Annotated in this window: 39 protein-coding genes and 3 pseudogenes; 41 read left to right on the top strand and 1 reads right to left on the bottom strand. The window is 42.0% G+C overall.

From position 1 onward, the window contains the following. Window positions 1–163: 163 nt before the first annotated feature. From AB7D94_RS03105 to AB7D94_RS03075, 7 genes are all read left to right on the top strand, one after another. Window positions 164–889, top strand: coding sequence for a pyridoxine 5'-phosphate synthase (locus AB7D94_RS03105; RefSeq protein ID WP_420264263.1), 726 nt, complete (start codon window positions 164–166; stop codon window positions 887–889). Continuing rightward, a complete protein-coding gene (gene acpS, locus AB7D94_RS03100) occupies window positions 886–1,254 on the top strand; it encodes a holo-ACP synthase (protein ID WP_420264262.1) in 369 nt (122 codons plus the stop codon). Before AB7D94_RS03105 ends, acpS begins: the two co-directional genes overlap by 4 nt. 16 nt (window positions 1,255–1,270) lie before the next feature. Then, window positions 1,271–2,836: an NAD(P)H-hydrate dehydratase gene (locus AB7D94_RS03095; protein ID WP_420264261.1), complete on the top strand. Its 1,566-nt coding sequence runs from the start codon at window positions 1,271–1,273 to the stop codon at window positions 2,834–2,836. A 42-nt stretch (window positions 2,837–2,878) separates the two neighbouring features. Further along, window positions 2,879–3,514, top strand: a complete 636-nt coding sequence (locus AB7D94_RS03090) for a hypothetical protein (RefSeq protein ID WP_420264260.1) — start codon at window positions 2,879–2,881, stop codon at window positions 3,512–3,514. Continuing rightward, the gene (locus AB7D94_RS03085; protein ID WP_420264259.1) at window positions 3,501–4,169 is read left to right on the top strand and encodes a radical SAM protein; all 669 of its coding nucleotides are present in this window, start codon (window positions 3,501–3,503) and stop codon (window positions 4,167–4,169) included. Before AB7D94_RS03090 ends, AB7D94_RS03085 begins: the two co-directional genes overlap by 14 nt. 424 nt (window positions 4,170–4,593) lie before the next feature. Further along, window positions 4,594–5,343 carry an N-acyl homoserine lactonase family protein gene (locus AB7D94_RS03080; protein WP_420264258.1) on the top strand — a complete coding sequence of 250 codons (750 nt, stop codon included), beginning with the start codon at window positions 4,594–4,596 and terminating at the stop codon, window positions 5,341–5,343. 28 nt (window positions 5,344–5,371) lie between these two features. Then, complete coding sequence (locus AB7D94_RS03075) at window positions 5,372–6,517, top strand: P-loop NTPase (RefSeq protein ID WP_420264257.1); 1,146 nt, start codon at window positions 5,372–5,374, stop codon at window positions 6,515–6,517. Between the two features lie 312 nt (window positions 6,518–6,829). Here AB7D94_RS03075 and AB7D94_RS03070 read toward each other — a convergent pair whose 3' ends face one another. Continuing rightward, complete coding sequence (locus AB7D94_RS03070; RefSeq protein WP_420264256.1) at window positions 6,830–9,952, bottom strand: InlB B-repeat-containing protein; 3,123 nt, start codon at window positions 9,950–9,952, stop codon at window positions 6,830–6,832. 264 nt (window positions 9,953–10,216) lie between these two features. Here AB7D94_RS03070 and AB7D94_RS03065 point away from each other — a divergent pair, with 264 nt between their 5' ends. The 34 genes and pseudogenes from AB7D94_RS03065 (at window position 10,217) to AB7D94_RS02900 (ending at window position 46,881) form a co-directional block, all read left to right on the top strand. Then, window positions 10,217–10,657: an RrF2 family transcriptional regulator gene (locus tag AB7D94_RS03065; RefSeq protein ID WP_420264255.1), complete on the top strand. Its 441-nt coding sequence runs from the start codon at window positions 10,217–10,219 to the stop codon at window positions 10,655–10,657. A gap of 23 nt (window positions 10,658–10,680) precedes the next feature. Next, entirely contained in the window at window positions 10,681–11,484 is an 804-nt protein-coding gene (locus tag AB7D94_RS03060; RefSeq protein ID WP_420264254.1) for a cytochrome c oxidase subunit 3, read from the top strand. Further along, entirely contained in the window at window positions 11,481–12,320 is an 840-nt protein-coding gene (locus AB7D94_RS03055; protein ID WP_420264253.1) for an SCO family protein, read from the top strand. Before AB7D94_RS03060 ends, AB7D94_RS03055 begins: the two co-directional genes overlap by 4 nt. Before the next feature lie 18 nt (window positions 12,321–12,338). Beyond that, on the top strand, window positions 12,339–13,322 hold the full coding sequence (gene coxB, locus AB7D94_RS03050; RefSeq protein WP_420264252.1) for a cytochrome c oxidase subunit II: 984 nt from the start codon (window positions 12,339–12,341) through the stop codon (window positions 13,320–13,322). Window positions 13,323–13,336: 14 nt separating this feature from the next. Next, complete coding sequence (locus AB7D94_RS03045) at window positions 13,337–14,932, top strand: cytochrome c oxidase subunit I (protein WP_420264251.1); 1,596 nt, start codon at window positions 13,337–13,339, stop codon at window positions 14,930–14,932. Window positions 14,933–15,533: 601 nt separating this feature from the next. Next, on the top strand, window positions 15,534–15,854 hold the full coding sequence (locus tag AB7D94_RS03040; protein WP_420264250.1) for a hypothetical protein: 321 nt from the start codon (window positions 15,534–15,536) through the stop codon (window positions 15,852–15,854). 66 nt (window positions 15,855–15,920) lie between these two features. Continuing rightward, the gene (locus AB7D94_RS03035) at window positions 15,921–17,219 is read left to right on the top strand and encodes a GumC domain-containing protein (protein WP_420264249.1); all 1,299 of its coding nucleotides are present in this window, start codon (window positions 15,921–15,923) and stop codon (window positions 17,217–17,219) included. Window positions 17,220–17,446: 227 nt separating this feature from the next. Next, window positions 17,447–17,605 carry a hypothetical protein gene (locus AB7D94_RS03030; RefSeq protein WP_420264248.1) on the top strand — a complete coding sequence of 53 codons (159 nt, stop codon included), beginning with the start codon at window positions 17,447–17,449 and terminating at the stop codon, window positions 17,603–17,605. Window positions 17,606–17,848: 243 nt separating this feature from the next. Continuing rightward, window positions 17,849–18,517, top strand: coding sequence for a TylF/MycF/NovP-related O-methyltransferase (locus AB7D94_RS03025; RefSeq protein ID WP_420264247.1), 669 nt, complete (start codon window positions 17,849–17,851; stop codon window positions 18,515–18,517). Window positions 18,518–18,960: 443 nt separating this feature from the next. Beyond that, window positions 18,961–19,962 (top strand): radical SAM/SPASM domain-containing protein, encoded by a 1,002-nt coding sequence (locus AB7D94_RS03020; RefSeq protein WP_420264245.1) that lies wholly within the window; start codon window positions 18,961–18,963, stop codon window positions 19,960–19,962. Window positions 19,963–20,075: 113 nt separating this feature from the next. Continuing rightward, the gene (locus AB7D94_RS03015; RefSeq protein WP_420264244.1) at window positions 20,076–21,080 is read left to right on the top strand and encodes a radical SAM/SPASM domain-containing protein; all 1,005 of its coding nucleotides are present in this window, start codon (window positions 20,076–20,078) and stop codon (window positions 21,078–21,080) included. A 198-nt stretch (window positions 21,081–21,278) separates the two neighbouring features. Further along, window positions 21,279–22,475, top strand: coding sequence for a DegT/DnrJ/EryC1/StrS family aminotransferase (locus tag AB7D94_RS03010; RefSeq protein WP_420264243.1), 1,197 nt, complete (start codon window positions 21,279–21,281; stop codon window positions 22,473–22,475). A 19-nt stretch (window positions 22,476–22,494) separates the two neighbouring features. Further along, complete coding sequence (locus tag AB7D94_RS03005; RefSeq protein WP_420264242.1) at window positions 22,495–23,247, top strand: cytidylyltransferase domain-containing protein; 753 nt, start codon at window positions 22,495–22,497, stop codon at window positions 23,245–23,247. Window positions 23,248–23,358: 111 nt separating this feature from the next. Beyond that, complete coding sequence (locus AB7D94_RS03000) at window positions 23,359–24,987, top strand: cytidylyltransferase domain-containing protein (RefSeq protein ID WP_420264241.1); 1,629 nt, start codon at window positions 23,359–23,361, stop codon at window positions 24,985–24,987. Between the two features lie 24 nt (window positions 24,988–25,011). Continuing rightward, on the top strand, window positions 25,012–26,073 hold the full coding sequence (locus AB7D94_RS02995; protein ID WP_420264240.1) for an N-acetylneuraminate synthase family protein: 1,062 nt from the start codon (window positions 25,012–25,014) through the stop codon (window positions 26,071–26,073). Next, window positions 26,052–26,306: pseudogene (locus tag AB7D94_RS02990) on the top strand (adenylyl-sulfate kinase); the annotation flags it as partial. The gene AB7D94_RS02995 and the pseudogene AB7D94_RS02990, both read left to right, overlap by 22 nt. A gap of 250 nt (window positions 26,307–26,556) precedes the next feature. Then, window positions 26,557–26,700 carry a hypothetical protein gene (locus AB7D94_RS02985; RefSeq protein ID WP_420264239.1) on the top strand — a complete coding sequence of 48 codons (144 nt, stop codon included), beginning with the start codon at window positions 26,557–26,559 and terminating at the stop codon, window positions 26,698–26,700. Beyond that, window positions 26,669–27,814 carry a putative sugar O-methyltransferase gene (locus tag AB7D94_RS02980; protein ID WP_420264238.1) on the top strand — a complete coding sequence of 382 codons (1,146 nt, stop codon included), beginning with the start codon at window positions 26,669–26,671 and terminating at the stop codon, window positions 27,812–27,814. The genes AB7D94_RS02985 and AB7D94_RS02980 overlap by 32 nt, the downstream gene beginning before the upstream one ends. Window positions 27,815–27,833: 19 nt before the next feature. Continuing rightward, window positions 27,834–28,058 (top strand): annotated as a pseudogene (locus tag AB7D94_RS02975) (integrase core domain-containing protein); the annotation flags it as partial. A gap of 199 nt (window positions 28,059–28,257) precedes the next feature. Further along, the gene (locus tag AB7D94_RS02970) at window positions 28,258–29,505 is read left to right on the top strand and encodes a hypothetical protein (RefSeq protein ID WP_420264237.1); all 1,248 of its coding nucleotides are present in this window, start codon (window positions 28,258–28,260) and stop codon (window positions 29,503–29,505) included. 292 nt (window positions 29,506–29,797) lie between these two features. Continuing rightward, window positions 29,798–31,171 (top strand): B12-binding domain-containing radical SAM protein, encoded by a 1,374-nt coding sequence (locus tag AB7D94_RS02965; protein WP_420264236.1) that lies wholly within the window; start codon window positions 29,798–29,800, stop codon window positions 31,169–31,171. Window positions 31,172–31,229: 58 nt separating this feature from the next. Next, a complete protein-coding gene (locus AB7D94_RS02960) occupies window positions 31,230–31,976 on the top strand; it encodes a class I SAM-dependent methyltransferase (protein ID WP_420264235.1) in 747 nt (248 codons plus the stop codon). A gap of 282 nt (window positions 31,977–32,258) precedes the next feature. Continuing rightward, a complete protein-coding gene (locus AB7D94_RS02955; RefSeq protein WP_420264234.1) occupies window positions 32,259–33,506 on the top strand; it encodes an SGNH/GDSL hydrolase family protein in 1,248 nt (415 codons plus the stop codon). A gap of 396 nt (window positions 33,507–33,902) precedes the next feature. Next, window positions 33,903–35,330 carry a lipopolysaccharide biosynthesis protein gene (locus AB7D94_RS02950; RefSeq protein WP_420264233.1) on the top strand — a complete coding sequence of 476 codons (1,428 nt, stop codon included), beginning with the start codon at window positions 33,903–33,905 and terminating at the stop codon, window positions 35,328–35,330. Between the two features lie 26 nt (window positions 35,331–35,356). Beyond that, entirely contained in the window at window positions 35,357–36,658 is a 1,302-nt protein-coding gene (locus AB7D94_RS02945) for an O-antigen ligase family protein (protein WP_420264232.1), read from the top strand. Between the two features lie 177 nt (window positions 36,659–36,835). Beyond that, window positions 36,836–37,035 (top strand): annotated as a pseudogene (locus AB7D94_RS02940) (IS481 family transposase); the annotation flags it as partial. A gap of 119 nt (window positions 37,036–37,154) precedes the next feature. After that, window positions 37,155–38,597 (top strand): DUF362 domain-containing protein, encoded by a 1,443-nt coding sequence (locus tag AB7D94_RS02935; RefSeq protein ID WP_420264231.1) that lies wholly within the window; start codon window positions 37,155–37,157, stop codon window positions 38,595–38,597. After that, window positions 38,594–39,451: an ATP-grasp fold amidoligase family protein gene (locus tag AB7D94_RS02930; RefSeq protein ID WP_420264230.1), complete on the top strand. Its 858-nt coding sequence runs from the start codon at window positions 38,594–38,596 to the stop codon at window positions 39,449–39,451. The genes AB7D94_RS02935 and AB7D94_RS02930 overlap by 4 nt, the downstream gene beginning before the upstream one ends. 359 nt (window positions 39,452–39,810) lie before the next feature. Beyond that, the gene (locus AB7D94_RS02925) at window positions 39,811–40,497 is read left to right on the top strand and encodes a glycosyltransferase family 2 protein (protein WP_420264229.1); all 687 of its coding nucleotides are present in this window, start codon (window positions 39,811–39,813) and stop codon (window positions 40,495–40,497) included. A 65-nt stretch (window positions 40,498–40,562) separates the two neighbouring features. Continuing rightward, window positions 40,563–41,975 (top strand): B12-binding domain-containing radical SAM protein, encoded by a 1,413-nt coding sequence (locus AB7D94_RS02920; protein ID WP_420264228.1) that lies wholly within the window; start codon window positions 40,563–40,565, stop codon window positions 41,973–41,975. 18 nt (window positions 41,976–41,993) lie between these two features. Beyond that, on the top strand, window positions 41,994–42,557 hold the full coding sequence (locus AB7D94_RS02915) for a class I SAM-dependent methyltransferase (RefSeq protein WP_420264227.1): 564 nt from the start codon (window positions 41,994–41,996) through the stop codon (window positions 42,555–42,557). Between the two features lie 93 nt (window positions 42,558–42,650). Beyond that, window positions 42,651–44,630, top strand: a complete 1,980-nt coding sequence (locus AB7D94_RS02910; protein ID WP_420264226.1) for a hypothetical protein — start codon at window positions 42,651–42,653, stop codon at window positions 44,628–44,630. Window positions 44,631–44,696: 66 nt separating this feature from the next. Continuing rightward, window positions 44,697–45,683 (top strand): methyltransferase domain-containing protein, encoded by a 987-nt coding sequence (locus tag AB7D94_RS02905; protein WP_420264225.1) that lies wholly within the window; start codon window positions 44,697–44,699, stop codon window positions 45,681–45,683. Between the two features lie 346 nt (window positions 45,684–46,029). After that, window positions 46,030–46,881 (top strand): glycosyltransferase, encoded by an 852-nt coding sequence (locus AB7D94_RS02900; RefSeq protein ID WP_420264224.1) that lies wholly within the window; start codon window positions 46,030–46,032, stop codon window positions 46,879–46,881. Window positions 46,882–46,963 lie beyond the last annotated feature (82 nt).

The raw sequence follows: 46,963 nt of genomic DNA, 5'->3' as shown, positions 1-46,963 counted from the left end.
GGACAGATTCCAGACAAGCCGGAATGACAAAAATAAGGGAGGCAATTTCTAATGCAATTGCCCTGAGCGGTGTTGTTTATGTGTTTCATTTCTCATAAGCAATATTTTAATATATACATTGGTGCGTTGTCGGCACCCGGTAGGTTTATCAATTGGAGGCGGGATGATTTTAAGCGTTAATATTGACCATGTGGCAACACTCAGGCAGGTGAGGCTTGGCAGCGAACCTGACCCGGCCGCGGCCGCGGTTGTTGCCGTCCTCGGCGGGGCAGATGGGATAACAGTCCACCTGAGGGAAGACAGAAGGCACATAAATGACAGGGATGTTGATGTGGTGCGCCGCATACTGGCTGTCCCGCTGAACCTTGAGATGGCGGCAACGGACGAGATGATTGAAAAGGCAATTGAAGTAAAACCCGCGATGGTGACGCTTGTCCCGGAAAAAAGACAGGAACTTACTACCGAGGGCGGACTTGACATATTGACTCAAAGGGAGCGTCTTAAGTATGCCGTAGAGCGGCTTCACGGGGCTGGTATTGAGGTAAGCCTGTTTGTCAATCCGTCACCGCGGGACATAGAAGATTCTCTGTCCACCGGGGCCGACAGGGTGGAAATCCACACCGGGACATATGCAAACGCCCAAACCCCTTTGATAATAAAACAAGAACTTGAAAAAATATTGGCGGCAGTCCAACAAGCGGTGCGGTCAGGGTTTACAGTAAACGCGGGCCACGGGCTTAACTACCACAATGTGCTGGCAATCGCTGGTATTAAGGCCATAAGCGGCCTCTACATAGGACATGGCATAGTGTCCCGTGCTGTACTTGTCGGCATGGAGCAGGCCGTAAGACAAATGAAAAAACTAATAATACAAGCAAGACACACATGATATTTGGCATAGGGGTAGACATAGTCGAAAATGAGAGGATAAAGGCGGCACACCAGCGCTGGGGGCGAAATTTCCTCGGGCGGGTCTATACGGATGGCGAACTTGAGTATTGCTTTACAAAGAGCGACCCCGTTGATTCCCTATCGGGAAGATTTGCCGCAAAGGAGGCATTTATCAAGGCGGCAGGCAGCTCCGGGGCCGCCCTTAAGGACATAGAGGTAACAGTTGACGCCCGCGGTAAGCCGTCGTTAAAGCTCCACAACTCCGCAATGGAGTTCACGGCTGATAATGCGATAAATGGCAGCCACCTGAGCATCAGCCACCAAAAACGATACAGCGTAGCTGTGGTAGTGTTGGAAAAATGAGGAGGGCAGGCAGTTCATGAAAGTAGTAACTGGCGTACAGATGAGACAAATAGACGCAAAGACTATCGAAGACATTGGAATCCCTGCGATGGTACTAATGGAGCGTGCCGGGGTTGTTACGGCTGCGCATATTGTGGAAAAGTTCCCCCCCCGTGATGTATGTGTGTTGTGCGGCCCGGGCAATAACGGTGGAGACGGTATAGTGGCAGCCCGCGAGTTATTTAATAACGGCTTCAATGTACGAGTTTTCATTGCCTCCCACATGGAAGGGCTGAACGACAACTGCCGTTTTCAGTATAATATAGCTGAGAAGTTGGGTATCGAAGTTGTCTTTAAAAGCAATATTAAAGAGGCCGACCTCAGGGATTCGCTTATTGTAGACGCCCTGTTCGGAACTGGCCTGAATAAACCGGTAAAAGACTCAATCGCAAAGACGATAGAGACAGTAAACTCAAGGGACAGGGCCGTGGTTTCCGTAGATATACCCAGCGGTATATCGTCCGACACTGGTGAGGTTCTCGGCAAGGCGGTAAGGGCTAATGCCACTGTGACTTTCGGGCTGCCAAAGAGGGGACACCTGCTTTACCCGGGGAAAGACCACACAGGCGAATTGTTTGTGGAGAACATAGGGTTTCCATATCAGTTCCTGAACTCGGATACGATACGCTGTGACCTCATGGAAAAGGCATTCATGTCAATGCTGATACCGGCAAGGCCGCCCTATGCCTACAAGGGGAATTTCGGACATGTACTGGTTGTCGGGGGCAGCAGCGGCAGGACCGGGGCAGCATTATTGGCGGCAAGGGCATCAATGAGGTCAGGTTCGGGGCTAGTTACTGTAGGAGTTCCGGCGTCTTTGATGGATTCCTGCCAGGCCAGAGTAACCGAAGAGATGACCCTTGCCCTGCAGGACAAGGGAAAGGGGAACTTCTCCAAAAAGTCAATCAACGATATACTTGATTTTGCGGAGAAACGCTGCGATGTCATAGCCCTTGGCCCGGGCATGGGTGTGGATAGCGATACCGTAGAGATAGTAAAGGAGGTAATAGCCAACTCCCCCGTGCCGGTAGTCCTTGACGCCGACGGGATTAATTCCCTCGCGCTAATGAAATATCAGGAGAGAATAAGCGCCCTGAACACCTCGGCGTCTCCGGTGATAATAACGCCGCATACGGTAGAAATGGCACGGATTTTAAGCGATGTAAAGTCAAATATGACAACCAAATGCGTGGCGATAGAAAGGGACAGAATAGAGACAGCCTCATCGTTTGCCGCTGAATCCACGGCATATGTCGTACTCAAGGGGGTGCCCACAGTAACGGCAGACCCGGAGGGAAATACATTTATCAATCCAACGGGAAGCCCTTCAATGGCTACCGCGGGGGCGGGCGATGTACTGACCGGCATGATAGCCTCCATGATAGGGCAGGGCCTCCCGCCCCTCTACGCAACCGTACTGGGCGTTTACATGCACGGCCTGACGGGTGAAATCGCGGCAACGAAAACCGGCCTCCATTCCACAGTGGCCTCAGACCTCATCAACAACATCGGCCCGGCGATTAGTTTCCTTATAAACGATTAATACCCATATATCAGGCAGAGGGTGCAGTTAAAGGCTATTGTTTTGAGCTATGAGGAAATACACAAGCTGATACGTGAAAAAGAACCGCTGGCCTCTGCGGCAGCACAGCCGAAAGAGACGGACTTCGTTAAAGCCAGCGATGGGACGTATGACTTTGGACATATTACACCTGAAATTGGACAGGCTATTGGCAGGCAGTCCGCGCCGGTCAGATTACAAGAAGGGAATGTTGATTACGGCAAGCAACACATTGATACAGCCAATGACGGCAAGCGCCTTGAAGCTATCAAGAAGGCAGGTTATGCGGGGACTGCCGATTTTATCCACGATGTTGCAAGCAATTACACAGAAATAAGAAAGGGATATGGCAGCAGATTAGTTTTAGTAAAGAAAAACGGTGGTAATAAAATATCTATTGTTCAGCTACTGCCTGGCGAAGATGGTGATTTCTATGGAGTAACCACGGGAGGTATCTTTAGCAGAAAATACATAGAAAAATTCGCGCTGCTTGAAGGTAGTGCCGCAACTATCCCACCTATCAGACCTGAGCGATCCAACCCCCTTCCCAACGCTAATGCCGATGAAGCTCAGGACACCAGCGCTTTGCGAGAGAGGCCAAGCAACGCTACTACCTCTACTATACCAAAACCGCGGGGTGATGTCAATGGAAAAGGATAATACGTTAAAGGTATGCGAGATATTTACGAGCATTCAGGGGGAGTCTTCATACGCGGGGTGGCCATGTACATTTGTCAGGCTAACGGGGTGCAACCTGCGATGCGGCTACTGCGACACCAAATACGCCTACTACGAAGGAGATGTCTTAACGGTGAGTGAAATCGCCGCGAAAGTCGCCGCAACCGGCATACGTCTTGCTGAAATCACCGGCGGCGAACCCCTCCTGCAAAAAGAAACCCCCGCCCTCACCGAGACTCTCAGCGGCATGGGCATCGCCGTCCTTATTGAGACAAACGGCTCAATAGACATAAGCTGTCTTAAGTCCATCCCCCTCGTTACCGTCATAATGGATATAAAGACGCCCTCAAGCGGTATGTCAGACAATAACGATTTCACAAATATAGCAAGGTTAACCCGGCAGGATGAGGTGAAATTCGTCATAGGCTCACGGGATGACTACACATGGGCGGTGCGGATAATGCGCCAATATGAGATAGACAAGATATGCACTGTCCTTATGTCGCCCGTGACGCTGCCCCCGTCATCCATTGATCCAAAACTCCTCACAAGGTGGATTCTTGATGATAAACTCTCAGTAAGGCTGAACATTCAACTGCATAGATATATCTTTGGCCAGGATGTAAGGGGTGTGTAGTGTCGGTGCCAGAGTGATGAGTTTGGCCTTTTCCTGATGCCTGCCAGGGCAAACGCATTAGAAATTGCCTCCCTTATTTTTGTCATTCCGGCTTGTCTGGAATCTGTCCTTATGCCTCAGAATATGCACAATCATCCTGAAAGTCCCAACTCCCACTAAAGGGAAGATTCCGGACAAGCCGGAATGACGGCATAGGTATCGTCTGCTTTATTTTTCAAATGCGTTTGCCCTGCGATGCCTGCCAGCCACTTTTTTTTTCGTATAATTTGTGTTAATATTTAAAGAGGTGGTTCTCTGCCACCCGCGTGAGGCGGCAAATGAAACTCCCCGCCACAAGCAGCGGGGTATCTACTATATGGAACCATCGGTTACGCCTCAAGCGGCGGGGAATAAAACCCCAAGAGATTTAGAAGGAGGTTTGTCTGTGAGTCTATATAAAATCCATCCCATAGTAGTGGGCACAAAGTTTTTCGATAAGTCCTTTATGACGTATCAATTCGGTTATGGGCAGAAATATACTATACCCATATACAGTTGGTACATAGAGGGTGCCGGACACAAGATATTAGTTGATACGGGAGAACTCAGCCCGGCACGTTCAGAGGCTCGGGAAGAGGCCATCGGCGGCAGGATTTACCCGTCGTTAGAGGATGGACTGGCACGCTGGAATACCTCACCGCAGGAGATTGATATCGTCATTAACACACATCTGCATAACGACCACTGCGAAAACGACGACAAATGCGTTAACGCCCGCATATATGTCCACGAAAAAGAAATTCAGACAATTTTCGACCCGCACCCCCTTGATTACCGTTACATGGAGGATTTCATTTCAGGTGTGCAGGAAAATGGACAAATAGTAACGACAGACAAGGATATCGAAGTTGTGCCGGGGATTACGATGTTTCACACGCCCGTGCATACGGAAGGCGGTATGAGCGTTATGATAGACACCAAAGACGGTAAGGCGATTATCACGGGGTTTTGCTGTATTATGGAAAACTTCAACCCTCCACCTCCCGCACGAGGCATGGGGCTTGAGGTCATACCCTCTGGTACCGTCGTAAATCCTTATACGGCCTATGACATTATGCTTAAGGTCAGGGATATGGCAGATATTTTGATTCCTATGCACGAGCCAAAATTTGCCTCTGTAGATACTATCGGTTAGATATGCCCACTTGCCTTGAAATGCGACAATGGTAATTCAAAGAAAAGCAGGGCATCTCCTTGCCGTTGCCGGAGGTAAGGGCGGCGTTGGAAAGAGTGTTTTTTCCATCACCCTCGCAACGACATTAGTTGGGATGGGTTACAGGGTCGTTTTGGTAGATTTGGATTTAGGCGGGGCTAATCTCCATACATATATGGGGATACTCGGAAGTACACCGACGCTTTCCGATTTTTTTCAAAAAAAGGCCAGGACACTTGACGAGGTGCTCATTGCCACGAGGGTGCCGGATTTGAAATTAATCAGCGGCGCCCATTATTTACCCTCGATGTCAAGTCCCGGGTCATCTCTGAAAATGAAACTGCTTAGGCATATAAAGGCCCTAGACGCCGACTTCATCGTAATTGACCTTGGGGCGGGTATGGAACTAAATACGCTGGACTTTTTTATATCAGCAGATATCGGCTTTATCGTTACTGTGGCAGAGCCGGCCGCTATAATGAACGCATACAGGTTTATCAAGGGTGCTCTGTTTCGGAAACTCCACGGGGTATTCAAAAATCACCCACAGCTTGCCACAGCACTGCAATCAATGGCCAAAGACGCCGCATACAGCGACGCCCTTATGCTCAACGCCTTTATCGAGCAGGTCATGCAAATAGACCCTTCGGCCTACCCACTGGTAAACGAGATCAGCGCGGAGTTCAGGCCATGCCTCGTCCTCAACAGAATCGGTGCCGAGGAGTCCAACAATCTCGTAGGCACACTCATCAGCCACTGCAGCACAAAGTATAATATTCAGCTTAAGTATCTCGGCAATCTCCCCAATGTCAGGGAAATCAGCTCGTATCTCCTTAACATACCCGCCTTTTTGCGGGCCACCTCGTCCTCAGCTTTCCTCAAATCACTTAAGGGCATCGTGAGAAAGTTTCTCCTCAATATTCACGACTCAGGCGTGATCATGGAAAGACTCAAACTCGTAAAAACATACGACGACGACACGATTAAAAGAATCAGCGCAATCATAGAAGACCAGCCCGACGAGACATTTACCCCCACGGAGAGGAAACTCTGGCAGTTGAGGCTGTTTTTTAAACCCACCGAGGTGGTCGCGTTTTTGCTGTGCAAGGGGATCAGGGACGATATTTTTTTCGAGCAGATACTACCCACAGATTAAAAGGCCGCAGCCTATTTCCACACGATAAATTTGTTCTGACGGATAAAACAAGTTCTCATTGGAAGTTGCAACGATTTATGGACTGTCCTTTTCTTAGTCCGTCATTCCGGCCTCATTTTGTCATTCCGGCTTGTCCGGAATCTGTCCTTATACCTCAGAATAGGCAAAATCATAATCATCATGAAACAACCATTTAAGGGACGATTCCGGACAAGCCGGAATGACGGAAAGGGACAATACGGAAAGGGACAATGATGACAACAATCTAAGCAACTACCGCTTACTTATGATGGAGAACAAATTTACCGCAGCCTATTTCCATGTCGTCCCAAAAGAGTGCCAGATTCCGGTGCTGTCAATATAGTACATATTCCCATCAGTCCACGCTATTATTGCCGTACCATTCATAAACCACTGCATATAGTATGTCCCGATTGGCATTGCTCCGCCGGTTATGATGCCGTATTTCATGCCAAAATATCCGCTGGACAAGGTATAAAGGGAATTTATCTTCGAGCTTGCCTTATCATAGGGGGTGGTTGTCTGCCACGTAACCCCTGAGCTGTACCAATTTGTTCCATCAAAGGCGTAAACATATCCATCCGCCCCCGCCAGGAGGGCAGTTCCATTTGCAAACCATTGGATGTAGTATGTGCCGTTCCATGATGACACGGTGACTAGGCCTCCGGATACAGCGCCAAAATAAGAGGCATATGGGCTATATACTTTACTAATCCCCGCGCTTGCCTTATCAGCGGTGCTGATGGTTTTCCATGGCATATTAAAAGGGTACGAGTTGCCGCCATAATAGAAATACATGTATCCATCAGTCCACGCTATTATTGCCGAACCATTGGCATACCATTGGATATAGTACGTCCCGCCTACTGACGCACCAGCCGTCACTCCACCTGAGGCCGTGCCAAAAAATGACGTGTATTGATTATAAAACGAGCTAATCCACATGGCCGCCAGGGCAGAGTCACTCGTTGTTTTCCATGTAATTCCCATAGACATTGACGAACCACTGCCGGGGTAGTAATATATATACCCATCAGACCACGCTATTATGGCCGTACCATTGGTAAACCATTGGATATAGTACGTCCCGCCCGCCGATGTCCCTACCGTTACACTACCTGATTTAGCGCCAAACAAAGTAGCGTATTGACTGTATACAGAGCTGAGGCCTGACGCGGCAGTGCCAAACTCGGCTGATTGCGAAAATGCCGCCGCCACGGTTTTATTTGATGATATTGCAACAGTGCATAGTGAACTGCTTGTGCTATCACACCCCGTCCAGCCTGATAAACTAAACCCCGCGTCAGGCACTGCCGAGAGAATTACGGATGTGCCGACGGCAAAAGAGCTATAACAAACAGAACCGCAGCTTATCCCCGACGGGGAACTCGCAACTGTCCCTGTACCCACTCCGGTCTTTGCCACAGACAAGGTATAAGACAACTGCCCCGCCAAAAATGCCGCCGATACAGATCTGTTGGACGACACCACAACCGTACACTGAGAGCCGTTTGTAGAATCACACCCTGTCCAGCTTAAAAAACTACTGCCGGAGTCAGGCGTTGCCGTAAGCGTTACAGACGTGCCGGAGGTATAGGTGAAAGAGCAGTTGGCACCGCAGCTTATCCCCGATGGAGAACTTGTAATTGTCCCTGTGCCAGTTCCAGTTTCGCTGACACTAAGGGAATAAGAAAAGGCAGCAGCCGCAAACGCCACCGATACGGATTTGTTTGATAACATTGTAACAAAACATTGGTAACCGGTTGCGTTATCACACCCTGTCCAACTCGCATAATAACCCGTGTCCGGTGTTGCCGTAAGTGTTACCGTATAATTATCGGGGAAATTGGAATTGCAGGAACTTCCCGCCCCGCTGCAGTTGATTCCAGTGGGGCTGCTCGTTACCGTGCCGTTGTCAGTCGTTACGGCCACAGTCATTACATGGTCTGTCCTGGCATTGCCAAATACGGCGGCAATATTCTTAACCGACGTCATCATCAGGGTGCATTTCGCACCGCTTGTTGTGTTATCACACCCTACCCAGCCATCAAACTCGTCGTTGCCGACAGTGTTTGGGATAGCCGTCAGAGTTATGTAGTTGGGGCAATTATAGATAGCAGTGCCGACATTGGTGCTGGTTGAAGACGGCGGACCCCAGACTATAGGGCCGGATGAGGAGTACACTGTCCCTCTGCCGGTGCCGGTACCATTGTCAATGACAACAGGATAAGATGGATGGTTTTGTGTGCGGGTATAGATATATCCCCCAAAAGTAGTGGCGGCAAGCCTGATCTCATCATTTTGTGTCCCTGCCACAATTGAAGACCACTGTTGTTTGCTGACGTTTTTGGTTGTGTTGTCCTTGTCAAACAAGTTGGTTTCCTTTGACCATATGCCGAAACCATTGGTCGTGTTGTATGTAGGCGTCGTATAAATATACCCGCCAGAGCCGCCAAAACCAAAATCGGTAACGGTGAAATATAATTGAGCACCGGCATTCTCATCAAGATAATCAGACCATGAGATAGATGTCAGGTTTGTGCTGCCCATGTTAGCTATGTGTGTTTCATCGTCCTCAGGTACAACATTCCCCCCAACGCCATCCACACCGAATACCGCAACGGCATTGTTCAAAATCAAAGGCCTCGCCAGGCCCCACCAGTATCGCTTCGCCTCATCGGTAGTTTCAACATCTCTTACCCATGTCGTACCGCCGTCAGACGATTCATAAAGAAATTCGTTTGTAGTGCCGATAACTACGATGCTTCCATTGCGTGACACCGCTATTGAGTAAAATTGGCAGCGGGGTATCGTCGAGGTACAAATGAATGTGGTATTGTCGGTTTCAGTCCAGGTCCAGTTGCCACCGTCTGCCGATACGCCGTTAAAAACATTGCCATCGTAATCCAGGGCATGCAGGGCTGCCCCACTGGCTGACGAGGCTATAGCCACCCAGTTAAAACTGTGGGGCACTATGCTGGCCTGAGTGATATTATCCTTGGTCCATGAAACGCCATAATCATTCGAAGTCCAAACATGTCCTGAATAAGAACCATCACTGTCAACGGCGGCAAGGCGGCTTCCATCAGCAGACGACGTAATTGAGTACCAGGGCCTCTGTCCGGCGGTTGTCTGTTTTGTCCAATTGTCACCACCGTCGCCTGACGTATAAATATATCCCCCATATTCTATCGCGGCGAGGCTAGTCCCATTATCTGACGCAGCTACCCTCCACCAATATCCCTGTCCATAGTTATTCGATCCCAGTCCGATATTCTTGTGCTGTGTCCATGTATAGCCGCAAAGGTCTGTGTAGCCAAACGCATCCGCCGCTATGAATATCACAACCGACACCATTACACCACACAACAGCAACACGCGCAGGGCCGAACAACACACATTATATTTTGACATCTGAAGTGTTCTCATATTATGCCGCGGCGTTACCATCTCTGCCCCTCCATATGTACACATACGTACAAACACAGCCTCGTTTTAACGCACACCCTCACGTATGTAATATATAAATGTTTTTTAGCAAAAGTCAAGTCTATGGTAACCACAAAAAAATACTTGACAACACAAGTCCTCTTAATATATCTTAATCCATCGTGGCAATTGGGTACATTTGAAGCTATGAGGGGGTAACATTAACAGCTATGATTTCGGGGGTGGACTTTGGTAATTAACAGAGATACGGACTATGCGGTGAGGTGTATATTGTTTATGTCGGGAAATCCGGAAAAAACCTTTGTCATTAGTGAGATAGCTAAAGAGAAGCTCATACCGGCGAGTTTTCTGGCAAAGATACTGCAAAAACTGACAAAGGGCGGTATTGTAGAGTCAATCAGAGGGGCAAAAGGCGGGTTTGTCCTGACAAAAGCCCCATGCGACATAACCGTACTTGATGTGGTTGAGGCCATAAGCGGGAAAATAGTGATAAACAAGTGTACAACGGAAGAGGGCAGGTGTGAGTTGATGCAGGATTGTCCAACATTTCCCATCTGGCTTGAGATAAAACAGATGGTGCAACAGCGGTTAAAACAAATTGACTTCGCAACACTGGCAAAAAAATATGAAAACAGTGTCACAGGCAAAACTCCATCAGGAGTGCAATAATAACAATCAGGAGGGGCTAAGAAATGGAAAATGTCATGCACGGTGGAACAAAAGCGGTACACCACCAGGTAGAGCTAAGCGTATGGCCGTTGATAACGGCGGTAGGGGCGTTTCTGATACCTATATCGTTTATGACGGCGTTCTCGTGGGGTTTGTCCTCAGTGGGGCTTGTGCTTGCCGGGGTGGCGGTAGTGGTATTGATTGTTGGGCTTTTCGGGTGGCTTAACGAGGTACACGCCAAAAAGGAGGATGCGGGGTTAAGCAAACTAGCGATAATAGTGTTCATAGTATCGGAGGTTGCGCTGTTTGGCGGGCTGTTTGGCGGGTACTTGTATGCCATGCTGTTTACAGACCTATGGCCTCCGGCCAACACCCCCGAAGGCGTGCCGCCTATCGGCCTTGCGGTGTTAATGACAATTTTCCTCCTTTCGTCGAGTTTTACCATACATAACGCCGAGGAGAAGTTAGCTCATGGCGACATGGGGGGATTCAAAGGCTGGCTGGTAATGACAACGATTTTAGGCGCCCTCTTTATGGCGTTCATGGCCTACGAATGGCATGAGTTGATAGCCGAGAAAAACTTTACCGTCCGCACGAATGAATATGGGACGTTTTTCTACACCATCACGGGGTTTCACGGTTCACACGTCATCGTCGGCCTTTTGATGCAGATATTTTGTATGATTCTGGCGGCTGGCGCTAAAATCGGCAAGAACCGCCAGACAATGGTGAAGGTGACAGGGTTATATTGGCACTTTGTTGATATAGTCTGGCTTTTGGTCGTGTCGTTGATATATGTGGTTCCGTATCTTAAGGCAGGGCAATGAAAGAAGCAGCGCGTATCTTGTTAATCGTGTGCTTATTGGCCGCCACTCATGCGTGGGGTTTTGGGCCATCAGCCGATTCAACTCAGTTTGACCCGTCTGTGCTGAAGATAAAAGAGGACGACTATCTGGGCAAAACGGCACCGAACATCAGCATGACCGATGACAAGGGCAACGCCATAACCCTCAGTAAATACGCTGGAAAACCGTTTATCCTGTCCATAATATACTATAGGTGCGCCCAGTCGTGCCCTGTGCTGAACGAGGGACTGGCCACCGCCCTGAAGGACGCTAAACTAAGGCTTGGCGAGGATTACAACGTAATAACGCTGAGTTTCGACGGCAGGGAAACACCGGCGGACGCGCAGAAATTCCGCAATGACCTGCGGATTAAGATGAAGGGCACCCTGCCCGAGTCCTTCGATAAATGGGTGTTTGCCGTAACGACTGACGCGGAGGCCAAAAGATTTACAGACGCCATCGGTTACAGGTTTTTTTATTCGACGCTGGACAAGGTCTTCGTGCATCCAAACGTGTATATATTTCTGTCTCCGGAGGGTAAGGTTATGAGGTACCTGTTCGGCCTCTATCCGCTCTCAATGGACGTAAGACTGGCGCTGATTGAGGCCGCGGACGGCAAAGTCGGCAAGTTCCCTGTGGTAGGCAAAGTTGCCCTTGCGTGTTATACTTATGACACAAAGATTGGCGGCTACAGGATAAACATGATCTTCATCCTTGAAACTATAGGATTCGTATTCGCTATTTTTACGGCGGTAATAGTTTTCTTATACTCAAGGAAGTTGAAAAAGCAAAGACGGGCTGAAGTACTCAGCCCTTAAAAAATCAGGAGGTAGAAGATGCTAAAGCAAATGGTGAGATTATTAACGGCTGCGCTGTTTGTGTCGCTGCCATATGCGGCAGCGGCAGCCGAAAGAGTGGCTGACCCTGTCAAGGCGTGGAACAATCACTTTAAGACGTGGGCGGTGGTGTCAATAGTCGTTTACCTGGTAGTTACTGTGCCGCTCATATACTTCGTATTTAAATACAAGAGAAGGCACAAGGACGAAACCGGAGCATACATAGTGGGAAACACCGCCCTTGAAATTCTGTGGACGATAGTTCCGATGATAATAATCATTATGCTCGGAGTTCAGTCGTGGGCGGTCTTTAATGATCTGAGAGACGTGCCAAAGGACCATATCGAGGTCAAGGCGGTTGGTTTTATGTACGGCTTCGAGATGTACTCCCCTGAGGGGATTAAGACAATAAACGAACTGCGTGTACCCGTGGGCAACGTAAAGGTAAATCTTTCAAGCAAGGACGTGATACACGATTTTGCCCTGCCGGCCTTTAGAACCCGCGAGGACATGGTCCCGGGCGAGAACACATATCTCTGGTTTTCGGCAAAGGAACCGGGGGAGTATCCAGTTTATTGTGCGGAGTATTGCGGCTCAGGGCATTCGTCTATGCTTGCAAAGGTTATTGTGATGAAACAAGAGGACTACGACGCGTGGGTTAAGAAGCAAAAGGGCGAAGGCACAACAGTGGCTGCCCTCACGCCTGAGACAAAGGGCAAGGAGCTTGTCGAGCGGCTTGGCTGCCTTGGCTGCCACGGTATAGCTGGTGAGATAAAGGCTGGCCCTGCCTTAAACGGCGTCATAGGAAAGTCCCAGGAACTGGAAGACGGCACGAAAGTCGTCATTGACGAGGCATTCGTCAAAGAGAAAATAGCAGACCCGAAGGCAAAGCCGGTAAAGGGGTTCGGCCACATAATGCCCCCCAACGCACTGGCCAAAGAAGAATATGAAGCTATCGCGGCTTACATAAACACATTAAAATAAAGGAGGCTAAAAATATGAGTACACAACCTACTGGGTTTAAGTCGTGGCTTCTGACGACAGACCATAAGAAGATTGGGGTTATGTATCTGGTCACATCGCTGGTGTTTTTCGTAGTGGGGTTGCTTCTGGCGTTTATAATGAGAACGGAGCAGCTTGATATTACCAAAAAAGTGATAATTGACGCCGACCTCTACAACACGGCCTTTACGATTCACGGCGCGGCAATGGTGCTGTTTTGGATGATACCGGTGCTGCTTGGGTTTCTTGCCAACTATATGATACCCCTGATGATAGGCGCGCACGATGTTGCCTTTCCGCGGCTCAACGCCCTCAGCTTCTGGCTGTATGTTGGGGCGGGATTGATAGCGGTTATGGCGCTTATACTGCCGGGAAGGCTTGACACCGGCTGGACAGGTTATCCGCCCTATTCAATCGTAGGCCCGGCCAATACCGCGTTTTATGTATTTGCGGTGCATCTGCTCGGGGCATCAAGTATTGCCGGCGCGGTTAATTTCATCACGACGATAATCACACTAAGGGCGCCGGGGATGACTTGGGGAAGGCTGAACCTCACGGTGTGGGGACTTTTCGGAGGGTTTATCATACAGCTCGTAGGCGTTCCGGTACTGGCCGCCGCGGTTACCCTGCTGCTTTTTGACAAGTACCTTGGGACGAGTTTTTATGACGGCACTAAGGGTGGAAGTCCGATTCTCTATGAGCATCTGTTCTGGTTTTACGCCCATCCGGCGGTTTATGTGGTAGCGCTTCCGGTGTTTGGCATAGTGTCGGACATAATCTCGACTTTTTCAAGAAAGAGGATTTATGGCTACACCAGCATGGCTATTGCCATAATGATAATCACAGTCGTGGGGTTTGAGACTTGGGTACATCACCTGTATGTCGCCGGTACCCTAAACTGGACAAGGGTAGTGTTTATGTGGGGTACGATTGCAATTGGAGTACCGACCGGCATTAAGACATTTAACTGGCTGGCGACGTTGCACAAGGGTTCAATAGACTTAAAAACCCCTATGCTTCACGCCCTTGGGTTTATATCCTTGTTTACGATTGGCGGAGTTACCGGCATAGCAAACGGACTGCTCGGCTTTGACATTCAGGTACATGACACGCACTGGGTCGTGGCGCATTTCCACTACGTGCTGGCAATAAGCATGTCCATGTTGTGCATGGGCGCGATATACTACTGGTTCCCTAAGTTTACCGGCAAGATGTACAACGAAAAGCTCGGCAAGACGGCATTTTGGATAACCCTCATTGGGGCTATGATTGCCTTTCTGCCACAGTTTCACCTCGGCTATGACGGCATTCCAAGAAGGTACTGGAAGTTGCCGTCGCAGTACGCCGGAGAGATGAGAATTGCCGTAATATTCTCCTATATCACTATCGCAGGATTTCTCATGACCCTTTATAACTTCGTCCATTCGGCGATAAAGGGAGAGAAGGCACCGGCCAATCCGTGGAACTCACTCTCGCTTGAGTGGCAGATTCCATCGCCACCACCGTTTTACAATTTCGAGCAAATTCCCACAATTACCGATGGGCCTTATGAGTATGGCAAACCGGCGGACACAACCGTAAAGGCGCACTAAGCGCCCATTTAAATCCAGTTAAACACAGAGGGGATTCCTTTTCAGAGGCAATCCCCTCTTCTCTTATCCCGCTCAGTTTTTCAGATATGGAGAATAAATTTACCGTTGGGGCTTGACAACCTGAGAAAAACACCTGAGAAAAACATATTGACTTTTTTGGTGACAGTTCGCTACACTATGGTTCGTTGGAGAGCAGCGGATTGTTAATTGTGCAGGATGGATTGATGTGTATGCCTCAAGCGGAGTAGGCTTTGTATGGTCTTGCATGTCAGACCAAGACACGAGTTCAAGGTTCTGGAGGGGTAGGTAGAAGCTCAGGGAGAGGCGTTCCTGCCGTCATTATAGCAGGGAGTTTCTGTTGAAATAGAGGCTTCCGGCGCAGAGGTTGTTTAGCGGTTAGCTGGCGTTCAGGCAGAAAGTTTGCCTTGGGTAGTAACATATTGTTTTACTTACGTATTTCGAGTTGGATATGTAAGTGAAAAAGGCGGAGCCTTGCATAGTATTGCATGGGAACTGCGCCTGCCTCTTCTGTACGTAATGAGAATATGGCAATTTCTTTATTAAAAAGCAGCTCATTGATTTTTTGCGGGATTGGTGATTGATGATTACCACTGTCACTAGTTACCTGTTTCAGGTTACCGTGGGGCGGAAGCCTACTGTCACGATGTACGGGGAGATGAAAGTCCTTTTTTCCATCGCTGCGATTTCTGGCGTACCGTTTACGAGCCTGACGACCTATTTGGCTAAGAAGCACATATCTCGTGACCATGCACTCGGGGAGAGGGTAGTTAAGAAGGCCTGTAAATCCATTGTTATCGCTGCCGTTGTTATATTTCTCAAAGGAATAGCTCAAATTCGCTTTCTTAACGAGAGTCCGCATTTTCTTGAAGTAATAGAAATTCGGCTTAATGGCAAAAACTAAGTTTTTCCGTATGCAATGCTTTGGGGCAACGCAGTTTAATTAGAGCAGCGCTAAGAGGGGGGACAAATGTCGGAAGAGCAAATACGGTATAATAAGATGGATATTTATTATTATTGGGAAGTAGTTATGAAAAGAATAAAGCTTATTATCAGTTTATCTTTAATATTTATGGTAGTAACGGCTCTTGTAGTATTTTTTCAACCTAAGCCGCCTGACATATATAAAGGTGAAGCCATTTTAAACACATCGCCAATGACAGCCGATGAACTATTGAACATATTTGGGAATATTGATCCGGCGGCATTAAAGACAATTTTACCTAAGACTGGCGTTTCAGTATTAACAATGAATTTTTTAAGTGTAAAATCTGCAGATAAACTGAAAATTGCAGTTGAGGCAAATAACCCTGATATCAATCAAATAATATCAGAGCTGATCGCACACCTAAATAATACTTTCGTTACTAATAATGGCCATGAAAATAATAAAGAGGCTCTCGCTCAAGAGGCTCTAAATCTTAAAAAAAAGGTTCTCGCTAAAGAGGTTCTGAATCTTAAAAAAAAGGTTCTTGCTAAAGAGGCTCAAGAGGCTATAGATCTTAAAAAAAGGACTCTCGCTAAAGAGGCTCTAAATCTTAAAAAAAAGGCTCTCGCTCAAGAGGCTCTAAATCTTAAACAAAGGGCTCTTGCTAAAGAGGCTCTAAATCTTAAAAAAAAGGCTCTCGCTCAAGAGGCTCTAAATCTTAAAAAAGAGGCCATTAAGAGAGACAAAGTGCTACTGGAAGCCAATATTATAAAAGCAAAGAAAATGGAAGAAACTGTTTATGATATGTTAGTTAAGAATAAGTCAGCTAATATTATGATCAATCCGTTGTCATCTGATCAAGTTATTATGGAGTGGGAAAGAACTTTGGGTGGAAAAGCATTAGAACTTAAAGGGTTAGAGCTTAAAGCATTAGAAAATAAAGAATTAGAGCTTAAAGAATTAGAAAATAAAGAGTTAAAGCTTAAAGAATTAGAAAATAAAGAGTTAGAGATTAATAAAGAATTAGAGCTTAAAGCATTAGAAAATAAAGAGTTAGAGCTTAAAGCATTAGAAAATAAAGAGTTAGAGCTTAAAGCATTAGAAAATAAAGAGTTAGAGCTTAAAGAATTAGGAAATAAAAAGTTAGAAAATAAAGAATTAGAGAATAAAAAAGAAATCAGCCTTATGGATAATGTTTTTGAATCGAAGATTACGTTTAAAACTGACATTAAAAAGAAGATTTTATTAGCTGGTCTGACAGGTCTTTTTTCTGGCGTTTTTCTTGCTTTTTTCCTGGAATTTTTAGAGAAAGTAAAGAGAAGAAGGTGTTTGTCTGAATGATCATAAACCTACAACCAAGGTGGTAAATGCAGGTAGCGTCGAATGCGTAAAGCAATATCTTGAAAACCTATAAGGAAATGGCTATTAAATGGAAAAAGTAAGTGCGGTTATTGAGTCAACCTATGTGTATAGTCTTTATCATGGCAGGAGTACGGTAATTATAGGGGGTGTTCTCTGTCGGGGATATCATTCTTGCAAGAAGCGGTTTGTCTGAGGACGACTTTCTTGTGGGCGAGGCAGAAAAGCCTGGCATGAAAATATTCAGGGGAGACAAATCCGACATCATAGGTAGATTAAGCAACGCTGTTGCAATTACCGAAAGTGATATATTTGTAAAAGAAATGGAAACTATCCCCTTGTCCATCCCTATTTTGTGGAGGATATGATTGATTTGCTGGCTGAAGAAAAATTAGATTTAGTCTACAACGAGTTTGCCAAAGTCACCATCTACGGCGGAGTTCGTCCGGCTGGACAACGAGGCCACTAAACCCTTTGTGTGGACAAAAAAGGCAGAGGATATTTTAGAAAAGGTCTCTCGTTGTAAAGCCATTGCTGTAACAGTACGCAAGTGTATACAAAACTGTTGAAATTAGATTATTCCTTAACAAAAATTAAGGAGGATGGATATTATGGCATTGTTCGGATTTAACGTTGAACAGCAGTGGGAATATGAGAATGGGTTCTATCTCACAAGCCATATCACCAGACTTGGAAAGATGGTGGCTCATTATGATCTTTACAAATCGATAATCCACTTGCCAGGTCACATCATCGAATGCGGGGTTTACAAAGGTGCTTCTCTGTTAAGGTTCAGCACGTTCAGAGAAATTCTCGAAAGCCCATATTCACGCAAAATCATTGGATTCGATGCGTTTGGCAAATTTCCCGATCAAGAGAGTCCAGCTGACCAAAAATTCATTAAAGAATTTGAAGGAGAGGCTGGCGAAGGGATTTCTATTGAAGAATTGAGGAAAGTATTCATACATAAGTCAATAGGAAACTATGAGCTTATTCAAGGTGATATTTGCGCTACTATACCGAAATACCTTTCCGAACATCCCGAACTCAAGATAGCTCTTTTGCATATTGACGTTGACGTCTATAAACCAACAGTCGTCATTCTAAATAATCTATACGAAAGGGTCGTAAGGGGTGGATTAGTAGTATTTGATGATTTTGGAGTAGTTGCTGGCGAAACACAAGCGATTGATGAATTCATTGATGGGAAAGATGTTGTTATAGAAAAACTATCGATTTCACATATTCCATCATATATAAGGAAAAGGACGAGCTTATAGATGAGTTATACAGGCAGGTTGGCCAGAACTAAATGATAAGGACAGGATGAATGCTCAACGACGGGACAAATGAATCCATACCAATAGCAAGACAGTCCGTGCTTTTATGGCTGTCACGGTCAGCAATGTACTACGAGCCTGTAGTGGGCACTTACGATATAGAAGCTCTTTGCGATTAATCGATGAGCAATACACAAAGACCCCTTAGCCTCTGCTACTGCGAATTATTGTGAAAAAGGAGGAGAAAAGGACCTTGGACGTAACATCCGCTTCCTTTGGGGGTTGGACACTATGAAAAATATGAGGACTTGCGGTAACTTAAAAAAGGTGAATTTTTGTCTTGACAAATGGGTCCACTATACTCTTTTCTGTGGATAGTAGATGTGATGCTACTTCGACAGAGGTCGGGCAGACCTCTTTAATCTTAATGAATGGAGGATGTTATGTTTAGTAGACAGAAGGATTATTTTAAATATCCAGAAGGTTTAGATACATATATAGGAAATATTATAGGTGGAAAGTATATGGAGTATCGCAGGATATGGGATCAAGTTACCCGTCAGGAGATTTTAACCGATTTCCCCTTATTTGTTCTTGTAGAAACTCAACATGCGTGCAATTACCATTGTACCATGTGCTATAAATCTGATAAAGTGCTTTCTGATGAAGTTAAGTATGCAGGCATTTTATCGTCAGAATTATTTGAAAAAGTAGTAGACGAAATGATCGTGCATAATTCGCCAGCTCTGTCTCTGAACAATAGTAATGAACCACTGCTTGACAAGAACATAATCGACAGGCTTGCGTATGCCTCTAAGAAAGGGATTATGGATATTATGATGAATACAAACGCCCTATTGTTAGATGAAGATATCTCGCGTGGTCTCATAGATAACAGACTTACTAAACTCCTTGTAAGCATTGATGCAGCAACGGAAAAGACATATTCATTGATGAGATCATCCAGATCTGATTCGTTTAAAAAAGTTTTAAGCAACACAGATAAATTCCTGGAGATTAGAGAGAAACTAAACTCAAAACTACCAATTTTACGGGTGAGTTTTGTAGTCACAAAATTAAATGAGCACGAACAGGAAGCATTTCTGAACCAATGGAAAGACAGGGCAGATCATATTTGTTTTCAGCGTTATACTGCTCCAACAGATACTGCTCGGTTTCTTGATATACGTCCTGTCATTTTAGAGGAAGAAGAGTATTCCTGTTCCAATCCGTTTGAGCGCATTATAATTCGTGGTGATGGAAATGCTTATCCTTGCTGCTATACACTAATGAACGAGTCTGTCGGCAACATAAAGGTGAATAGTCTATATGAAATATGGCATAGTTCAAAAATGGAGAAATATAGGAAAATTGTAACGGAACGTAATTGGAAAGCAAGTCCATATTGTGACATGTGCAGCAAAAACACGGCAACTTTATCCTGATTGCATGGTTATGTATATTCATGGATTTCATGACTCAAATTCAGTCGCAGCCCACATCAACTCTGCATGGGCAATTTCAAAGCTGTTAAGTCCAGAAAGTAAGGAGTGATATTTTGGGAAGAGGGCCAACACCTGAGTATTATAAGGTATTGAATAATGACTACGTGAAGGGGACTCTGACGTGTCTGAAACCTTCCACTATAAAACGCGTTGTTAATGCCAACTTTCCAAACGTCATCAACATAGAGCCGACCAACCGCTGCAACCTGAAGTGCGTTTATTGTCCCAGAGAGAGCGCTGACAAGGGAGTTGGTATTATGGATTGGGATCTGTATGTTCGTCTGATTGATGAAGCATCCGAATACGATAAATTGCTTATGTTAAATTTTCACAAGGATGGGGAATCGTTTTTACACCCTCGTTTTATGGATATGATTGGATATGCGAAGAAGAAAAATGTTGCAAAAGTGATCCATATGAACACTAATGCCCTTTGTTGGACAGATAACGTCATAGAAGAGCTTCTACATAGTGGAATAGACGATATTACGGTAAGTCTGGATGCAGCATGGCCTGATACATATAAAAAACAGAAAGGAGTTGATTGTCTGGAAAAAGTAGAGAAGCAGGTGTGGCGATTTTTTCAGAGGCGTACTGAGCTGAAACGAAAAAGCCCTTTTGTGAGAGTGAAAATAATGGAATTCAGCGATGTCTCTCATGAGGAGATTGAGGCATTTCACAAAAAGTGGCTTAATGTGGCAGATATGGTACAGGTAACTGGAATTCACAGTTGGAGCGGTGCAATAAAAAATATATCTGTAACAGATGAGACCGCGCCCGTTAGATATCCATGTGTTATCATGTGGTATTCTCTTGTGATCAATTGGAATGGCGAGGCAACGGTCTGTTCAGTAGACTGGAATACAGAGATAAAAGTTGGGGATGTGAGGCGGCAGACCATTCATCAAATTTGGAAATCACAGGCGATAAAAGAGGCGCGTCAATCGCAGATTAATAATGATTATGATAAGTACAAAGTCTGTAAAGATTGTGTTGTGTGGGTTTCTATCGGAGATATCACCGATTGGCTGATTAAAAAAAAGGAGTTGTACCTCTAAGCTGAGATTGTCGGTATGTCAGAAATTGTTTATACAAATTCGAATCGCGCATGGGGAAAAGCTCAAACCCTCATTCTATCCGGGGTGCTTATTTTCCCTCGCGACTACAGTTTACAGAGCATTTCGAGCATCAGAGGTATTGAAATATCATCATTGCTTCAATGATATAGAACATAATAATTTTTAGGGGGAAAAACGATGAATAACAGATGGCGGTTTGGGGAAAGAGAATTTCAATATATCAGAGAAGTTCTTGACTCTGGATTCGGAGCAGGCACTACAGGAAATATGAACAATCGTTTTGAAAGAGCCTTTGCAGATAAGGTAGGTGCAAAATATGCAATAACGTTCAATTCGGGGACATCAACTTTGCATGCGGCATTGCACGCATTTGACGTCAACGCTGGAGATGAGGTTATTATTCCTCCACTTACGGTAATGAGCAATGCAGCTGTTATTATTGCACAAAACGCAGTTCCTGTTTTTGCTGATGTAGACAGAGATACCTTTAATATTGACCCCAGAGATATAGAGCGAAAGATCACTGAGAAGACGAAAGCTATAATGCCCGTTTCACTGTACGGATTGTGTTGCGACATTGACCCTATAATGGAAATTGCGAAGAAACATGGCATCAAGGTCATTAACGACGCTGCGCAGGCTCATATGGCAGTTTACAAAGGCAGACAGATAGGTGCTATCGCGGACGTAACTAGTTACAGCCTTGAAGACTCCAAGCATATTACAACAGGTGACGGAGGAATTCTGGTAACAGATGATGAGAACCTTGCGATTGAGATGCGAAAATTCGGAAGCTTGGGTTATGCTATTATGAAAGCCACTGACGGTCGCATAAGGCTTAACAAGGGTGTTTTCCAGGATCCTAATTACAAACGTCATGATGCTTTTGGATTTAATTATCGAATGCCCGAAGTAGCCGCAGCAGTAGGATTAGCACAGACAGAGAGAATTGACTTTTTCATAAACATCAGAATTAAAATAGCATCCATGTATAAAGAGGCTATTAAAGGGTGTAGCTATCTGGTGGCTCAAGTTACTCCTCCCGACTATATTAATAGCTATTGGTGCTTTGCAGCTAAATTTGAACATGGGGATATTTCATGGCATGACTTTAGAGATAAGTATATAGAGTTCGGAGGGGATGGAATATACGCAGCTTGGTCTTTAAGTTATGAAGAGACGCTCATGACCTCACAGATTTATAAAAAGAGAGCACCGTACTATTATGCGGGTTTGGAATATCATAGGGGGCTATGTCCGGTAGCCGAGGAAATACAACCTAAACTTATGCAGTTTGTAACAAACTATGAAAGCGAAGCTGAAGCATTTCCAAAAGTTGAGGCATTGAAGAAAACCATAGATTTTTTTAAATAATAGCGATAGATTTGATTATATGCCATATAAGAGTAACGAGCAGTACGGAATAATAATTCAAGCAAGGACTGGCTCTACGCGGCTTCCATGCAAGGTGTTGAATGATATCGACGGGAAGCCCATGTTATTACGTCAGGCAGAGCGACTTAGGGAGCTAAGTCGCATCAGAAAACTTATCGTTGCGACTTCCGACAGGCCGGAAGACGATAAGATAGAAGCTTTATGTAAACAAAATGGGTTCAATTGCTTTCGTGGAAATCTAAACGATGTTATGGCCAGGTTTATTGATTGTGCCCATGAGTTCAAAATCGATTATATTATTCGGGTGACTGGTGATGATCCTCTTGTAGATCCAAAATGCTGCAACCATCTGATGGACTTACACCAGGCAGATCCTCATGAATTTATGTATGCAAGTAACCGCGCAGGTTGGCCTTATGGCTGCGCGGCTGATTTGATTGAGTTACAGGCATTGGATAGAGCACACAAAGAAACTTTGAATCCTGTCCATTTGGAACATACGGTGCCTTACTTTTATGAAAATCGGGATAAATTTTCCATTTTGCAAGTAAATGCTCCTATTAATATAGTACGACCTAATTATTATTTAACCGTTGATTACGAGGCGGATATTTTGCTGGTGCGTCAAATTTTCAAACTACTGGAAAATGAAGGGGATTTATTTCCGTTGGAAAGTGTAATACATCTATTGGATCATAACTTGGATTTGTTAAACATAAACAGCCATCTGCACCGTGGTTTTGATATATAAAGAGTAGACCATAGCAAACAAAATGAGAAATGCTATCCGGCACTGTCTTGATAACGAAAGACTGTAATATATGGTGAGCTCTGCAAAAGAGTTGCTTTAGACAAGGAGAATATGAAAGAGTTCTGCATAATACTTCCAGCCGTAAAGAAAAATGTAGCATTTCCAGATGACCTGATTAAAAAGCTCAATGGCATTACCCTGTTGCAAAGAGCATTAGATAAAGCGGCCTCCATAGCTGAGTTACAAGATGTGTATGTTGTAACGGACTCGGAGGAAATAACACTTATAAGTACTCGCTATGGAGTAAATGTTGTTTACAATAAGTATCTGCGTTTAACTTTAGATGATGTGTTAAAGGTGCTCAAATTTTTTCTGGTGAGAGTTGCCAAGAAATACGAAAACGTTATTCTTCTTTGGGCGTATACTCCATTAGTTACGAAAGCCATTGTCCTGAAAGCATACGAGGAACTTCTTCTGAACAAGGAGAGGGATGTGCTGATTACAGTAAAAGAGGAGCTGCACCGGGTGTTCAGTCCCACGGACAATGGGCTTAAAAGCATTATGCTTGATGATTCCTGTAAAAAGGTTTTTACCGCGGTCAAGTCTTTCTCAATTTTCAAATCTGAACTTCTAATCAAAAACAATGAGGATAAGCTGAATATACATCCCTTTTTACTTGATAATGATATAGTAGAAATTAAGAGTTACCAGGATTGGTGGATATGTTCACGACTTCTGAAAAGGAAGAAAATCCTGTTCAGGGTCATCGGCAGCGATGATGTAGGAATGGGGCATATTTACCGCTCTCTGACTCTTGCTCATGAGATATCAGACCATGAGATACGGTTCATTACAGACACTGAAAACTCCATAGCAGTATACAAAATCGCCGGCAATGATTATTTGATAGAGGCAGTAGAAAAGCGGGATATGGTTGATAAGATACTCTCTATCAGGCCGCATCTGGTTATCAACGATATACTCGATACAGAAAAGGAATACGTCCTCAGGCTGAAAGACGCCGGCATAAAAATTGTCAATTTCGAAGATGTCGGCTCTGGAGCAGCCCTATCGGATATTACTTTCAATGAGTTATATGAAACGTCCGTAATCACGGACGGGAACATTAAATGGGGAAGAGGCTTTTACTTTTTGCGGGATGAGTTTGATAACGCAAAACCGCACCGCTTTAAAAAAGACGTTACCGGCATTCTGGTAACATTTGGGGGAACAGATCCGATTAACCTCACAACAGCGATTCTTCTTACAATACTTGACTTTTGCAAAGAAATGGGCATAATGATTTACATAGTTGCCGGGCCTGGCTATTTGTTTAAGGATGAACTCAGCCGGATTATTGCCGCTCTGGACTACGATAAAGTTTTTTTTACATTTGCAACCGGAGTAATATCTAGCATAATGGAGAAGACACAAATAGCGATCTCGTCAAATGGCCGAACGGTCTACGAACTTGCCCACATGAACATCACTGGCATAATTATTTCCCAAAACGACAGGGAAACACGTCATCCTTTTGCCAATGAAGCAAACGGGTTTATTCCCGTTGGCATATATGAAAATGGAGTGACCGAACGGGTTGTTCTGCAGCGGCTGAAAGATCTTGTGCTGGACGTAAAGTATAGACAGAGATTATTTTACAGAGTAAGATTATCTAACTTCTCAAAAAATAAGAAAAAAGTTCTGAAGATGATTCTTAATCTTATTGAAGACTATGAGTAGGGATTTATACTATCAGGTGCAAATATGAAAATACGCGAACTTTTTGACACTTATAATCAATTTGATGCCAGTCTGTCACGCCCTTACATTATTGCGGAGGCAGGAGTAAATCATGAAGGCAGCATGGATCTTGCCAAACGGCTCATTGATGATGCCAAAGAGGGTGGAGCAAACGCCATAAAATTTCAGACCTACAGAGCGCATACCATAGCGTCCAAACACTCTCCTGCTTACTGGGACATGGCCAAAGAGCCGACTTCGAGCCAGTACGAGCTGTTTAAAAAGTATGATAAGTTTTGGAAGAAGGAGTGTGAAGAGCTTAAGCGCTATTGTGATAGGTCGGATATAGGGTTTATGAGCACTCCTTTTGATGTGGATGCGGCAGATTTTCTTAACGACCTTATGGATGTGTTCAAGATATCATCCTCGGACATTACCAACAAGCCCTTTATAGATTATATCTGCCGTTTTAACAAACCGGTTATATTGTCAGTCGGTGCCTCGTATATTTACGAAGTGGAGGAGGCTATAAGCTGGATAGAGGAGCATGGAAATTCAATGGCGCTTCTTCATTGCATTCTGAGTTACCCGACCATGGATGCCGACGCAAATCTTGGCATGATTATTGACCTGAAAAAGCGGTATCCTGGCAAGTTAATCGGCTATTCCGACCATACGCTGCCAAGGGATATGAAGACCCTTGAGGCGGCTGTTCTGGTAGGAGCGGCAATTATAGAGAAACATTTCACATACGATAAAACACTGCCGGGTAATGACCATTACCATGCCATGGACAAAGTGGACTTAAAATTATTTAATGCGAATTTAGATAGGCTGTTTACTCTTCTTGGCAGTTTTAAGAAGACCTCCATACCATCGGAAGGCCTGGCAAGGCTAAATGCCAGACGAAGTCTCGTAGCGCTAAGAGATATTCCGATAGGCAAATCAATAGAAGAGGCAGATATTACGTTTAAACGTCCCGCTAATGGAATAAGCCCCAAATTTATCAGCGAGGTTGTCGGCAAAAAAGCTGTGGCAGACATACGACAAGATGATATTCTCACATGGCGTGTACTCTGCGATTGACAGTCGGCAATAAATTTAAAAAGGATGTGGATGCGGCGAATAATACGGTTTGGCATCATGCCACAGGTACCAGAGAAAGAAGAGAATAACAAAATGGGCATAAAAGTGCAGTTGTATGGTTTACAGGGCTGTCAAGTTCTGAGAAATCCACCATTGCCAACTCAGTGGAAGAAAAACTTCATGAAATGGACTGCCGTACTTTTGTTCTTGGTGGAGATAACGTGCGCTATGGTCAATTCTGGTAAAATAAATTTGGCCTCACACATGGTATAAGCCATATGTATCAATAACATGGATGATTATCGATGAAAATTGCTTATTTCGATTACTGGACAAAGAGAATCCACCACTTCTTAAATGTTGATAAGATACTGAAAGAGAAGGGACATAGCACATTTCTTTAGCATAGGGTGGGGGAAAAGCGATAAATGATAGAGGCAAAACTATCAACATGGGTTTTATTCCAGCTAAGGAGACAGGACAATGAGAGTTTTACTGATAGCATATGACAACATGTTTTACATACAGGTTTTTCCAATGGCGCTAGCCGCCATTATGGCAATACTAAAAAAATCGGGATACGAGGAGGAGTTTTATGTTGAAAGAAAATTTATTCCATTTGCCTAAATTTCCTCATAAACACGAATATACATGGTCTACAGCAGCCGTTGAGAAGGCGAGCCATCCACTTTTGTCAAGGTTAAATTTGGATGTTGGTACAATTTCTAAAGACGCATTTTCTGATAATAATATTGCAGTGAAAGAACCCTCGGATAAAGATATTGTAATCAGTAAGATACTGGCTGATGCAAGTAAATCCTATTTTAAAGAGAATATTGCTAATGGAGAATGGAAGTGGATAAATGAAAACCGTCGAGCAAACTATCTGGCGGCATTGAAGTCTGCGGATGTTAATAAATTAGCAAATATTTACTCTAATCTATTTAGAGAAGATGCATCTTACGGGATTGTTAGCTCGACATATTCAGATTTTTGTGATCCAGTACGGCAAATAAAAGTTATTAATGGTATTCTTTGGGATTTGGATACTTGGTTGGATTATACCAATGTACCACCAGAAGAATATTTAAATATGCCAAACGTTGGAATGCCTTATGGTGTTTATTTTGGTGAGTATCTTGTTTCGCCTGATATCTGTCGGCATGATTGCCATGCGTTGATAATTTGCAATATATTGGAAGATTTGGATTCGTCTGCCGATACAGTGCTTGAGATAGGTGGGGGCTATGGGGGTGCAGCATATCAATTTTTCAAACGGAACCCTGCCGGAAAATATCAGTGGATAATTGTTGACCTTTTTGAAACGTTATGTATGCAATATTATTTTCTAACTTCATGCGGTATCAAGGTTAGCTTTTCATTTGACGGCAATTGTGAACAAGGCATTTCTCAGGTTGTTCTTGTTCCAGCTGATGTGGCTGAGAAGATAAATCGCACTGTTGATATCGTATATAACTGCCACTCGCTATCAGAAATGGATCGGTCTACAATCGAACGTTATTTCGATTTAATTAACTCACAATGGAAGCCGCGGTATTTATTTCATATAAATTCAGATGTTCTGCTTTTCCCTGACTCACCGCGTCATATTGAGATTTTGTGTAGTCAGTTTCCAATTGGCAATGCCTATAGAAAGATTTACCGTGCCATTTCTCCGTGGTCGGGGGGCTGTGGAAGAAATCGGGAGTACCTTTATGTAAGGAGATTAAAGGCAACTTAAAAGGGGGATTATGTTAAGGGTTCGGGTAAGCATGGGCGGCAAAGGAAGTGCAATTGATAATATCTTCACCGAGAGATTGTGGAGGTCGTTGAAATATGAAGAGGTTTATTTGAGAGACTACCGCGATGTCCGTGAATCACGCAGTGGGATAAGCAGATACCTGAACTTCTATAACTATGAGAGACCACATCAGTCGTTGGGCTACAGAACGCCTGCGGGCGTGTACTATGGCAGAAGTAACTGACACGGCTGTGGAAATTACCACAGCCTAAAATATTGTGAAAAAGGAGGAGAAAAGGATCTCAGGAACACCCGCCCATTTGGGGTTGGACTATGAAAAATATAAGGACTTGCTGTAACTTAAAAGAGGCAAATTTTTGTCTTGATAAATGGGTCCACTATACCATATGGTATAAGCGTGGGTATCAACATAAGGGGTTTCAATGAAAATTGTTTATTTCGATTACTGGACAAAGGGAATTCACCACTTCTTAAATTTTGATAAGATACTGAAAGAGAAGGGACACAGCACACTTCTTTTTCATTTAGGTTCTTTTATCGGCACATGTGCTAAGGAGGAGGTTCTTGATGGTATTTTATGCCGGGATATCAGTTTCTATAATACCAAATATATCCATAAGGCGCTTCAGAGTATTAAACCAGATGTTGTTCTTGTACTTAATAATAAGACGTTGATGGACCGGGCAGTCACCCTTGCCTGCAGGGCCTTGGGCATAAAATCAGTCTTTTTGATGCACGGTATGGTAATAGTCGGGGATGACGAGATTGCCGACTATTTGGAGACAATTGAGAAAGCATATAATTCAAACGTTAATAAGATTAAAAAGATTCCTAAATATTTTAGATTTGTCTTACCGAATTATATTTATTCAAGTTTTAAATATGACAATAAAAATATTAAAAATCTACATTTCCTCAACGTCATTTGGGCCAATGCAAAAAATCCTGGATTATCATTGCTTTTGCCGCACATTGCAACAGAAGAACTGGCCACCGATAAATCTCTTGTTTACGCCGAAATATATAGGGAGTACTACTTAGCGATTGGATTTAAAGAATCTCAGATTGTTGTTGTTGGCAATCCCCATAACGAGAATCTGTTCCGGCAGATTAAGAGCAATGATTTTAAAATCGTTGACTTGCCGCAAGAGGTTGTCACTCTGATAGAGAATAACAGGAAATATGCCCTATATCTGGAAGATAGTTTCGTTGAAAATTCAAACATGGGTGGATGGACGGATGAGTACCGGAATGACCATTTGAAACAAATCGCCGATAGACTGAAAAATGAGGATGTTACTTTAGTTGTAAAACTTCATCCAGGAACGAATATAAGTAATATTAAAGTTAACTCTGACAACATCATCATAATCTCTAAGGCAACACTATCTACGCTGTCATATTATGCGGACTTCTGTATAGGACATATTTCTACTACAGTGCATATATCCATTATTTTAAAGAAGCCGGTTTTAATTCCAAGATGGGATAGATCAAAAAACATTATAGATTACTATTGCAAGCACAAAGTTGCAAACGCATGGAACCATGTTGATGACGATATTGATTTATCCGTTAATCAAAAGGCCAGAGAGGAATTTATAAGGATATATATTACAATAACCGAGCCTACAGCAATCGGGAATATAGTCGAGAATATTCTGAAATGATCGAATAGGAGTATGAATGAGTAACTGTACTATGACAGGACATTGGAAATATCTGGGAATGTTTCTCTACGAGAGACTGCCGGTAGAGATGAGGTAGTTTTACTACTTATTAACAAGCCAATGCATAAGATGCTTCGGAATATTTATGCAAGACTCAAACAGAATAATAATTCTGTAGCGATTGAGGAGGATAACAATGAGAGTTTTATTCATCTATTTTAATAGAGAATTTCGGCCACGGGTGCCATTCTCGCTGGCTCTATTGGAGACGATCGTCAAAAATGAGGGTCACATGACAGAGGTGTTCGACACAAGTTTTTACCTTGATTTACTTGACCCGTGGGAATCTAACCTTTTGAAGGCCAGCATTTGGAAGATTGTAGATAATTTATCCATTGAAGCTAAAACATGTAATCCATATGACGACCTTAAAGAAAGGGTTAGTAAGTTCAAACCGGATTTAATAGCGTTCACCTCTTATTCTTTTAATATCGGGATACAAAGAAAATTGCTATCGCCTCTTAAGAAAGAATTTCCAGAAATCAAAGTTATTGCCGGCGGGGTTCAGGTTTGTCTTAATCCTGAGGATAGTATAAATGAACCTTATATTGATATGATATGTAATGGTGAAGGCGAAGAACTTATAAAAGAGGTTTGCAGTCGAATTGAGACAAGAGAAAATATGGAAAATATCAAAGGGTTATGGATTAAAAAAGATAACGCAATTATCAGAAACGGCATAACTGATAAGGTGGATATCAACAAAAATCCAACGTTGAATTTAGATTCATACGATCCGGTACAAATCTATGGATTATATGAAGGCCATGCTTACAGAATGGGACATATCGAAACAACAAGAGGCTGTCCTTACAATTGTAGTTATTGCGGTTCCGGCGCAATGAGAGAAGTATATCGAAAATCAGGTGACAATAGATACATCAGGCACAAAGATCCGGTCAAATTGATTCAGGAATGTACGGAATTGAAAGAAAAGTACAATCTTGAAATGTTTTATTTTCAGGACGGCACCTTTACGGCTAAACCGTTAAGCCTTCTTGAAAAACTAGCCCCGCTTTACAGAAAAGAAGTTGGACTTCCCTTTATTGCGTTAGTTCGTCCAGAAACTATCAGCAAAAGAGTAGCTGAGTTACTTGGTATTATGGGATGTGTTCATGTGAGTATTGGCGTCGAATCCGGCGTTCAATCCTATAGGGAGAAAGTTCTCAATAGAAGAATGTCCAATCAGACAATCATTGATGCGGTAAGATTCCTGCGTGCAAATAATATCCATGTTAGTACATACAATATGATCGGTTTGCCTGGAATGGACAGAAAACATGTATTTGAAACTATAAAGCTTAACAAAGAGGCAAAGCCAAACTCATCTATCGTTTCAATTTTCTTACCGTTTCCGGACAATGAACTGACAAAAACACTGATCAGTAAAGGTTTGATAACAACTACTGAAATAAAATCCCAGTTGGGCGCCACTCCAAATGTAGAAATAAAAGAAATGAAGGCCGAAGAAATCATTGGTTTATACGATACCTTTAATTTGTATGTAGAGTTGCCGACTTTTTTATATCCCATTATTGAGTTATTGGAAAAGCAAAACCCCATAGCTAATTTAGCCAGAAAGGTATTGTATAAATTCGTCCGGTGATAATATATTCAACTATAAATAGTGGTCGGCAGAAGCCTGTAAGAAAATAGGAGAGCGAATGCAGAATAATGAAATTTTGACAAATTGCTATGATAGGAAATCATCGGAGAGGTTTTGGGATCCTTTGAATGGGCCGGTGGGGCGGGACGCAATAGTTTTGCCATTGATCCATGGTGCGTCAGGGAATGTTTTGGAATATGGTTTTGGCTCTGGTTCATTGCTATTTTCTCTCGCTAAAGAGCGCCGTTTCCACAATCTCATTGGGATAGATATAAGCGAAGTGCTTGTCAAAAGGGCAATGGATATTATTGATAACACAGATTTGGAATGGGTTAAAAAGATAAAGCTTTTAACACCTCAGAACGATACTATTCCTCAAGTGGCTGACGGAAGTATGGATCTTATTATCAGCGTTGCCACGATTGAACATGTGTTAGATCCGTACATTGTCCTTGATGAGCTGCATAGGGTAGCTCGTGAAAATGCGATAATGGTCTGTTCTGTACCAAACTATGCGTACCTGAAAAATCGGTTTATACTCTTACTTGGAAGGCTGCCCAAGACAGGTACTGACGACCCCGTTGAGAGTTGGCGTACATGCGGCTGGGATGGAATGCACATCCACACATTTACTAAAGACGCCTTTGCTACACTTTTGAGGTCTTGCGGATGGGAACCTGTAAGGTGGACAGGTTGGGGAGAGCGGTATAAATTTCTTTTTAAACTGCGCCAGAAATTGCCCTCGCTCCTTAGCGGTGAAATTATGGCAGTATGCAAAAAAATAGAGATGCGCACTGCGAAATGACAAATCCCTTGATTTTATACAGAATATCCCGATGGTTCTATCTCAGGAAAATGAGGAATGTTGCCGATATTATAAAGAGAATTAACTATCTGATTTGCAAAACCAATATAGGTTATAAGTGTAAGATTGGAAGGAATGTAGTTTTCAGCAACTCATGGCTGCTTTGCAGCAAAAGACACTTGACAAAAATGAGGCGGTTGTATTGAATATGGACAGTAGAGGCGTACCTACTTCAACAAAATTCGGGACACCCATAGTCAATCTAAAAGGGAGATCAATAAAATGACACAACAAACACGTTTATTAATGGTAAAAATGAAAGGTATATTTACATATATTTCTATTATAGTATCAACAACATTATTCGTTCTATTTATGATAGAGATAACATCACTGTTGTTAGTAGAGATATACTCACATATGCGACATTCCGGATTACTTCCCGTATATCAAGGAATGATTAAAGAGCTACCAAAAACTAAGGAGTGGATGGAAGGGTATATCGCAGAATTAGATGATTCTGCTCATACGAGCTGGCAGTCTTATGTCTATTTTAGGCGTAAATCGTTTAAGGGTAAATATATTAATATTGACAGCAACGGTTTCCGAAAAACATATGACAGTTTGGATCCTAAGTATAAATCTATCAAGGTGTTTATTTTTGGTGGCTCAACTGCCTGGGGAACTTTTGCAAGAGATGATTATACTATTCCTTCATTCATTTCAAAGATGTGTGCAAATGAAGGATTTAATACATCTATATTGAATTTTGGAGAAGGTGGGTATGTTAACTCACAGGAGGTTATTGCACTTATGCTTGAAATAAGAAGAGGGAATGTTCCAGATATTGTTATTTTTTATGATGGATATAATGATAGCTTCTCTGCAATACAAAATGAAAAGGCTGGAGTTCCTCAAAATGAGACCAATCGAGTAAGAGAGTTTGAGTCAATTTATGACTCTCATAATGTTTATAGACAGGCTATTAGAAGTATTTTTACAAATACTATTTATATTATAGAAACACTTGAAAGACTACGAGTTGATCATATTAAAAAGGTAGATCAAATACCGACCAAAGATGACATTTTAACCAAAGCAGCGCTTGCTAATGATGCAGCACAAGTTTATACATCAAATATACAAGTAGTGCAAGCATTAGGTAAATATTATAGATTTGACGTGTTGTACTATTGGCAGCCTGCTTTAGCATCAAAAAACAAATTGTCAGCGTACGAAGCGGACCATTTCAATTTTTTCAATATTCGAAAAACACAATCACATACATGGAATATGAAGGAATTCTATCAAACTGCTACTAACAGAGTGAATGATTTAATGTCCCTATCAACAGACATTAAGTATTATGATATCAGCAATATATTTCGTGATCATGATGAAACTATTTTTATCGATGATGTGCATATTACTGAAGAAGGAAATAAAATAGTAGCACAAAAGATGTACACAGACATAAAACCTATAGTAGCTGCTAAGAACGTGAAATTGTCCGTAGTTCCACTGAAGTAGGAATGCCGATACTACCAGTGGTCTACAAGGAGCGCATTAGCAAGATGACACTGTCTGCGACCGAGGCGCATGTAATGCCGATTGGTGGAAAATCATTTCTACATACATTCGTACTCCTTAGTAATTTAGATAGAGGTTATTATTTGTATTGTATTTTTTGTTTATGCAGTGAAGATAACGCCGTAGTATGATAATTTAAGGGATATAGGTGAATAAGAAGATATTAAGATTGGAGTCTTCATTTATCCATAAACTAATATTAATAAGTTCGGTTTCAATGTCATTAACTTAACTCAGTTGTTTAGTACATCTCATAGTATCTTAATTGTGAATAGGATTTGTCCAATTCACGCTGGTCCAAGACAAATATAAGGGCATTTAGCAAGAAGAACCATTATGAAACCTCTACGCTTTTTACTGACTGGCGGGTTTTACGGCCTTTCGGATGTCTCTGTAAAACTGTTGCAGATGGCGGCTTTACTCTGGCTTGCTAAAATATGTACAAAGCAGGAATACGGAAATTTTGGAATTTTAATCAGTGTTCAACAGATTATAACCCTTCTTGCTCTTGGAGGAAATATTGAGACCATGAGCTCAATGCTTAATAGGTTCAGGGTTAAAAATAGACTTTCCACTCTCTTTTCAAGTGTTATGCAGGTTACTAATATATCTTCAGTAATAATATCAATCTGCTTCATCCTTATTTGCCTTTATATGCTAAAGACAAATATAGCGTTTGGCTCAATAAAAGTTTACATTTTAGCTTTGTTATGCGGTTTGTTGATCGCGAGATTCATGTTAATGACAAGCATTTTTCAACTGCAGGAAAGGCATGGAATGGCTATCTTGTTTAAGACCGTGCCATTTTTCCTGGCATATTTACTTGGTTATGTAATTGCTAAAATTAACAATGATCATATATCGGGATATTATGAAGGTGTATTAAGTGGTCTGCTGATCTTTATCTTTGTTAAAAGTTTTGTTATTAAAGCTGCTAAAAGCAAATTCCATAAAAAAATTATCATGATCTTCTACAAGAAGAGCCTGCCATTTTTAGGGATAGTGGTTATTGGGTGGATGTCGGGCATGGGAATGAATATGATTTTAAAGATACTATTTAGTAATAAAGAGATCGCTGAATATACTATGATAAATAATTTTAATGCCGTATTGTTGCTTACAATCTCGATGCTTTCTAATGTCTGGAACCCAAGATTTTATTTAATCGCCGCAAAGTTTCCTGAGGGATATTTAAATAGAGCTAATAACAAGGTCTTTCAGGTGCAGCTTTTGATATTGAGTACAATTTCGGCGCTAATGCTGCTCTATTTTAAAGATATATTAGGCTTACTAGGTGGAAACTTGCTTGGGTACGGTGAAATTCATCCATATTTATTGATAAGTTATTCATCCTATATTTTCTTGATATTATACTATCAAAGTGTAAGTTATTATCTTCTCCATAACCGTGGGGCGCTTATTTTCAAAATTAATCTTATCACCGGTGTCATCGGCACTCTGGCGTGGGTACTGTTTATGCTCCTGGTCGGCACTTGGGGAATTTACCTTGGATTTGCGGTACAGATGGTAATGCGGGGAGGAGTGATATTCTGGTACGCGTTTAAGGAGTGGGGAGTAAGGGTGTCAATTTCAAATCTGTTGAGCGGTTTTCTTATCTTATTTGCCGCATACTTCATTAGCAATAGCGCAATGGGCATAGTAATGCGAACAGCTGGGTTTTTCAGCCTATTGCTTGCCGTTGCAAGTGTTTATTGGATTATCCATCGCAGGAAATTTGCTGATTATTTGGAATATATATCATGAATAGTTTTATGAGACTGATGAGATTAATGAAAGACCGTCTGTGGAAAGCGAGGCTGCTGACGCCGGTTGTTGTAATTTTTTCATTTGGATATGGAATGAGAGACGGCGCGTTGGTTTTACCGTTTCAGTGTGCCTTTCTTTTTTTGAATCTGCTGATATTCAATGTTGAAATATTTACATCACATAAGCAAAACAACCATGAAACCGATGATATAAGGCAGATGATATTCATTATTTTTATTTATATGAGCCTTTCTTTTCTTATCAACTCCTTTTACTCTTTACTTGATCCCAACTCACAACTATACAGATTGAAATCTTTTATGGTTAGCCTTCATTTTCTACTCTTTTACTATATAGGGAGCTTTTATTCATATAACACTGATAGCTTGCTTAAACTTATGAAACGCATTTTCTGGACATTATCAATAATGCTTGTATATTTTATACTTAAAGGCATTAATGGATATTTCTCGATTGGCGGTGATCTGATGGCTTTGCGGGGTATTTTAATTCACAGATATATAATGGTTTTCATCTTTGCGGCAACTATCTCCTTTGCGCTATTGTCGCTAACAAATAACCGCATTCTGAAAGTCTCGGTTGTTATGGTATTTGTCTTATCAGTTTTCATTGGATTAGCATCAATGACCAGGTCAATAATAATACAAATCTTGTCTAGTGTCATCGCGTTGATATACTTTTCGAAAAATAAGAGTAGAATTCTGTTTTATAGCTCAATGATTTTGATTGTAGTCGCAGCCCTAACATTTGTAAGTGGCGATTTTAAAAGCAACTGTGATAATTATTTTTTTAGAGCAGTGTATTCTAGAATAAATGCGCTCATCAATGTACCTCATTCTCTAACAGAAGGAGGAGATGATAGTGAAAGGTATCGGATATGGATGAGTTCGATAAAACCGCTCTTAGACAATCCCATGCATCTCTTTTTTGGATTCGGAGAGCTGGGAGTAACATATTACGCAGAAGGATTTGTTGATAATGGTTTTTTGGATTCAGGCTACAACGCACACTCTCAATTTATCGATATTTTAGCAAGGGGCGGAATTATCGGCCTTGTTTTATATGCGACATTTTTTATAAAGATTATCCAGTATGGAGCGAAAAAAGCTAAGGCTAAGGCAGGTTTTGCTAATGAACTTTGGAAGTATTTAACCATCGGACTTATTGGAGTGCTGTTTTATTCTTTTGGCCATGAAACCTTAAGGTTTCCATATTTTGCATATTTATTCTGGTTTCTCTTGGGAGCATATTCCTCTCCATTAGTGAGAAAAGGCGCTTGTGAAAATTTATGTGCGGCATCATAGGATTTACGAAAACTATCAATAAATACGCAACTATGGTTACGGATAGAGGCATGTTGGGCTTGCTCCATCACAGAGGGCCTGACGACCATGGCATTATGGAATTGGCACGGCGCTTCAGAGTTTTAATGGGATGTTAGCCTTCTGTATTTACGACAAAAAAATGGGGACTTTGATTCTTGCCAGAGACCGCATAAGACTGTACTTGAGGAATTCTACAATGTAGCCTTTCGTAAAAAGATTTACTGCCCCATTGAAGAATACAGAAAGACCTTGATGAATACAACTATTGGTGTGCCCATCAAGGCAAACATTGTAACGGTTCAACACCTATGGAGTGTTTAACTGAAATATACACCTTGCACAAATCAAAACGATAGAGTCTGATACTGAAGCAGATGATAAGGCAGCCTGACCTCTCTTACAGCTCAGGCAGGAATTTTATACAGACTGTACGATTAAATGCTGTTCATTACATATAAAGTAGAGAATTTCACGCATGTTTGCATCCATTGTTAACAATGATCAGCTTTGTTATCCAGAAGGAGACGCATTCTTTTCTCCGTCGGCGTCTTATCCTGAATATCCTTTCAAGAATATTTCTACTAAGCCAAATCGCGTGTATCACGCCGTGCGCGAATGCTTGGCGCAATCGGGGCATGATGCCGAAAGATTTGGCACCCCAGACTGGAACCCATTAAAGAATTATATCAAGCAAGGAGACAAAGTGTTTCTGCTATGTAATTTTGTTTATCACCACCGGCCACAGGAATCTTTAAGAGATTTTTTTGCCAAATGTACTCACGCTTCAATCCTTCGAGCATTGATTGATTATGTTTATATTGCCTTAAAAGGAGACGGACGAATATCTTTTGGGAATGCGCCTTTGCAATCATGTGTCTGGGAACAGGTACTAATAGACACGGGAGCTAATATAATTCTAGAATTCTACAAACAAAATCATGTTGAAGTAGCGGCAAAAGATCTTCGCTTGTTTATGGCTCCAAGAAATCCTTTAGGTCAGGTTGTATCCTCAAAAGAAGTTCATATCGATGCTGGAATAATTGTTAGGTTGGACAACAAAAGTCTTCTTGACGGATTATATAAAAATAATAGAAATATTCATTTCAGAGTGGCGGATTATAATCCGGACAGGATAGAAAAAATACACGGACTCCACAGGCATGAATATATTATTAATAAAGAAATACTGTCCTCTGATGTTGTATTTAGTGTCCCAAAGTTGAAAACTCATGAAAAGGTTGGAATTACAGTCGGCCTCAAAGGCTTTGTAGGTTGCGTTGGTCATAAAGATTGTCTTGCGCATCATCGCTTTGGATCAAAAGAAATCAATGGTGATGAATACCCCGGTAACAGTCGCTTGCAGATCCTTCTTTCGAAATTGCACGATTTTGTGTACAGGAGAAATTATCCCCAATATTTAAATTCATTTTTTGAAATAATCGATAAGAACTTGCGAGGGATCGCAAGAAGATTGTTCAATAAAATTCAAGCGGGGGCATGGTATGGAAATGATACTGCGTGGCGGATGACGATTGATTTAGCCTACATTATGCACTTTGCAAATACTGATGGATTGATCTCTGAAAAGCCTCAAAGAAGACACCTTGTTTTTATTGACGGGGTAATTGGGGGTGAGGGAAATGGACCTCTCTCGCCTTCTCCGGTTGATAGTAGATTGGTGATCTTCAGCGATAATGTGGTTTTTGGTGATTTAATAGCATGTAAACTAATGGGTTATGATTCAGAAAAAATCCCTCTGCTTTATCAGTCAGAGCGCAATAATAAGTTAGTTGATATCTCAGCACTTCAGAATATTTATTGCATAATGAATGAAAAGCGAATCAGGTTTACGAGCCTAAAACCGGTACTCAATCGTTCATTCATGCCACCTGTAGGCTGGAAAGGATATTTATCATGAATTGGAAAGAACTTTTGATGCGATTAATGAGGGATCGTTTTTATAATCATTTTTTTTATTATTATCTTCATCTCAAAAAAGGGCAATTTCCTAAAATACTCAACCTGAAGAATCCGACTACATTTAATGAAAAAACCATCTGGTTGAAAGTTAATCAGCGCTACGTGAATGCTCATATTATTGCGGATAAGGTTTTAGTTAAAAATTTTGTTAAACAGAAGGTTGGAGAAAAATATCTAATACCCAATATTGCTGTTTTTGGCAACGTATCGCAGATTGAAATCGACAAGTTGCCAGCGTCGTTTGTATTAAAAGCCAATCATGGGTCGGGTTGGAATATTATTTGCCCAGATAAAAAAGAATGTAATATGGATGCGGTAAAGAAAAAATTAAGTAAATGGTTAAATACTAATTATTATGATATCGGTAAAGAGTATCAATATCGCGATATAGTCCCAATGATTCTTTGTGAAGCCTACATGGAAGACTCAAAAGAAAATCCTCTTATCGATTACAAAATATTCTGCTTCTCCGGCAAACCCGCGTTTATACAGGTTGATCTTGACAGACATATAAATCATACAAGAAACTTTTATGATATTAAATGGAATTTACTGCCATTTACTACTTTATATCCTCTGGGTAAAAGGCGACTGCCGAGACCTGACGGCCTCGACGAAATGCTTTTCATTGCCGAAAAATTGTCAGACGAGTTTAAATTTGCGCGTATTGATCTCTTCTTTCATAATAGAGAAATTTATTTCGGTGAGATAACTCTTCATCATGGAGGCGGGTTTGAGCCATTTATACCGTCGGAATACGATTACGTACTTGGTAACTATATCACTCTATGAGTTGTTACATTTGCTTGAATTGTGGCGATTAGAATATCAAATCACAATTTAAGATTGGCAGGATGGATTCGTAAAATCTGTTCGTTATTTCTCGTACTTCGCTAACGATGGCAACCATTTTGACTATATTAATGACAATGAGCTTAAAAAGCATCACCTCTTCGATACCGGCGAGGCCATGTCCTTAAAGGCACGTTTTTTTGATGGAAAGGAGCATGTTTATAAGATATGGAATATACTCTCATTTAAGATGTGGTATAACAGATGGAATCATGTTAATTAATACGGTTGGCATTGCGTGGTAGGATTGAAATGCACCGTTATGCTTTAGATTTAAGACAATCAGGAGATGAGGAATTATGAAATTATCTATTGTTATACCCTGTTATAATGAGATTAAAACAATAGACAGTATAATAGACGCCGTGAGGAATTCGCCATACGACGATAAGGAAATTATAGTCGTAGACGACTTTTCGACCGATGGTACTCGCGAGAGATTAAAAGTGTTAGAGAATAAAGTGGATAAAATTCTATATCACGACTATAATCAAGGTAAAGGCGCCGCATTAAGAACAGGGTTTAAAGTTGTAACAGGAGATATGGTTATTATTCAGGATGCGGATTTGGAGTACAATCCGATGGAATATCCAAAGCTAGTGGCTCCGATTCTTAACGATCAAGCCGATGTTGTTTATGGGTCGCGGTTCTTAGGAGGAGAGCCTCGCAGGGTTCTTTATTTTTGGCATAGCATAGGAAATAGAATGCTTACCCTGGTTTCAAATATATTTACAAATTTAACATTGACCGATATGGAAACGTGCTATAAAGTATTTAAAAAGGAGATTGTTCACTCTTTCGAGATCGAAGAAAACAGGTTCGGGTTCGAACCAGAAATTACGGCAAAAATCTCAAAATTAAAATGCAGAATCTTTGAGGTAGGTATATCATATTCTGGAAGAACTTACGCTGAAGGGAAAAAGATCGGTTGGAAAGACGGATTAAGGGCGATTTGGTGTATTTTAAAATATAATGTGTTTAGATGATTTTTCTAAGATTGTTAAATGAATAGATTGCTGAAAAAAAAATACGGTATGTGAGGGCTAAGATAATGCGGTTTATTTTTATAAATCCCAACAGGGCAATCGTCAGAAGTAATATCTGGAGTGTGATTAACTCAATTACGCCTCCACTTGGCCTTGCCACATTGTCTGCGGTAGTTGAAAGAGATGGACATGAAACCGAAATAATTGATGCAATGGCCCTCAATTACGGTATAGATGACATTCTCTCAAAATTAAAATCACTAAATGTGCAGGAAGACTGTGTTATTGGTATTACTGTAACGACTCCAGAGATTGAATTTGCAGCCAATATTGCCAGAGCGATTCGGAACCATTTTCCAGCGGTTAAGATTCTTATGGGTGGTGTACACTCAACCATCTTCCATGATGAACTGATAAAACAAGGCATTTGCGACATGGTTATAAGAGGCGAGGGAGAAAACGCCATACTTGAAATTGCGCGAGGTACGCGTTTTGAAGATATTCCTAATCTTACTTGGGGTTCACCTGGAAATGAAGTATTCGTAAATGACATGAATAGTGATTTTGTTGACCTTGAAGGATTGCCATATCCATCCTATCATAAACTGCCGATGGATAAATATCATTCTGCGCTGGGTGCGGCAAGGCATAGCCCATCAATTGGCATGATTACGTCCAGAGGTTGTCCGGGGAAATGTACGTTCTGTTTTTCAGGCATGTTTGGCTCAAGGATAAGATTTACAGCAGCAAGAAAAGTCTTCGAGCACATTGAATATTTAAAGTCGACGTATGGCATACGGGAAATATCCTTTTACGATGATACCTTTACAACAAGCAAAAAAAGAGTTGAGGAATTATGCCACCTGATGATCACTGAAAAAATTAATTTGAGTTGGTCATGTTTTGCAAGAGTTGACAGTGTTAGCCTTGATTTATTAAAACTTATGAAAGAGGCAGGCTGCCACCAAATAATGTATGGATTTGAATCCGTGGATGAAAATATACTGAAGACAATCAATAAGAAAGTAACCAGCTCCAAATATCACGATATAATTTCATGGACGAAAGAAGCGGCAATAGACATAAGGGGGGCGTTTATGCTTGGAAGCCCTGGAGAAACTGAAGAGAGCATGAGAAAGACTATAGACTATTCAAAAAAAATTGGTATCAAATTTGCGATATATAATATAACTACACCTTTTCCCGGTACGGCATTGTTTGAATGGGCAAAAAAAGAATGCTGTCTTAAGCATACGCAATGGCCCTTATATGATTTAGCTCATGCTATATTAGAAATACCAACCGTACAGTCAAGCGTTGTCGAAGACTACTACAAGAAGGCCTATAGGGAGTTTTATTTGAGGCCCCATTTTATTCTTAATCATTTGTTATCCATTTCGACAATTGATGAGGTTAAGACATATTGGAAGGTGCTAAAGGGGCTTTCTTCTATGTTGTTGCCAAAGAAAATCACATGAGCTTATGAGAAGATACTGATGAAAGAGCCATTATTAGAACCGTTGTTGAGACGGGCAAGGATGACTAAGGTATTGCCTTTGATAATGAAATACAACAAGTGCGAATTGCTTGATATTGGATGCGGATTTAACTATAGTCTATTGAGAATGCTGGAGCCTTACCTCTTGAAGGGATATGGAATTGATTTTAAAGTGCCGGAGATTCATACTGAGAAAATTTGCACATGCCCTGCTACCATTGACGAGACCCTTCCCTTCGCCAGTTCGCAGTTTGATGTAGTCTCAATGCTGGCAGTCCTGGAGCATTTGGATAAACCTCTTCATATCATCAGGGAAATAGAGAGGGTACTAAAACCAGGCGGCAGATTGGTGCTAACTGTTCCGAGCAAGTTAGCCAAACCTATATTAGAGTTCCTATCACACAGAATAAATATAGTGAATAAAGAGGAAGTAATGGATCACAAAACATACTACAATCACGGTGATCTTGCTACGTTATTTGGGCAAACAGGCTTAATCGTTGAAAAACACAAGTATTTTCAATTTGGCATGAATAACATGCTGTGTGCAAAGAAAGAATGAGAGCTAAGCGCTATTTCCATTTTTCGCTGAAATATAAAATCTATTCGGGTTTTGAACTAAGCTTTACTCTATACAGATTACAAGGAGGGTTTGATGTATAGTAATAAAAAAGACTGGAAGGCCATTGCAATGAAGTTATTTATAATGATGCTTGCCGCTATATGCTTTCTGCAGGTTGTAGAAAATATAAGAATAGGATTCTTTTTTTCTAAACAAATCCTAAGAGGCAGAGACAATAACAACTATGTGCGGCTTACACAGCCGGTAGCCGGCACATTAATCCTGGCAAAAAAGATTCTCCCTCAAAATGCAATTGTCCAAATCAGTCCCAATGACGGTTGGGGCTCAGATTGGGTTAATGCAAACTATTTCCTTTATCCTTTCAAGGTGTGTAGATCTGTTGAGGATGATAGTTGGACACATCTTGTAGACTTTAACACTGCAAAAACGAAAACAGATCAATTGCCGGGGAAGGAATCTGATCTCTCAAATTTTAAAGGGAAAAAGTTTGAACTTCCTAATGGGGCAACTGTTTACGCTAAACAGGGGTTTGATTTTAACCTTCCGGATGATAACACTCCTTTGGCACAGATTTTAAAGCAGGAAATCAAAAGCGGTGTGGATTTCCATCCAGAAGATGTTCTTCCTTTATATCCAATTAGAGGAAAGAGCTTTCTGATCTTTCTTGGCGTTGTTTTTTTAGAATTGTTTACCGGATGCCTCATACTCAAACTAATTAGGCTGACGGCTAAGGATGCAGGTATTTTATACTACATCGGAACGTGCTATCTTTTGGGTTTTATTTATTTAACCTTGCCCTTGTGGGGTTTTTATGTAATTGGAGTTACTCTTAACAGTGCCAATATACTAACTATTTGGGGAGCTTTAATCATACTTTTAGCGATTTTAGTAATGGTGAAATTTCGGGGAATTTTTCGTCTTTCACTCACACATCATGTATCCGGCTCCCCGGTTAATCGAGATACGGTATTAAAGGCCGGGTGGAAAGATAAGTCCTTATCTTATGCGGTAGTGTTTATCTGTTGTATGCTTGTTCTATCCTATGCAGCTCAGGCCGCTTATAGTCCGGTCTGTGGCTGGGATCCATTCACCATGTGGGTTATGTACGCAAAGATGATAGTATCAAATCAATTTCTTAAACCGGGTATTGGAGGTGACCAATATCCAATGTTATGGCCAGTTCATAGCGCTATCATGTTTGCTTTCAATGGAGATATTGACCACGACGAGTTCGTTCAATGGACTATGGCTTTACTAATTCTCGCTACCGCCTCCCAGATTTTTGGTGCCCTTACTCTTCTTAAGGTGAATGCCATGTGGTCTGCAGTCACTTTAATCTTATATTTCCTATTCTTTCCGCCAATGGTAGCGCCGTTTGCTGAGACCGGCTTGTCGGCTCTTGTCGCAGGGGTAGTTGCCGCTGCGGTTGGATGGTTGAAGCTGCCCGGAAAACGTGGATTCCTGATATCAAGTCTTCTTATGGCAGTCGGCCTTGCATCGTTTAAGATGGAAGGAGGGATCGCGTCGATTTTTATAGGTATAGCGCTTGCTGCCGCGTCCGAGGGTTCATTGCTCTCAAGAAAGAATTGGTGGTTGATTGCTGTTTTTTTCTTTCCATCCCTAATTGAAGCTGCATGGATTATTTACCAGAAACATAATATGCTTATTGGTAACGGAGGCCAATTTGCACATCTAATGGACGGGGGCCTATTAGAGCTAGCACACAAGGTGTATGTTATTATCAGGACATCATACATTCACATACTATCTGCCCATCCTATGTATTCTTTAGCGGCGGGATTTGCACTGGCCGTATTTCTTCAAAAAACAGTGAAAAGAGTATCCAGAGAGGAGATGTTCTTAATGATATTTTCACTTGGTATGATTCTTTTTATAGGATTATCTCTTCTGGGCTGGGAAACTAAAAATATATCAGCTTGGTACATACAAACCGCACCAAGACTTATTTTACACGCATGGCCATCAGTCATAGTATTAGTGGGTAGCCGCTTATGGGGCGGGCACGACATGCAGGCTGGGGATAGTTTGTGAGTATGTCAACGAGCATCGTACACGGGAATTGATTCAGATATGATCAGCAATGCCGGAGGTTAATCAATGCATAGGAATTGGCTTGATAAGTTAGTTTGCCACCAATGTAAAACACCGCTTCTATTACACGATGAGATTGAAACAGATGGGCTTATCGAAACGGGAACATTGAGCTGTATCACGTGTAAAAAAGATTTCGCGATAAGAGGCGGCATCCCAAGGTTTGTTACGCTTGACGCAGAGTATGAGAATTTTGGCGTACAATGGAATAAATTCAGGCGCACGCAAATAGACTCTTTATCGGGATTAACTCAGTCTGAAGACAGATTTTTCAGAGAGACAGATTTTAAAAAAAACCAGATTGGGAATAAATTATTTCTCGATGCCGGCTGCGGTGCCGGCAGGTTTGCAGATATCGTTTTGAAATACGGTGGCGAGGTGATCTGCGTTGATATCAGCAATGCAGTAGATGCGTGCAAAGAAAATCTTATTGCATTGGGTTATGATATAAGGAAATTTCTGATTGTCCAGGCTTCGATTTATGAGCTGCCGTTTTGCGATGGTACATTTGATAGAATTTACAGCCTTGGCGTCATACAACACATGCCGGACAGACAAAAAAGTATTGAATGTCTGTCTGAGAAACTAAGTAAAAGCGGTAAATTGGCAATTTGGGTATATGAGAAAAATATCTTCCAGCTTTTTATGTATAAATACTATTTCAGGATACTTACCAAGCATCTCAGTTGGAAGATTAATTATAGGATCTCTGTCATTTTAACTGATATTTTCTTCCCATTCGGGAACTTATTACATAAATTTAAACTTACTTTTTTTACAAGATTCTTACCCTTTGCATTCAGAGCTGCGGGTGATTACGAGGTGTCGAAAGAATGGTCGCTGCTTGACACCTTTGACAGTCTGTCGCCAAGATACGATAATCCTCTCACATTTAATAACTGTAAAACATGGTTTAAGAAGGCCGGATTAACTGATGTACGGCGGTTAAACGCAAGAGGGTTAAGTGTTGTCGGCACGAAGGACAGTGCGTGAAGCGTGTTGTATCGTCAAGGATGCTTTGAATATAGTTTTAAATTTCATAGGATTGAGAAGCGGTGGAGGCAGAGGGGATGCCCTAAATCTAATCAGGAGTATTCCTGCCAATGCGCCTGAACATAATTTTATAGCAATAGTGCCTGCTATGCACGGTTATGAAAATATTTCGGTGACTGCTAATTGTAAGGTCTTGTACGAGCCGGTTCATGCATTTAACGATGTGTGGAGACTCTACTTTGATAATGTTGTTATTCCTTCGATATGTAAAGCTTTTAAAGCTGATCTGCTCTTTACTATGGGTAACAACGGTCCATTTAAGTTAAAGTTTTGCAGGCATATTATTATGTTGAGAAACTCTCCATTGGTATATCCTATAGAACATATGGGCAGCATAGATATGAAGTTGAAGGTAAAGGTTTATTTATTAAAGCAATATATGAAGCGGGCATTTCCTAATGCCGATGCCGTTATCGTCCAAACGGAAACAATAAACAGGCGCATTAGAAGCGTTTATAATATAAGAGGTCCTATCTATACGGTAGGCAAAAATATTTACCAAAATATACAAACCTCTGGAGATACCGGCGAAGGAAACCAACAAGTACATGAGATTTGCAACTGTGGAAGTAAAATGAAATTATTATATGTGACTGATTATTATCCCCATAAGAATATTGAGCGATTGTGCGAGGCTGTGGCGCTATTGGCAGTCAAAGGGATTGATGTAACCCTGTTTCTGACAATTGACAGTAATGGCGATGGCAACGGCCTTATTAAGGCTATTGAATCCAATAAGTATGGGAAAGGCGTTATTAACCTGGGGCATGTGGATCATGTTAATCTTTCAAGCGTATATCAATGCTGCGATGCCGTGATAATGCCAAGCCATTTGGAATCTTTCTCTGCGACGTACCTGGAGGCAATGGCCTTTTCCAAACCGCTGATGGTAAGCGATCTGGACTTCGCACGCGAGATATGCGCAGATGCTGCCCTCTATTTTGACCCATACAATGTGGATTCGATTGCCGAAACAGTGCATCGCCTGATATCATATCCATCATTAGGGCGGCATTGTATAGAAAAGGGGAAAGATCAATACAAAAAATATAATATTTCATGGGATGATATAGCAAAACGATATATTGATATTTTTCTCAAAACATGCTGGATAAATAGTGGCAACCAGACACTATAAAGCTACTTTGTGAAAAAAGCTTTATTGGGGAGCCCTATAACCGACATAGAGAAGCGAAAAGAGTTAAAAGCCCCCGTGCTTT

Source organism: Candidatus Magnetominusculus dajiuhuensis (assembly GCF_046044395.1).
GTDB lineage: Bacteria > Nitrospirota > Thermodesulfovibrionia > Thermodesulfovibrionales > Magnetobacteriaceae > Magnetominusculus > Magnetominusculus dajiuhuensis.
The sequence above is the reverse complement of the archived record's forward strand: the minus strand, read 5'-3'. Positions and strand labels throughout refer to the sequence as shown.

Bases quoted from the DNA above. Each gene is read 5' to 3' on its own strand.
- AB7D94_RS03025 (WP_420264247.1), top strand. From the start codon at position 17,849: ATGGCATTGTTCGGATTTAACGTTGAACAGCAGTGGGAATATGAGAAT.
- AB7D94_RS02955 (WP_420264234.1), top strand. From the start codon at position 32,259: ATGACACAACAAACACGTTTATTAATGGTAAAAATGAAAGGTATATTT.
- coxB (WP_420264252.1), top strand. From the start codon at position 12,339: ATGCTAAAGCAAATGGTGAGATTATTAACGGCTGCGCTGTTTGTGTCG.
- AB7D94_RS02960 (WP_420264235.1), top strand. From the start codon at position 31,230: ATGCAGAATAATGAAATTTTGACAAATTGCTATGATAGGAAATCATCG.
- AB7D94_RS03000 (WP_420264241.1), top strand. From the start codon at position 23,359: ATGAAAGAGTTCTGCATAATACTTCCAGCCGTAAAGAAAAATGTAGCA.
- AB7D94_RS02905 (WP_420264225.1), top strand. From the start codon at position 44,697: ATGCATAGGAATTGGCTTGATAAGTTAGTTTGCCACCAATGTAAAACA.
- AB7D94_RS03035 (WP_420264249.1), top strand. From the start codon at position 15,921: ATGTCGGAAGAGCAAATACGGTATAATAAGATGGATATTTATTATTAT.
- AB7D94_RS02900 (WP_420264224.1), top strand. From the start codon at position 46,030: ATGTTGAGAAACTCTCCATTGGTATATCCTATAGAACATATGGGCAGC.
- AB7D94_RS02995 (WP_420264240.1), top strand. From the start codon at position 25,012: ATGAAAATACGCGAACTTTTTGACACTTATAATCAATTTGATGCCAGT.
- AB7D94_RS02970 (WP_420264237.1), top strand. From the start codon at position 28,258: ATGAAAATTGTTTATTTCGATTACTGGACAAAGGGAATTCACCACTTC.
- AB7D94_RS02930 (WP_420264230.1), top strand. From the start codon at position 38,594: ATGAATTGGAAAGAACTTTTGATGCGATTAATGAGGGATCGTTTTTAT.
- AB7D94_RS03075 (WP_420264257.1), top strand. From the start codon at position 5,372: ATGGTAATTCAAAGAAAAGCAGGGCATCTCCTTGCCGTTGCCGGAGGT.
- AB7D94_RS02910 (WP_420264226.1), top strand. From the start codon at position 42,651: ATGTATAGTAATAAAAAAGACTGGAAGGCCATTGCAATGAAGTTATTT.
- AB7D94_RS02965 (WP_420264236.1), top strand. From the start codon at position 29,798: ATGACAGAGGTGTTCGACACAAGTTTTTACCTTGATTTACTTGACCCG.
- AB7D94_RS03005 (WP_420264242.1), top strand. From the start codon at position 22,495: ATGCCATATAAGAGTAACGAGCAGTACGGAATAATAATTCAAGCAAGG.
- AB7D94_RS02950 (WP_420264233.1), top strand. From the start codon at position 33,903: ATGAAACCTCTACGCTTTTTACTGACTGGCGGGTTTTACGGCCTTTCG.
- AB7D94_RS03105 (WP_420264263.1), top strand. From the start codon at position 164: ATGATTTTAAGCGTTAATATTGACCATGTGGCAACACTCAGGCAGGTG.
- AB7D94_RS02985 (WP_420264239.1), top strand. From the start codon at position 26,557: ATGAGAGTTTTACTGATAGCATATGACAACATGTTTTACATACAGGTT.
- AB7D94_RS03055 (WP_420264253.1), top strand. From the start codon at position 11,481: ATGAAAGAAGCAGCGCGTATCTTGTTAATCGTGTGCTTATTGGCCGCC.
- AB7D94_RS03020 (WP_420264245.1), top strand. From the start codon at position 18,961: ATGTTTAGTAGACAGAAGGATTATTTTAAATATCCAGAAGGTTTAGAT.
- AB7D94_RS02925 (WP_420264229.1), top strand. From the start codon at position 39,811: ATGAAATTATCTATTGTTATACCCTGTTATAATGAGATTAAAACAATA.
- AB7D94_RS03040 (WP_420264250.1), top strand. From the start codon at position 15,534: ATGATTACCACTGTCACTAGTTACCTGTTTCAGGTTACCGTGGGGCGG.
- AB7D94_RS02980 (WP_420264238.1), top strand. From the start codon at position 26,669: ATGTTGAAAGAAAATTTATTCCATTTGCCTAAATTTCCTCATAAACAC.
- AB7D94_RS03010 (WP_420264243.1), top strand. From the start codon at position 21,279: ATGAATAACAGATGGCGGTTTGGGGAAAGAGAATTTCAATATATCAGA.
- AB7D94_RS03060 (WP_420264254.1), top strand. From the start codon at position 10,681: ATGGAAAATGTCATGCACGGTGGAACAAAAGCGGTACACCACCAGGTA.
- AB7D94_RS03085 (WP_420264259.1), top strand. From the start codon at position 3,501: ATGGAAAAGGATAATACGTTAAAGGTATGCGAGATATTTACGAGCATT.
- AB7D94_RS03045 (WP_420264251.1), top strand. From the start codon at position 13,337: ATGAGTACACAACCTACTGGGTTTAAGTCGTGGCTTCTGACGACAGAC.
- AB7D94_RS02935 (WP_420264231.1), top strand. From the start codon at position 37,155: ATGTTTGCATCCATTGTTAACAATGATCAGCTTTGTTATCCAGAAGGA.
- AB7D94_RS03070 (WP_420264256.1), bottom strand. From the start codon at position 9,952: ATGTCAAAATATAATGTGTGTTGTTCGGCCCTGCGCGTGTTGCTGTTG.
- acpS (WP_420264262.1), top strand. From the start codon at position 886: ATGATATTTGGCATAGGGGTAGACATAGTCGAAAATGAGAGGATAAAG.
- AB7D94_RS03095 (WP_420264261.1), top strand. From the start codon at position 1,271: ATGAAAGTAGTAACTGGCGTACAGATGAGACAAATAGACGCAAAGACT.
- AB7D94_RS02945 (WP_420264232.1), top strand. From the start codon at position 35,357: ATGAAAGACCGTCTGTGGAAAGCGAGGCTGCTGACGCCGGTTGTTGTA.
- AB7D94_RS02915 (WP_420264227.1), top strand. From the start codon at position 41,994: ATGAAAGAGCCATTATTAGAACCGTTGTTGAGACGGGCAAGGATGACT.
- AB7D94_RS02920 (WP_420264228.1), top strand. From the start codon at position 40,563: ATGCGGTTTATTTTTATAAATCCCAACAGGGCAATCGTCAGAAGTAAT.